Source organism: Dyella terrae (genome assembly GCF_004322705.1).
GTDB classification, from domain to species: domain Bacteria; phylum Pseudomonadota; class Gammaproteobacteria; order Xanthomonadales; family Rhodanobacteraceae; genus Dyella_D; species Dyella_D terrae.
The window spans coordinates 400,328-457,534 of record NZ_SIZZ01000003.1 but is presented as its reverse complement, the minus strand read 5'-3'; the positions used below and the strand labels follow the sequence as shown (position 1 = coordinate 457,534).

48 protein-coding genes and 1 riboswitch (1 of these 49 running past the window's edge) are annotated in these 57,207 nt (G+C 64.8%); of the genes, 23 read left to right on the top strand and 25 right to left on the bottom strand.

The window, feature by feature from the left end; genetic code table 11:
• From hemL to EYV96_RS17390, 3 genes are all read left to right on the top strand, one after another.
• On the top strand, positions 1 to 457 hold the final stretch of the coding sequence (hemL, locus tag EYV96_RS17400) for a glutamate-1-semialdehyde 2,1-aminomutase (RefSeq protein WP_131152830.1). Its footprint begins 827 nt before the window's first position; 457 of the gene's 1,284 nt are visible here — the last part of the coding sequence; its start codon lies off the left edge, out of view; it ends in the stop codon at positions 455 to 457.
• Positions 454 to 1,062: an HAD-IA family hydrolase gene (locus tag EYV96_RS17395; protein WP_165488723.1), complete on the top strand. Its 609-nt coding sequence runs from the start codon at positions 454 to 456 to the stop codon at positions 1,060 to 1,062. Before hemL ends, EYV96_RS17395 begins: the two co-directional genes overlap by 4 nt.
• A 78-nt stretch (positions 1,063 to 1,140) precedes the next feature.
• A complete protein-coding gene (locus EYV96_RS17390) occupies positions 1,141 to 2,010 on the top strand; it encodes an ion transporter (protein WP_240732638.1) in 870 nt (289 codons plus the stop codon).
• 3 nt (positions 2,011 to 2,013) lie between these two features.
• Here the strand turns inward: EYV96_RS17390 and EYV96_RS17385 are convergent, their stop codons facing one another.
• The 7 genes from EYV96_RS17385 to EYV96_RS17355 all read right to left on the bottom strand — a co-directional run bounded on the left by EYV96_RS17385 (position 2,014) and on the right by EYV96_RS17355 (position 9,738).
• Positions 2,014 to 3,255 carry an acetylornithine transaminase gene (locus EYV96_RS17385; RefSeq protein ID WP_131152829.1) on the bottom strand — a complete coding sequence of 414 codons (1,242 nt, stop codon included), beginning with the start codon at positions 3,253 to 3,255 and terminating at the stop codon, positions 2,014 to 2,016.
• A 633-nt stretch (positions 3,256 to 3,888) separates the two neighbouring features.
• Positions 3,889 to 5,226 (bottom strand): sigma-54 dependent transcriptional regulator, encoded by a 1,338-nt coding sequence (locus EYV96_RS17380; protein ID WP_131152828.1) that lies wholly within the window; start codon positions 5,224 to 5,226, stop codon positions 3,889 to 3,891.
• 438 nt (positions 5,227 to 5,664) lie between these two features.
• A complete protein-coding gene (locus EYV96_RS17375; protein ID WP_131152827.1) occupies positions 5,665 to 6,084 on the bottom strand; it encodes a VOC family protein in 420 nt (139 codons plus the stop codon).
• Between the two features lie 45 nt (positions 6,085 to 6,129).
• Positions 6,130 to 6,948: an SDR family oxidoreductase gene (locus tag EYV96_RS17370; protein ID WP_131152826.1), complete on the bottom strand. Its 819-nt coding sequence runs from the start codon at positions 6,946 to 6,948 to the stop codon at positions 6,130 to 6,132.
• A 70-nt stretch (positions 6,949 to 7,018) separates the two neighbouring features.
• On the bottom strand, positions 7,019 to 7,621 hold the full coding sequence (locus tag EYV96_RS17365) for an LON peptidase substrate-binding domain-containing protein (protein WP_131152825.1): 603 nt from the start codon (positions 7,619 to 7,621) through the stop codon (positions 7,019 to 7,021).
• A 26-nt stretch (positions 7,622 to 7,647) separates the two neighbouring features.
• Positions 7,648 to 9,018, bottom strand: a complete 1,371-nt coding sequence (gene mpl, locus EYV96_RS17360) for a UDP-N-acetylmuramate:L-alanyl-gamma-D-glutamyl-meso-diaminopimelate ligase (RefSeq protein ID WP_131152824.1) — start codon at positions 9,016 to 9,018, stop codon at positions 7,648 to 7,650.
• Between the two features lie 135 nt (positions 9,019 to 9,153).
• Positions 9,154 to 9,738, bottom strand: a complete 585-nt coding sequence (locus EYV96_RS17355; RefSeq protein ID WP_131152823.1) for an adenylate kinase — start codon at positions 9,736 to 9,738, stop codon at positions 9,154 to 9,156.
• Positions 9,739 to 9,934: 196 nt separating this feature from the next.
• Between EYV96_RS17355 and EYV96_RS17350 the strand changes: the two genes are divergently transcribed.
• Complete coding sequence (locus EYV96_RS17350) at positions 9,935 to 11,206, top strand: 6-phosphofructokinase (protein ID WP_131152822.1); 1,272 nt, start codon at positions 9,935 to 9,937, stop codon at positions 11,204 to 11,206.
• On the opposite strand, the gene EYV96_RS17345 is transcribed toward EYV96_RS17350, so the two are convergent.
• Positions 11,207 to 11,752, bottom strand: coding sequence for a hypothetical protein (locus EYV96_RS17345; protein ID WP_131152821.1), 546 nt, complete (start codon positions 11,750 to 11,752; stop codon positions 11,207 to 11,209).
• A 167-nt stretch (positions 11,753 to 11,919) separates the two neighbouring features.
• On the opposite strand from EYV96_RS17345, the gene EYV96_RS17340 reads away from it, so the two are divergent.
• Positions 11,920 to 12,303 (top strand): RcnB family protein, encoded by a 384-nt coding sequence (locus EYV96_RS17340; RefSeq protein WP_131152820.1) that lies wholly within the window; start codon positions 11,920 to 11,922, stop codon positions 12,301 to 12,303.
• 60 nt (positions 12,304 to 12,363) lie between these two features.
• On the opposite strand, the gene EYV96_RS17335 is transcribed toward EYV96_RS17340, so the two are convergent.
• Complete coding sequence (locus EYV96_RS17335; RefSeq protein WP_131152819.1) at positions 12,364 to 14,739, bottom strand: hypothetical protein; 2,376 nt, start codon at positions 14,737 to 14,739, stop codon at positions 12,364 to 12,366.
• 3 nt (positions 14,740 to 14,742) lie between these two features.
• A complete protein-coding gene (locus EYV96_RS17330; protein ID WP_131152818.1) occupies positions 14,743 to 15,552 on the bottom strand; it encodes a class I SAM-dependent methyltransferase in 810 nt (269 codons plus the stop codon).
• Between the two features lie 307 nt (positions 15,553 to 15,859).
• On the opposite strand from EYV96_RS17330, the gene EYV96_RS17325 reads away from it, so the two are divergent.
• From EYV96_RS17325 to ppa, 5 genes are all read left to right on the top strand, one after another.
• Positions 15,860 to 17,908: a sodium-translocating pyrophosphatase gene (locus EYV96_RS17325; RefSeq protein ID WP_131152817.1), complete on the top strand. Its 2,049-nt coding sequence runs from the start codon at positions 15,860 to 15,862 to the stop codon at positions 17,906 to 17,908.
• A 513-nt stretch (positions 17,909 to 18,421) separates the two neighbouring features.
• The gene (locus tag EYV96_RS17320) at positions 18,422 to 21,520 is read left to right on the top strand and encodes a TonB-dependent receptor (RefSeq protein ID WP_131152816.1); all 3,099 of its coding nucleotides are present in this window, start codon (positions 18,422 to 18,424) and stop codon (positions 21,518 to 21,520) included.
• Positions 21,521 to 21,727: 207 nt separating this feature from the next.
• Complete coding sequence (locus EYV96_RS17315) at positions 21,728 to 23,803, top strand: prolyl oligopeptidase family serine peptidase (RefSeq protein WP_131152870.1); 2,076 nt, start codon at positions 21,728 to 21,730, stop codon at positions 23,801 to 23,803.
• Positions 23,804 to 23,853: 50 nt separating this feature from the next.
• Positions 23,854 to 24,687 (top strand): 2OG-Fe(II) oxygenase, encoded by an 834-nt coding sequence (locus EYV96_RS17310; protein ID WP_131152815.1) that lies wholly within the window; start codon positions 23,854 to 23,856, stop codon positions 24,685 to 24,687.
• Between the two features lie 114 nt (positions 24,688 to 24,801).
• Positions 24,802 to 25,341: an inorganic diphosphatase gene (gene ppa / locus EYV96_RS17305; RefSeq protein WP_131152814.1), complete on the top strand. Its 540-nt coding sequence runs from the start codon at positions 24,802 to 24,804 to the stop codon at positions 25,339 to 25,341.
• Between the two features lie 103 nt (positions 25,342 to 25,444).
• Here ppa and EYV96_RS17300 read toward each other — a convergent pair whose 3' ends face one another.
• Complete coding sequence (locus EYV96_RS17300) at positions 25,445 to 26,236, bottom strand: SDR family NAD(P)-dependent oxidoreductase (RefSeq protein WP_131152813.1); 792 nt, start codon at positions 26,234 to 26,236, stop codon at positions 25,445 to 25,447.
• 28 nt (positions 26,237 to 26,264) lie between these two features.
• A complete protein-coding gene (locus tag EYV96_RS17295) occupies positions 26,265 to 26,978 on the bottom strand; it encodes an SDR family oxidoreductase (RefSeq protein ID WP_131152812.1) in 714 nt (237 codons plus the stop codon).
• Between the two features lie 170 nt (positions 26,979 to 27,148).
• On the opposite strand from EYV96_RS17295, the gene EYV96_RS17290 reads away from it, so the two are divergent.
• Entirely contained in the window at positions 27,149 to 28,045 is an 897-nt protein-coding gene (locus EYV96_RS17290) for a bestrophin family protein (RefSeq protein ID WP_131152811.1), read from the top strand.
• Position 28,046: 1 nt separating this feature from the next.
• On the opposite strand, the gene dkgB is transcribed toward EYV96_RS17290, so the two are convergent.
• The gene (gene dkgB / locus EYV96_RS17285) at positions 28,047 to 28,850 is read right to left on the bottom strand and encodes a 2,5-didehydrogluconate reductase DkgB (RefSeq protein ID WP_131152810.1); all 804 of its coding nucleotides are present in this window, start codon (positions 28,848 to 28,850) and stop codon (positions 28,047 to 28,049) included.
• 104 nt (positions 28,851 to 28,954) lie between these two features.
• Between dkgB and EYV96_RS17280 the strand changes: the two genes are divergently transcribed.
• Entirely contained in the window at positions 28,955 to 29,857 is a 903-nt protein-coding gene (locus EYV96_RS17280; protein WP_131152809.1) for a LysR family transcriptional regulator, read from the top strand.
• Here EYV96_RS17280 and EYV96_RS17275 read toward each other — a convergent pair.
• The 3 genes from EYV96_RS17275 to EYV96_RS17265 all read right to left on the bottom strand — a co-directional run bounded on the left by EYV96_RS17275 (position 29,854) and on the right by EYV96_RS17265 (position 33,934).
• Positions 29,854 to 30,876 (bottom strand): DUF2333 family protein, encoded by a 1,023-nt coding sequence (locus EYV96_RS17275; protein WP_131152808.1) that lies wholly within the window; start codon positions 30,874 to 30,876, stop codon positions 29,854 to 29,856. The genes EYV96_RS17280 and EYV96_RS17275 overlap by 4 nt on opposite strands.
• 158 nt (positions 30,877 to 31,034) lie before the next feature.
• On the bottom strand, positions 31,035 to 32,915 hold the full coding sequence (gene thiC, locus EYV96_RS17270; RefSeq protein WP_131152807.1) for a phosphomethylpyrimidine synthase ThiC: 1,881 nt from the start codon (positions 32,913 to 32,915) through the stop codon (positions 31,035 to 31,037).
• Between the two features lie 60 nt (positions 32,916 to 32,975).
• Positions 32,976 to 33,070, bottom strand: a riboswitch (TPP riboswitch).
• A gap of 213 nt (positions 33,071 to 33,283) precedes the next feature.
• The gene (locus EYV96_RS17265; RefSeq protein ID WP_131152806.1) at positions 33,284 to 33,934 is read right to left on the bottom strand and encodes a TetR/AcrR family transcriptional regulator; all 651 of its coding nucleotides are present in this window, start codon (positions 33,932 to 33,934) and stop codon (positions 33,284 to 33,286) included.
• 87 nt (positions 33,935 to 34,021) lie between these two features.
• On the opposite strand from EYV96_RS17265, the gene EYV96_RS17260 reads away from it, so the two are divergent.
• The 3 genes from EYV96_RS17260 to EYV96_RS17250 all read left to right on the top strand — a co-directional run bounded on the left by EYV96_RS17260 (position 34,022) and on the right by EYV96_RS17250 (position 36,572).
• Entirely contained in the window at positions 34,022 to 34,357 is a 336-nt protein-coding gene (locus EYV96_RS17260; RefSeq protein WP_131152805.1) for a hypothetical protein, read from the top strand.
• Positions 34,358 to 34,520: 163 nt separating this feature from the next.
• Positions 34,521 to 35,180 (top strand): protein-L-isoaspartate O-methyltransferase family protein, encoded by a 660-nt coding sequence (locus tag EYV96_RS17255; RefSeq protein ID WP_131152804.1) that lies wholly within the window; start codon positions 34,521 to 34,523, stop codon positions 35,178 to 35,180.
• Positions 35,181 to 35,210: 30 nt separating this feature from the next.
• On the top strand, positions 35,211 to 36,572 hold the full coding sequence (locus EYV96_RS17250; RefSeq protein WP_131152803.1) for a TolC family outer membrane protein: 1,362 nt from the start codon (positions 35,211 to 35,213) through the stop codon (positions 36,570 to 36,572).
• 195 nt (positions 36,573 to 36,767) lie between these two features.
• Here EYV96_RS17250 and waaA read toward each other — a convergent pair whose 3' ends face one another.
• A complete protein-coding gene (waaA, locus tag EYV96_RS17245; protein WP_131152802.1) occupies positions 36,768 to 38,033 on the bottom strand; it encodes a lipid IV(A) 3-deoxy-D-manno-octulosonic acid transferase in 1,266 nt (421 codons plus the stop codon).
• A 74-nt stretch (positions 38,034 to 38,107) separates the two neighbouring features.
• Between waaA and lpxL the strand changes: the two genes are divergently transcribed.
• Together lpxL and EYV96_RS17235 are read left to right on the top strand one after the other, a co-directional pair.
• Entirely contained in the window at positions 38,108 to 39,034 is a 927-nt protein-coding gene (gene lpxL / locus EYV96_RS17240; protein ID WP_131152801.1) for an LpxL/LpxP family Kdo(2)-lipid IV(A) lauroyl/palmitoleoyl acyltransferase, read from the top strand.
• A gap of 138 nt (positions 39,035 to 39,172) precedes the next feature.
• On the top strand, positions 39,173 to 40,087 hold the full coding sequence (locus EYV96_RS17235) for a VirK/YbjX family protein (RefSeq protein WP_131152800.1): 915 nt from the start codon (positions 39,173 to 39,175) through the stop codon (positions 40,085 to 40,087).
• Here the strand turns inward: EYV96_RS17235 and EYV96_RS17230 are convergent, their stop codons facing one another.
• From EYV96_RS17230 to EYV96_RS17215, 4 genes are all read right to left on the bottom strand, one after another.
• The gene (locus EYV96_RS17230; RefSeq protein ID WP_131152799.1) at positions 40,088 to 40,870 is read right to left on the bottom strand and encodes a glycosyltransferase family 2 protein; all 783 of its coding nucleotides are present in this window, start codon (positions 40,868 to 40,870) and stop codon (positions 40,088 to 40,090) included.
• On the bottom strand, positions 40,863 to 42,128 hold the full coding sequence (locus EYV96_RS17225) for an O-antigen ligase family protein (RefSeq protein WP_131152798.1): 1,266 nt from the start codon (positions 42,126 to 42,128) through the stop codon (positions 40,863 to 40,865). The genes EYV96_RS17230 and EYV96_RS17225 overlap by 8 nt, the downstream gene beginning before the upstream one ends.
• Before the next feature lie 86 nt (positions 42,129 to 42,214).
• Entirely contained in the window at positions 42,215 to 43,339 is a 1,125-nt protein-coding gene (locus tag EYV96_RS17220; RefSeq protein ID WP_131152797.1) for a glycosyltransferase, read from the bottom strand.
• Positions 43,340 to 43,436: 97 nt separating this feature from the next.
• Positions 43,437 to 43,643 (bottom strand): zinc-finger domain-containing protein, encoded by a 207-nt coding sequence (locus tag EYV96_RS17215; protein ID WP_131152796.1) that lies wholly within the window; start codon positions 43,641 to 43,643, stop codon positions 43,437 to 43,439.
• 224 nt (positions 43,644 to 43,867) lie between these two features.
• Between EYV96_RS17215 and EYV96_RS17210 the strand changes: the two genes are divergently transcribed.
• Positions 43,868 to 45,112, top strand: coding sequence for a Yip1 family protein (locus EYV96_RS17210; RefSeq protein ID WP_131152795.1), 1,245 nt, complete (start codon positions 43,868 to 43,870; stop codon positions 45,110 to 45,112).
• Between the two features lie 78 nt (positions 45,113 to 45,190).
• Here EYV96_RS17210 and EYV96_RS17205 read toward each other — a convergent pair whose 3' ends face one another.
• Together EYV96_RS17205 and EYV96_RS17200 are read right to left on the bottom strand one after the other, a co-directional pair.
• Complete coding sequence (locus tag EYV96_RS17205) at positions 45,191 to 45,775, bottom strand: YceI family protein (RefSeq protein WP_131152794.1); 585 nt, start codon at positions 45,773 to 45,775, stop codon at positions 45,191 to 45,193.
• Between the two features lie 105 nt (positions 45,776 to 45,880).
• Complete coding sequence (locus EYV96_RS17200) at positions 45,881 to 46,474, bottom strand: malonic semialdehyde reductase (protein WP_131152793.1); 594 nt, start codon at positions 46,472 to 46,474, stop codon at positions 45,881 to 45,883.
• Between the two features lie 135 nt (positions 46,475 to 46,609).
• On the opposite strand from EYV96_RS17200, the gene EYV96_RS17195 reads away from it, so the two are divergent.
• Positions 46,610 to 47,605: a mitochondrial fission ELM1 family protein gene (locus EYV96_RS17195; RefSeq protein ID WP_131152792.1), complete on the top strand. Its 996-nt coding sequence runs from the start codon at positions 46,610 to 46,612 to the stop codon at positions 47,603 to 47,605.
• 1,293 nt (positions 47,606 to 48,898) lie between these two features.
• Here the strand turns inward: EYV96_RS17195 and glnE are convergent.
• Positions 48,899 to 51,754, bottom strand: a complete 2,856-nt coding sequence (gene glnE / locus EYV96_RS17190) for a bifunctional [glutamate--ammonia ligase]-adenylyl-L-tyrosine phosphorylase/[glutamate--ammonia-ligase] adenylyltransferase (protein ID WP_131152791.1) — start codon at positions 51,752 to 51,754, stop codon at positions 48,899 to 48,901.
• 206 nt (positions 51,755 to 51,960) lie between these two features.
• On the opposite strand from glnE, the gene EYV96_RS17185 reads away from it, so the two are divergent.
• Positions 51,961 to 53,856, top strand: coding sequence for an LTA synthase family protein (locus EYV96_RS17185; RefSeq protein ID WP_338068499.1), 1,896 nt, complete (start codon positions 51,961 to 51,963; stop codon positions 53,854 to 53,856).
• Between the two features lie 198 nt (positions 53,857 to 54,054).
• Entirely contained in the window at positions 54,055 to 54,327 is a 273-nt protein-coding gene (locus EYV96_RS17180) for a hypothetical protein (RefSeq protein WP_131152790.1), read from the top strand.
• 63 nt (positions 54,328 to 54,390) lie between these two features.
• Here EYV96_RS17180 and EYV96_RS17175 read toward each other — a convergent pair whose 3' ends face one another.
• Complete coding sequence (locus EYV96_RS17175; protein ID WP_131152789.1) at positions 54,391 to 55,194, bottom strand: AMP nucleosidase; 804 nt, start codon at positions 55,192 to 55,194, stop codon at positions 54,391 to 54,393.
• Between the two features lie 304 nt (positions 55,195 to 55,498).
• Here EYV96_RS17175 and EYV96_RS17170 point away from each other — a divergent pair, with 304 nt between their 5' ends.
• Complete coding sequence (locus EYV96_RS17170; RefSeq protein WP_205746200.1) at positions 55,499 to 56,443, top strand: DegV family protein; 945 nt, start codon at positions 55,499 to 55,501, stop codon at positions 56,441 to 56,443.
• Positions 56,444 to 56,471: 28 nt separating this feature from the next.
• Complete coding sequence (locus EYV96_RS17165) at positions 56,472 to 57,110, top strand: DUF4124 domain-containing protein (RefSeq protein WP_131152788.1); 639 nt, start codon at positions 56,472 to 56,474, stop codon at positions 57,108 to 57,110.
• Positions 57,111 to 57,207 lie beyond the last annotated feature (97 nt).

The following is a 57,207-nucleotide window of genomic DNA, read 5'->3' as shown; positions in this document are numbered from 1 at the left end:
TGGTGGCCGACGCGAACTGATGGAGCAGATCGCGCCCGCCGGCCCGATCTACCAGGCCGGCACGCTCAGCGGCAATCCGGTCGCGATGGCGGCGGGCCTGGCCATGCTGGAACTGATCCAGGCGCCGGGTTTCTACGAGTCGCTCGCCGCGCGCACGCGCCTGCTCACGGATGGCCTGCAGGCCGTGGCCGATGGCGAAGGCATCCCTTTCAGCACCAACCGCGTGGGCGGCATGTTCGGCCTGTTCTTCACGGCAGAGAAAGTGGAGAGCTACACCCAGGCCACCGCAGCCGACACGACGCTGTTCAACCGCTTCTTCCACGGCATGCTGGAGCGCGGCGTATACCTGGCGCCGTCGGCGTTCGAAGCGGGCTTCGTATCCAGCGCGCACACCGACGACGACATCGCCGCCACGCTGGAAGCCGCACGCCAGACGCTGAAAGCCATCCGCGCGTGAACCTTCGCTGCGTGCTGTTCGATTTCGATGGCGTGCTTGCCGATTACGACAAGCACGTCCGCGTGGCGCATCTTGCCCAGGCGATCGGCAGCACCTTCGCGCGTGTCCAGCACGCCATCTATGGCTCGGGCATCGAAGACGCCGCCGACCGCGGTGAGCTCGATGCCCAGGCTTACCTCGAGGCGCTGAGTCGCGAAGCCGGAGCCGAGATCACCGCTTCGGACTGGATCGCCGCGCGCCGTGCCGCCACTCGCCTGCGCCCTGATGTCATGGACACGGTCGAGCGGGTCGCCCGGCGCGCCGAGGTTGCGCTGCTGACCAATAACGGCGAACTCATGGCGTCCTCACTGGGCGACATCGCTCCCGGGCTGTTCCCACGTTTCACCGCGCGCTGCCATGCGTCCGCCCAGTTCGGCACCAGCAAGCCGGATCCCGCCGTCTACTCGTCCTGCCTGCGCCGCCTGCAGCACGAGCCGGCACGCACGCTCTTCATCGACGACAATGCCGACAATGTTGCCGGTGCACGCATCGCCGGCCTGCACGTCCATCACTACCAGACGTACACGGCCTTCCTTGACGCACTGGCGGCATACGATCTGCTCTGATCACGATGGCGGGATGCCGGCCGACATCCTAAGCTCCACCGCCACACGCATCGCCTATCGAAGACAAGGCGCACCACGATGAACACCACGCCGCGCGGCATGCCGCATCTCGATCTCGGCCCGGCACCGGGCGCACCGTGGCGCCGCCGTTGGTTTGGCATCATCTTTGGACATGACGATCGCGCAGGGCGGCTGTTCGACCTGCTGCTGATGCTGGCGATCCTGTCGAGCATCGTCGTCACCGTACTCGACTCCGTCGCCGACCTGCATTTTCGCCTTGGCACGTGGTTCCTTGCGTTGGAATGGATCTTCACGGTGATCTTCACCGTGGAGTACGTTGCGCGCATCGCCGTGGTCGACAAGCCACGCGGCTACATCTTCAGCTTCTTCGGCGTCGTCGATCTGCTGGCCGTATTGCCGACGTATGCGAGCCTTTTCCTTGCCGGCAGCCAGTACCTGCTGGTGATCCGTGCACTACGCATCCTGCGCATCTTCCGCGTCCTGAAGATGACGCGTTACGTCGACGAATCAAATGTGCTCTGGTCCACGCTGATCAAGTCGCGACGGAAGATCTTCATTTTCGTCAGCACGATTCTCACCCTGGTGCTTATCTTCGGCGCGCTGATGTACCTGATCGAAGGGCCGGACAACGGCTTCAGCAGCATTCCGCGTTCGATGTACTGGGCGATCGTGACGATGACCACGGTGGGATTCGGCGACATCACGCCGCATACGACGCTCGGCCAGTTCGTCACGTCACTGATCATGCTGGTGGGCTACAGCATCATCGCCGTGCCCACCGGCATTTTTGCGGCGGAGCTCGCCGCCGGCATGCGCCAGGCGCAGATGCGGCGCATCACGTGCCACACCTGCCATCTGGCCACGCACGAGCAGGATGCGCGCTATTGCCGGAACTGCGGGACCGCGCTGGAGCACGGTCCCGAGTGACGATCAGGGCTTCTCGCGCGGGAAGTCCTGAAGGGCCGCACGAAAACGCGCCAGGCCTTCGGCAAGATCGGCATCGCTGATATTGAGCGGCGGCACGAAACGCAAGACGTCCGGACCTGCCTGCAACACGAGCAATCCATGGCCTGCGGCGTAATCAAGGATTTCGCCGGCGCGACCCTTGTACGCATCGGCCAGCACGGCGCCGAGCATCAATCCGCGACCGCGCACCTGCGAGAACAAGCCCGTTTCGGCCTGGATAGCCGCAAGGCCATCACGCAATGCCTGCGACTGGCGCGCCACGTTGGCGAGGATCTCCGCTGATCCAAGTTTGCGCAGTGCCACGCGCGCGACGGCAGCCGCCAGCGGGTTGCCGCCGAACGTCGTGCCGTGCGCACCGAACTGCATCACCTCGGCGACCTTGGGTCCGGCCAGCATCGCGCCAATCGGGAATCCGCAGCCCAGCGCCTTGGCGAGCGTCACGATGTCCGGCGTGACCTCGTCCTGCGCATGGGCGAACAAGGTGCCGGTACGACCCATGCCGCACTGGATCTCGTCGAGCACCAGCAAGGCGTTGTACTGATCGCACAGTTCACGCACCCGCTTGATGAAACCGGGTGCGGCGGGCAGCACGCCACCCTCGCCCTGCACCGGTTCCAGCATCACGGCCGACACGTCGCCCTGGGCGAACGCCGCTTCCAGTGCGGGCACGTCGTTGAAATCGAGATAGCGGAAACCACCGGGCAGCGGTTCGTAGCTTTCCTGGTACTTCGGCTGGGCGGTCGCCGTGACAGCTGCCAGCGTGCGGCCATGGAACGAACCGCGGAACGTGACGATCACCCGCTGTTCTGGCGGCCGGCCCTGCTGCGAGGCCCATTTGCGCACCAGCTTGATGGCCGCTTCGTTCGCCTCCGTGCCGGAGTTGCACAGGAACACGCGCGTGGCAAAGCCCGACGCATCCACCAACTCCTGCGCCAGGTGCAGCGGCGGCTCGGTGTAGAACACGTTGCTGCTGTGCCACAGCTTGTGCGCCTGCGTGGTCAGGGCGTCGAGCAGGTCCGGGTCCTGGTGGCCCAGCGCGTTCACCGCGATGCCGGCGCCCAGATCCACGTAATCGCGGCCCTCGGCATCCCACACGCGCGACCCCTTGCCGTGGTCGAGTACGACTTCACGGGGTCGATAGACCGGCAGCCAGTAGCGCTTGCCAAGGTCGATCAGGGGCGTGGACGGGGATTCCGGCGAGTGCATGCGAGGCTCCGGGCGAGGCCTTGGGGCCGCGCCAAAGGTAGGAAAAGGGCAGGTGCGCGCGTAGGGACGCGGCGCTATTCATCGTACGACCTGGGGGTGGGGTTTGCACGCGATGCAGCAACGATGGTGTCGGCCTGCAGCGGCGTCATCTCAAGCCGGCGCGCGACTGTTCATGCCGCAGCGACATGTATCGCCAGCGTTACAGATGTGAAGGCGAAGCTTGTGGAGGCCCATGGATCGCCACTCGAAGGCGGTGCAGGGCCGTCCTGGTGTTCGCTTCTGTTACAACCGGCGCCGACCAATGTCGAGCTATCTCATTGAATTTAATGCGACTTGATGAAGACTCTCGCTTGGCACAACGCTTGCCATCTATTCGGCGAAGCGCCTGCCGGTGCACGCATGTGCCCCGGCGTCGCGACTGACTCTGCAGCCGCCAGGACGGTGGTGATGAGGGCGGTAACCCGGCAACCCCTGTGGCCGGGCAACCAACGGAGGCCCCTGGCTGACCCCTGTAGGCCAGGGGCCTTCCGTCTTTTCCGATGCGGCGCGGACCTACGCCAACGCGCACGCAAAAGCACTCCGGATGCGTCACGCACCGGAGGCTCGCATGGGCAAACCCTTACCCTTAAACGATCAGCGCAGTTCCTCGAGCGCCAGCCGATGCTTCTTGCACAGGCGATAGATGGTGACGCGGGAGACTTTCAGGCGCCTCGCGCACTCGCTGATATTGAAGCGGCACTCGCGCAGGGTGTTGATGACGGCATCGCGTTCAGCCGCCACACGCGTGCTGCCAAGACTGGCGTGCGCCAGTTGCGCGGCAGGAATATCGGCCAGGTCCAGGTCCTCGGCGGTGATCAGATCGCCTTCGGCCACCACCGCCGCACGCTGCACGCGATTGAGTAACTCGCGCACGTTGCCCGGCCACGCGAAATGCCGCATCGCCTGTCGCGCGGCGTTGCTGAAGGCACGCGCCTGACAGTGGTGCTGCTCGCGGAAGGCATCGAGGAAGGTCTGTGCCAGCATCACCACGTCATCTTCGCGCTCGCGCAAAGCGGGCATGCGCAGGCGGAGCACGTTGAGGCGGTAATAGAGGTCTTCGCGGAAGCGCCCCTGCTCCACCGCCTTTTCCAGATCGACGTGCGTCGCGGCGAGTACGCGCACATCCAGCTTGATCGACTGGCTGCTGCCCACGCGCTCCAGCGTGCCTTCCTGCAGGAAGCGCAACAGGCTGGTCTGCGCATCAGTCGGCAGGTCACCGACTTCATCGAGGAAAACCGTGCCACCCGCCGCCGTTTCAAAATGACCGATGCGTCGCGCATTAGCGCCCGTGAACGCACCACGCTCGTGTCCGAACAGTTCGGACTGCACGAGGTTTGGAGGCAAGGCGCCGCAGTTGATCGCCGCAAACGGGCGATCGGCGCGCGTGGACATGCCATGCAGCGCACGCGCGGCCACTTCCTTGCCGGTACCGGTTTCGCCGGTGATCAACACCGGCAGGTCGACGGGCGCGTACTTGCGAATGCTGGCCATCACGATGCGCATCGCCTGGCTGCGGCCGGTAATGCCACTGTCATTGGGTTCGTCGACCGGCAAGTCGCCGCCCATGTGCACGAGCGTCTCGAGCAGGCGATCAAGATCCACCGGGGCGGTAAAGAAGTCCTGGCTGGTTTGCAGGATGCGGCTTATCAGCGGCTCCTGCGTCGGCATGTCGGACGAAATGAGCGCAAGCCAGGGCAGGCCCGGGTAATCGCCCATCATGCGTTCCATGGACGCGATGCTGCGCACGTCGGCATGACGCAGGTCGGCCAGCGCAACGACAATGCTGCCGCTTCGCGTACCCACACCACCCTGCCCGTTGGCATCGGCGATGCGGATGTACCAGCCTGCCTGTGTCAGGCTCTCGTACTCATCCCCTGTGGGTCGACCAAACCAGACGATGCAACGTCTGGCCTCCCCGTTAGTCACAGCCATCGTTCCCTCCCCACCTGCGTATGGGCGCTACAGGTTCTCGGCCGGTTTGGGTGTTGCGTCCGTTCCACACCGGGCGGTGCCTTTCGCAGGTAGTCACCCCTCGGACTGCCGCTAGAGCGTGATGTGCATCACACAATATACATCTGCGCGGGTGACAGTCACTGGACAAAAAGCGCGTTTGCCTCGGCCAGACGGTCGATAGCGCGTGAAGGGGATAGGGCGAGTGGCTAGTGGTGCTTTTGTGGGGTTTCTGGCGCCTGGGGCGCGACAGCTTCGGGTAAGTGAAGGAGGTGTGGAGAGGGGTGTCGCGCCTGCGGCGCTGTGAACCGTGAACAGTAAGAGCGGAGTGAACGGTCGCGCGCCCCTGCTCTTACCGTTTGCTGTTCACCGTTTACAGCCCGCGCAGCGGGCGACCTAACCGGGCGCGTCAGCGCCCCCTCACCAGACGCCGGTGTTGGGCATGGATACCCACGGTTCCATCGGCGGCAGGTGGCCGTCCTGCAGCAGCTCCACGGAAATCAGGTCCGGTGAACGCACGAATGCCATGTGACCATCGCGGGGCGGGCGGTTGATGGTGTAGCCCATCGACTGCAGGCGCTCGCAGGTGTCGTAGATGTTGTCGACGCGGAACGCCAGGTGGCCGAAGTTGCGGGCCGTGCCGTAGTCCTCTTCCGAACCCCAGTTGTAGGTCAGCTCGACTTCGGCTTCCGGTGATTCCGGTGCGGCCAGGAAGATCAGGGTGAACTTGCCCGCTTCGTTCTCCATGCGGCGCATTTCCTTCAAGCCCAGGCCCTGGCAGAAAAAGCGCAGGTTGGCGTCGACGTCGCGCACGCGAATCATGGTGTGCAGGTACTTCATGGTGTCCTCTCTAAGGCATCACGACGCCGGAACGTCGCGGGGGAATCAATCGAGAAAAAGGTCGGGCAGCGGCTTCTGCGAAGCGTCCATCGCGTACCACGAGAAATCGGTGACGCCCGCTTCGTGCAGGACGTCTTCGTCGATCAGGAAGTTGCCGGCGAAACCCTTCGCTTCGCGCGTCAGCACGGCGTGTGCTGCATCGGCGACGATCTCGGGCTTGCGGCAGCGATCGATCGGAATGCCGGGGATCATGTTGAGCGCATCGGTGGCGATGATCGTGCGCGGCCACAGTGCATTCACCGCCACACCTTGCGGACCGAACTCACCTGCCAGGCCCATCGTGACGAAACTCATGCCCATCTTTGCCAGCGTGTAGCCGGTGTGCGCAGTCCACCATTTGGGATTGAGCGACGGCGGCGGTGCCAGCGTCAGGATGTGCGGATTCGCGGCCTTGAGCAGATGCGGCATGCAAGCCTGGGCACAAAGAAAACTACCGCGCGCATTGACCTGCTGCATCAGGTCGAAGCGTTTCATGGGCGTATCCAGCGTGCCGGCCAGCCAGATCGCGCTGGCGTTGTTGACCAGGATGTCGATGCCGCCGAAGGCCGCCACCGTGGCACCGATGGCCTCCTGCACCTGTTCTTCCTCGCGGATATCGCACTGGATCGCCAGTGCCTTGCCGCCCGCGGCCTTTACCTGAGCTGCCGCCGTATGGATGGTGCCCGGCAACTTCGGATTGGGCACGCTGCTCTTGGCAGCGATGGCCACGTTCGCGCCGTCACGTGCCGCGCGCAGGGCAATCGCCAGGCCGATGCCGCGCGATGCGCCGGTGATGAACAAGGTCTTGCCCTGAAGGCTGCCCATGGCGGTTGGTCCCAGTGGAAATGCGCACAGTGTAGAAGCGCGCCCGGTGTGCGCAAAGTGAGTCGGGCAATCAGGCTTTCTGGAAGCGTGGGAGCAGGTCGCGCAGTTCAGCCAGGCGCAGCATGGGATGGGTGATTTCCAGCATGCGCTGCTGTTCACCCGGTTCCAGCGGCAACAGTTCGGCGAGGCGGAAACCCAGCCAGCTGGCGTCCTCGTACATGGATGGCGACGCGTGGCGCCAATGGGGCGCCATGTTTTCGATCAGCCGCTCGGCAATGGTCTGCAGCAGGGCAAACTCCACCGGTACAGCGCACGTCCCTTCCGGCTCCCAACGCTCCACATCGCCGGTGACCAGGCCGTCAGACCGCACGCGCGTCTGCGTCACCCGAAAGCGTTCGCCACCTTCGGCAAGGATGCCGAGCAGGCCGTCGTCGCGATGGTGGAAGTCCACGATGCGGGCCTCGGTACCCACCGCCGCCGGCAAGGCCGGCTCGCCCACTTCGTGACCTTTGAGAATCAGGCAAACGCCAAAGCCACCGCCCGTGCGCGCGCAGTCGCGAATCATGTCCAGGTAGCGGCGCTCGAAGATGCGCAGCTGCAACTGCCCCCGTGGAACGAGCACGGTGGACAGCGGAAACAACGGCAAGGTGGTGCGGTTCGCCTGTGCAGCCATGCGACCAGTCTAACGCGTGCCGTCGGTCAGCCGCGAAGCACCTGCGCAAACCGGCGCGGCGCACCTTCGAACCCACCGTTGGACATGAAGACCACATGGTCGCCCGGTTGAGCCTGCACGCGCAGTGCATCGATCAATGCATCGACCGTAGGCACCGCGGAACCACGTCCCTGCAGCGCGTCGGTGACACGCTTGGCGTCCCACGGCAGCTCTGGGCGATGCAGGAATACCACCGCATCGGCGTCGGCAAGCGACGGCGCCAGGCCGTCGGCGTGCGCGCCCAGGCGCATCGAATTGGAGCGCGGTTCGAGCGCGACCAGAATGCGCGCCTTGCCCACCTTGGCGCGCAGGCCCGCGAGCGTCGTGGCGATGGCGGTGGGGTGATGAGCGAAGTCGTCGTAAACGCGGATGTCGTTCGCATCACCGACCAGTTCCATGCGGCGCTTGACGCTGCTGAAGGAGGCAAACGCCGGCAACAACGCGCGCGGATCGGCACCGGCGGCCGTCGCTGCTGCAAGCGCCGCCAGCGCATTCATCACACTGTGGTTGCCCAGCAGCGACCAGTGAATGTCACCGATCACTTCGCCGCCACGGCTGACTTCGAACGCCGAACCATCGGCCTCGATCAGACGCGCCTGCCAGTCACCTTCGCCAATGCCAAAGGATTCCACCGGCGTCCAGCACCCCATCGACAGCACCTTTTTCAGATGCGCATCGTGCGCATTGACGATCAGGCGACCGTTGCCCGGCACCGTGCGTACCAGGTGATGGAACTGGCGCTCGATGGCTTCGACATCGGGGAAGATGTCGGCGTGGTCGTATTCGAGATTGTTGAGGATGGCGATACGCGGACGGTAGTGCACAAACTTCGAGCGCTTGTCGAAGAAGGCACTATCGTATTCATCCGCCTCGATGACGAAGTGTTTGCCCTGCCCGGCGCGCGCGGACACATCAAAGTTGCCCGGCACGCCGCCGATCAGAAATCCAGGTGCCAGCCCGACGCTTTCAAGCAAGTGCGCGAGCAGGCTGGTTGTCGTGGTCTTGCCGTGCGTGCCAGCCACGGCCAGCACATCGCGGCCGGCCAGCAGCGTTTCGCCCAGCCATTGCGGGCCGGACACGTAACGCATCTGCTCGTTGAGCATGTATTCGACGGCTGGATTGCCGCGCGTCATGGCATTGCCGACCACGACGAGGTCCGGGGCGGGATGCCCTTCGGCCGCCTGCAGGTGCTCGGCGCGGTAGCCCTGCATCAGCGTGATGCCGAGTGCTTCGAGCTGGTCGCTCATGGGCGGATAGACGTTCGCGTCGGAGCCTTCGACCGGAAGGCCGAGCTCACGCGCCAGCGCGGCGACGCCGCCCATGAAGGTGCCGCAGATGCCGAGAATATGCAGACGCATGAAATGCCCTGAAGGGAGTGCGAGGGTGGCGATGCTGACGCTTGCCACGGGCGCCGCAAGGGCGGCGGTTCCAGGCGAGGCCCCGCGCGCAGGCGGGGCTTCGCCGATCGGGCCGCGCGCAGCGGCCCCGGTCGATCAGCCGTTGGCGGCTGCCGACTCCTGCTTGAGGGCTTGCTTGACGCGTGAGGTCACGTCGTCGAGTTCGCCCACGCCGTCGATCACCTGCAGCTTGCCGCGGCGGGCGAAGAAATCCGCCACCGGCGCGGTCTGCTCGGCGTAGACCTTCAGGCGGTCGCGCACGACGTCCGGGTTGTCGTCCTTGCGATGTTCGGCGGCAAAACGGATTTCGCAGCGGCCGATGATGACTTCGTTCGGCACGTCGAGCTTCACCACGGCATCCAGCGGCTGGCCAATCTTCGCCAGCAGGTGATCGAGCGCATCGGCCTGGGCCAGGTTGCGCGGATAACCATCGAGGATGAAACCGTTCTTGACGTCGTCCATGGCCAGGCGCTCTTCGAGCATCGCCAGGAGGATGTCGTCGGAAACGAGGTTGCCGGCATCCATCACGGCCTTGGCCTTGAGGCCGGTGGGCGTACCCGCGGCCACGGCGGCGCGCAGCATGTCGCCGGTCGAGATGTGCGGCACGCCGAGTTCCACCTTCAGACGAGCGGCCTGAGTACCTTTGCCCGAGCCGGGCGGACCGAGAAGGACGAGTCGCATAATGCTCCAGGAAATCCGCGGGCCGCCGCACCTTGCCGCGGTCGCTGGATGCAAGAAAAGAGCCGTCAAAGTAGCTTCTGCACAGGGTGCCGTCAAACGATTGTCACCCCTACTTTTAGCTAAATACCTGTTGCACAAGCAATCTTGGCCTGTCACAAATTGTCGCATTGCACCAGCCGTCACCCGGAGTAGCCCTATGAAGCCACGTTCCCGTTCCTCGCAAGGTCGCCTGCTTTACGCACAGTCCGGCGGCGTCACCGCCGTCATCAATGCCACGGCGGCCGGGGTCATCGAGGCGGCGCGCGCCCAGGGCGTGAAAGTCTACGCGGCGCGCAACGGCATTCTCGGCGCGCTGCGAGAGGATCTCATCGATACCTCCAAGGAAACGGCCTCGGCGATCGCGGCGCTTCGCCACACGCCCGGCGGGGCCTTTGGCTCATGCCGCTACAAGCTCAAGTCGCTGGAATCCCATCGCGCCGAATACGAGCGTCTCATCGACGTCCTGCGCGCCCATGACATCCGCTGGTTCCTTTACAACGGCGGCAACGATTCGGCCGACACCGCGCTGAAGATCTCGCAGCTGGGTAAGGCCATGGGCTACGACATCCGGTGCATCGGCGTGCCCAAGACGGTGGACAACGACCTGGCCGTCACCGACTGCTGCCCGGGCTTTGGCTCCGTCGCCAAGTACACCGCCGTGTCCACGCTTGAAGCGAGCCTGGACGTCGCGTCCATGGCCGATACCTCGACCAAGGTCTTCATCCTCGAAGTGATGGGCCGCCACGCTGGCTGGATTGCGGCCGCCGCGGGCCTGGCCGGCGAAGGCGCCGATGCGCCGCCTCACATCATCCTGTTCCCCGAGCGCACGTTCGACGAGGACGCCTTCCTGGCCAAGGTGAAAGCCACGGTGGAGCGCGTGGGCTGGTGCACGGTGGTGGCGTCGGAAGGCATCCGCAACGCGGCTGGGCAGTTCCTCGCCGAGGCGGGGACGCGCGACGCCTTCGGCCACGCGCAGCTCGGTGGCGTGGCGCCGGTGCTGGCCGCGCTGGTCAAGGAAAAGCTCGGCTACAAGTATCACTGGGCCCTCCCCGATTACCTGCAGCGCTCCGCCCGTCACCTTGCCTCCAAAACGGACGCCGAGCAGGCCTACGCCGTCGGACGTGCGGCGGTCGATTACGCCATGGCGGGCCAGAATGCGGTCATGCCGGTCATCGAGCGCCTGGCGGATGCGCCTTATCGCTGGAAGATTCGCTCCGCTCCGCTGGACAAGATCGCCAATCGCGAGAAGAAACTTCCCAGCAGCTACGTCACGCGCGATGGCTTCGGCATCACCGCTGCCGCGCGCCGATACCTTTCGCCACTCATCCAGGGCGAAGCGCCGCTGCCTTATGGCAAGGATGGCCTGCCCAAATACGTGCAGCTGAAAAACATCGCGGTGGAACGGAAGCTGGCGCCGTTCAAGACCTGATCAGCGCGACGATGCCGGGGCGGCGCTGGCCGCTTCGGCGATATTCTCAATGCGCGTGAGCTTGCCCGACTTCATGGTCAGGCGGACCTGGCCGGGAAGGCTGGCGCAATCGTCGGCCGGGCCACAGCTCGTGCGGTCCAGGCGCAAATGCAGCACGCCGCTGAACCAGTCCGCCAGCCAGGGCGCCTTGGCTTCGGCGCCGAACAACGACCGGATGCTGACGGGCCGACAATCCTGCTTGCCGGCCGCATCGGCGCATACCCAGGCGGTGACGTCCTGGAGATAAAGGCGATCGTCATCCAGTTGCCATTGCGCCAGATAACCCTGGTGCGCCGCCTCCCGCGCCGTGGGTAGCGCAACAAAGTGCGTAGCGCTTCGCAGTTCCGGCATGCGATCGGAAAGGGGCTGTTCGGCGAGCCGGTAAGAGCGCCCGTGCCAGCGCACCCACTCCCCGCTCAAACCGTTTGCGCAGGCGCGACCCAACGGCTGCGCGGCCAGGCAGCAAAACGCGATCAGGCAAAGACTTGCGCGCGTGAGTCGTTCCATCCGGCGCAGATTGCCACAATGTGACAGGCCGTCATCTAGCCCGTTCGGCCAGCTGACCGAAAGATAAAACCCGGTTTTCGCCACAAACCTTGCGTTCAGGCGTGCGTTTTTACGATCCCTCTCAATCGACCTCTTCACGAAGTCGACACAAAAGGAGGACGTGACGCATGAAGACCATCCCTGCCCTGCTCGCCGGCCTTGCGCTGATGTTCGGCGCCGGCACCGCGCTGGCCGATCCCGGCCACGATCATGGTCACGACCGTGGACGCGGTCATGGCCGTCACGACTCCCGCCACGATTACCGCCACGACGACCGGGGCCACTGGCACGGCTCGCGCGAGGTTCGTTACTACGGCCCGCCGCCGCGCTATCACCACCCGCACCGCTGGGCGCGCGGCGAACGCTACTACGGCCCGACCTACGTCGTGCGCGACTACGGCTACTACCGCCTGCGTCCGCCGCCGCACGGTTATCACTGGGTACGCGATGACCGGAACTACCTGCTGGTGTCGCTTGGCTCAGGGGTCATCCTGGACATGGCGTTCCGGTAAACCCACCCAAAAAAAAAGAGGCCGCCATGCGCAAGCACGGCGGCCTCTTTTTTGTCTGCGTCATTGGCGACGCATGCCGGCCAGGCTGAGATAGCGCTGGCTGTCCCGCCACGCAGGTGATCCCGCCCCGTCCACCCAGTCGCGATGGCAATCACGCCAGGCTTGCAACGCGGTGGACGGGAGCTTCCCGCGCGATCGCCACGCCCTGACGAAGTATCCACAGGCCTTGGCCACTTCCCTGTCACGCGCAGCCTGACGGGCGAGCACCAACGCTGAGTCGCCATCATCGATGGGAGCGATCAGCGCCAGGCATTGCACAAACACACGACGTTCGTGGTCATCGCCTATGGCGAGCAGCGCCTCCAGCACACAATGCAACGCGGGAATCGCCACCGACGGCACCGCCGTCAGTGGCTTCGCCAGTATGACCGACCGACGCTGGGCATCCGTCCTTGCCGATGATTCACCGCAGTGCCTTGCACGCACCAGCGCGAGGCGAGCGGCTTCCAGGGTGAGGTCCGCCTCGCCATCCTCGACAAACGGAGCCAGCAGTTCCTGCATCCGGTCCAGCAACGGCAACCGGGCTGCTTCGTCCACATGACGCAACCGACTGCGCACGAGGCGCCAGGCGGCGAGCACATGCCAGCGCCCGGCCCCTTCGATATCGTGGATCCGATCGACCGCAGCGCTGGCCTCTTCGACGTGATCCACGGCGCCAGCACCCACCATCGCATCAGCCATCGTGCATGCCAGGTGCACCCACGCACAGAGCACCTCGGCCGATGTCTCGCCATGCATGGCCCGCACATGCCTGGCATGCAGCTTCTCCAGTCGCTCGCGACGCTCGGTTGCGCTCAACGATGATTGCATCGCGGCCTGGGTGTCGCTCTTGAGCAACGCCGCATGCCACCGGGCGCGATGCAAGGTTTGACTTGAGGCGCGGGCGCCGCGCTCGAGAAGGCGTCGCGATTCGCTCACCCGCTCCGATCGGGTACTCGCATCCAGGCCATGCACGGACGCGGTGAGAACGCGATGGAGCCACCATGCGGCATCCGAATCGTCCGGCAAGCCATCCTTGAGCGCGCGCCGCAGATAGGCCTCAGCCTCATCGACCGACGCAGGGTCGACGGAAAGATCGAGCATCGCGCGACGCGCCCTCGCCTCGCCCAGCATCGCCACCGTGGCGACCGCCGGAGCGTCGTCCTGTGCTGCGATGGGGCGAAGCAAGTTCAGGCAATACTCAAGATGCCGCGCCTGTTCGATTTCATCGCGCGCCCGTCGCGCCAATTCCAACTGGCAGCACGCCATCCGGTGCGATGCCAGGACATCGTCCGGACACAGGGACAACCACGCCCGCAGCGCATCCACCGCGTCGATGACGTCATCAGGTTCGCGGGTGCGGTCGGCCAGGCGCCAGGCCGTATCGGCCGCGTCGCGCAGCGCCAGTCGCTCGCCGTGCAGCGCAGCCTCGACGTCCGCTTGTTCGCGAACACGACGAAGACCGCGTAGTGGCGCGAACTGCACGGCTTCGGGTGGGATCGAAAGGGCCGGCTGCGGCACCGGATACGCGGCGGAGACATCGTAGGGCGCCGTGCGCTGGGGGATCTGCAGGGGACCGGGCCCCGGGGGCATCTCGACCGCGGGCATGGCCGCAGCGGGTTCATCATCGTCATCCCCAAGGCGAGCGCCGATGTCTTCGTCGGTGTCGGCATCGCCTGTTTCCGGTTCGACCGGTGCCGCCAAAGACGCGACCGCATCATGCGGAATATCGAAGGAAGGCATGGCCGCCTCCGCAGCGGGGGGCTCGTCTTCGCCTTCGTCGTCGTCGATCGGCAGAGGACCAAAGGCGTCCGCCAACGGCATGGCTCCGACCATCCGGCGTGGCGAGCGCGCACGGCTCCTTTGGGCGGCATGGGAATCGGCGAGTAGCGGGTGGTCCGACAGCGGCGCTTCCGGCTGCTCGGTTACCGCCGCAGGTTCCGAATTGGATGGCGACGCCGCCTCTTCCGCATGCACCGGTTCGGATGGCGCGCCGTCCCGGGCAAAGCGCTCGTGTGGCATATCGAAAAACCGTCGCCACAACCAGGCGCCCAGCAACATGCCTGCGGTGAAGCTGGCCGCGAGGGCGAGCCAGAACCAGTGCAGCGCAACACCGGTGTCGGGCACCGTGCGCCCGGCCAGATCGGGCCAGCCCTCGTCAGTCATCGGCGCCTGCACGACCGGCGGCGTGGCCCTCACCGTTTCAGCAGCGCGATCGCCTTCCGATGCAGCAGCGGCGGGTGCGGCCACCGCAGGATCTTCCTGCGGTGACGATGCATGAACCGCCCCCTCCATCAGCAGCGCGAACAGCCCCGCAGCCACAGGCATGCGCCTGGCTGCCGACCGCACATGCCTGCGGCGATGCCCGCCTTCGGCGGCCTTCCGTCGATCGGTCATGGGTTACAGCTCGGACAAATGCTCGAATTCCGCCGCCATGTCCTCATGCACGGCAATCACGTTCTGGTGCACCCAGCCCGGGAACAGATTGGTATGGGTGCCCGCGGCATTGCCGGCGTTGTGCAGGTACGGCAGGTGCGACCAGCAGCGGTAACCGAGTTGCTTCAACGCGGCGATTTCCTGCGCGGCGACATCCATCGATGACAGGCGGAAATAGATGGCGGGACGATGATCACGCAAGGTTTCACTGCCGCCGGCCACGACGTCGAGCAAGGTACCCGGGAGATTGAGCTTGAGGAGAACCAGCGAATCGATGGCCAGATCGTCCAGTCGCTCGCCGCGACTGGCCTCGGCCGGACGTCCCGCCTCGGCGGGCAGCTCCACGACATCGTTGCCAGCGCCCAGCACGGCATGGTTCGGATAAACCTGCGTAAGCCGGTTCAGGCCGATCGTCGTGCAGAGGTCGATGAAAGCCAGGCGCCGTGGTTCGATCACATGGATCTGGCCTGACGTGCCCACCAGGCGGGAGAGCCACAGCGCGTGGGCGCCGTATTCGGCGCCGTACTCGACCACGACATCGCCCTCGCCGACGACGGCGCCAATGGTATCGAGCTCTTCAACGGACCACTCGCGATACGCACGGAGCGAGCGGGCCACGGTGTCGTCGCCGAGCGCGGCCAGGATCGCGCCATGGCGCGTCTCCCACAGTTCGGGCAAGGCTCCGGCTTCCGGGGCCGTCGAGGCACCGGCGGGCTTCGGCGCGCCGGCGCCATGGATTTCAAGGATCGACTGGTCAAGTTCGTCGTAGGTCATATCGCGCTCGCGGGTTCTCCGATGGATGGTCCGGTGGGTGACGGCCGCAACCGGCCGGGCCAGTGCACACGCACCGGCGCCCTCGGGGCACCCTTTCCGGAGAAAGCACGATAGTCACTGGATGCGACTTGTCCTATCGGACGAGTCCTAAATTGCGTCGCATCGCCGGCGTTCATGACCGTTGCGTTGCACAACGTCGATTCGGCCGCCGTCTGCCTATACTCGACCGGTCAGCCCGCAACGGGGCGACGCCCGTTCCGCCCTTCAGGGCGCGGGTACAACGGTTACCACCGATGGGGAGGCTTCGATGCTGCAGCAGTATGGCTTGTGGATCGTGCTCGCATGTGCGGTCGTGGCGGTTCTGTATGGCGCGCTTTCGGTGCGCTGGGTCTTGGCAAAATCACCAGGCAATGAGCGCATGCAGGAGATCGCCCACGCGATCCAGCAAGGTGCACGGGCCTACCTCAACCGGCAATACACCACGATCGCCATCGTCGGCGTGGTCCTTTTTCTGATCATCGGATTCGCGCTCGACTGGGGCACCGCCATCGGCTTCGCCGTCGGCGCCATCCTCTCCGGCGCTACCGGCTATATCGGCATGAACGTGTCGGTGCAGGCCAATGTGCGTACTGCCGAAGCCGCGCGCGGCGGCCTGGCGGCGGCGCTCAATGTCGCATTCCGTGGCGGCGCCATCACGGGCATGCTCGTCGTGGGCCTCGCCCTGATAGGCGTGGCGGGCTATTACGCCGTACTGCAACACATGGGCTACGAGAGCATGCACGCACTGCATGCGCTGGTCGGGCTCGCCTTCGGTTCCTCGCTCATCTCGATCTTCGCGCGCCTGGGTGGCGGCATCTTTACCAAGGGCGCCGACGTCGGTGCCGACCTGGTGGGCAAGGTCGAGGCCGGCATTCCCGAGGATGACCCCCGCAATCCGGCCGTCATCGCCGATAACGTGGGCGACAACGTCGGTGACTGCGCAGGCATGGCGGCCGACCTGTTCGAGACCTACGCCGTGACGCTGATCGCCACCATGCTGCTGGGCGGCGTGATGGCTGAGCAGACCGGTGAGTGGGGCGTGCTGTATCCGCTGTTGCTTGGTGGTGCATCGATCATCGCTTCGGTGATCGGTACCTTCTTTGTGAAGGCGCGTGGCCCGAAGATCATGAATGCCTTGTACGCGGGCGTGGCCGTGTCTGCCGTGCTGGCGGCCATCGCCTTCTGGCCGATCACCACGCAGCTGATGTCGACCTCGGCCTATGGCGCGACCAACCTGTTCGGCTGCGCGCTGATCGGCCTGGCGCTCACCGGCGCCATGGTGGTGATCACCGAGTACTACACCGCCACCGAATACGCCCCGGTGCGCCATGTCGCCCAGGCATCGACCACGGGCCACGCTACCAACATCATCGCGGGCATTGGCGTCTCGATGAAGTCGACGGCGATGCCGGTGCTGGCCGTGTGCGCGGCGATTTGGGGCTCGTACACGCTGGCCGGCCTTTATGGCATTGCGATTGCCGCAACCGCCATGCTGAGCATGACCGGCATGATCGTGGCGCTGGATGCCTATGGCCCGATCACCGACAACGCCGGTGGCATCGCCGAGATGGCCGAGCTGCCGCCTGAAGTGCGTGGCGTCACCGATCCGCTCGACGCCGTGGGCAACACCACCAAGGCCGTCACCAAGGGTTATGCCATTGGCTCGGCCGGCCTGGCCGCCCTGGTGCTGTTCGCCGACTACACGCATAACCTCAGCCAGCATCTGAACGTCACCGACTTCCGCTTCGACCTGTCGAACCACTACGTGATCATCGGCCTGTTGATCGGCGGGTTGATCCCGTATCTGTTCGGCGCAATGGCCATGGAAGCCGTGGGTCGCGCGGCGGGCTCCGTGGTGGAGGAAGTGCGCCGCCAGTTCCGCGAGATCAAGGGCATCATGGAAGGCACGACCAAGCCCGATTACTCGCGCGCGGTCGACATGCTCACGCGCTCGGCGATCAAGGAAATGCTCGTTCCGTCCTTGCTGCCGGTGCTCGTGCCGATCGTCGTGGTGTTCCTCTTCAAGTGGCTCGGTGGCGCCGAAGCCGGCGCACAAGCGCTCGGCGGCGTACTCATCGGCACCATCGTCACCGGACTGTTCGTCGCCATCTCGATGACCACCGGCGGCGGCGCGTGGGACAACGCCAAGAAGTACATCGAGGACGGCCACCATGGCGGCAAGGGTTCGGACGCCCACAAGGCGGCTGTGACCGGCGACACCGTGGGTGATCCCTACAAGGACACCGCCGGCCCTGCCGTGAATCCGCTGATCAAGATCATCAACATCGTCGCCCTGTTGCTGATCCCGCTGCTCTGACGGTCCCGATGGCCGGAGCGACACGTTTCGCTCCGGCCATCTCCAGGCGCCCGACATACGCCCGCCACCCCTCGCGAAGCTTGCGCGAGGCATTCGAAAGTCCTTGCGCACCATGGCTCCCGAGGTCTTCATTTTCGGTCGAGCCCATCGCAACTCCCTGCGCCGAAAGTTCTCCGCAAGCGATGTGTCAGTCCCCCGAAAGCTTCGAATCACCCTTGTTTTCAAGGGGTTTTCTTGCAAGTGGCTGATTGCGCGCGGGTATCGAAAATAGTTTCGAACTTTTGTGAAAAACTTGTTGACGCTTCGCAGGTTCGTACGTAGAACCGGATTCGGGCCGATACTTTCGGCCTAGGGGGAAGTCATTCGCCAACGCATTTTTTCTCTGGACCGGGGAGGTCTGGAGCGGGCTCGTGCAGCCCGAAGTTTTGCAAGCGATGACACGTCGATTCGAACAACGTCAGGTGCGGATGCTTCCGCCCGACGTCTGCAATATTTCACCGGGGAGTTGAAGTAATGCCTTTTGCCAATCACTTGGCGGCCCGCGTCCTGCGGCCGTCCGCGCTGGCTTTTGCCGTGGGTATGACCCTCGCAAGCAGCGCCGCCTTCGCACAGTCCAATACGACCGGCTCGATCTTCGGCCAGGTCGCCAGCCATGAAGGCAATGCCGTCGTCATCACCAGCGATACGGGCCTTACCCGTACCGTGCAGGTGGATGAGAACGGCCGCTATCGTTTCAACTCGCTGCCGGCGGGCAAGTACAGCGTATCCCTGCAGAACGACGGCAAGACCGTCAGTTCACGCGACAACATCCTGGTCACCATTTCGGCCGGTTCCGAAGTGTCCTTCGGCGCGGGTTCCGCGTTGGCCAAGAACCTCGAAGGCGTGCAGGTCATCGCCTCGTCGCTTCCGGCCATCGACGTATCGTCGGTGGATACGCGCACGGTGCTGACGTCCGAACAGCTGAGCAAGATTCCCGTGGCGCGCGGCATCGGCGCCGCCGCCCTGCTCGCGCCGGGCGTCGTCGAAAACTCCAGCTACAGCACCAACGGCTTCGGCAACATCCCGAGCTTCGGTGGCTCCGCTTCGTCCGAGAACGCGTACTACATCAACGGCTACGCCGTGACCAACCCGCTGACCTCGCTGGGTTCGACCACGCTGCCGTTCGACGCCATCGACCAGGAACAGGTCCTCACCGGCGGTTACGGCGCTGAGTTCGGTCGTTCCACCGGCGGCGTGATCAACATCGTGACCAAGCGCGGCTCCAATCAGTGGCACGGCGGCGCCTATGTGATCTGGCGTCCGGAAGGCCTGCGCGCCAACCCGCGCAACAACTATTTCCCCAACACCGGCTACTACCCGAAGACGGACGGCACGCTCTACTGGTACCGCAACAAGAACCAGTACACCTACACCACCTACGGTGCCTACGTCAGCGGCCCGCTGATCAAGGACAAGCTGTTCTTCTACCTGGCCGGCGAGCAGAACAAGCAGAACGGCAACAGCGTCGCTTCGTTCTCCAACTCCACCACGGCGGCCGCCACGGGCTGGAACAGCTACGGCTACAAGCTGCCGCGCTGGACCGCCAAGGTCGACTGGAACATCACCGACCAGCACATCCTCGAGCTGACCGGCGTGTCCGACAAGGTCGAGTATGACTCCAGCCGCTATCCGTACAGCTATACGACCCTCGCGAAGTCCAACACCAAAACCGGCGGCGTCTACACCAAGGACGGCGGCAACCTCTACATCGCCAAGTACACCGGCTACATCACCGATGACCTGACGATCTCCGCGCTCTACGGTCGCCAGACCCTGGAACACGTGCAGAAGCCGTTTGGCTACGTTCCGAACTGCCCCTTCATCAACACGGCCGCCAACCACTCGACGGTCCCGGGCGTGGCGTATCCGTCCTGCCAGGAAACCGCCGTCTCCGGCATCCTGCTGCCGGGCTCGAACGACAAGACGCATGGCTATCGCCTCGATATCGAGTATCGCCTCGGCGAACACGATCTTCGCTTCGGCATGGATGACCAGACGGCCGAATCGCTGACCGGTTCCGCCTTTGCCGGTGGCTATTCGTGGGTCTACAACTGGCAGGCCGACCCGAGCGTTGCCATCGATTCGGGCTCGGGCGTGGCATCGCCGGCATCCGCGGGCGGCTACGGCACGCAGGGTTACTTCGTGTCCCGCGCGTACAACACCCAGGCGGCCAACGTTAAGACCGAACAGGCCGCGCAGTTCATCGAAGACCGCTGGCAGATCAGCGATCGCTGGTTCATGCAGATCGGCCTGCGCAATGAACAGTTCACCAACTTCAACGGTGACGGCAAGCCGTATGCGCGCCAGCGCCACCAGCTGGCACCGCGCATCGGTGCAACGTGGGATGTGTTCGGCGATTCGACGCTGAAGGTGTTCGCCAACGCCGGTCGCTACCACCTGGCCATGCCGAACAACGTCGCCGTCCGCGGCGCCTCCGGCTCGCTGATCACCAACGAGTACTTCACCTATACGGGTGTCGATTCCAGCGGCAATCCGACGGGCCTGACCGCCGTTGCCGTGGACAAGAGCAAGGGTCGCACCTGCCCGGGCGGCAATGCCGTCTCCACCAACCTCGAGTGCGGTCAGTCGCGTGATCCGCGTCTTGTTGCCGCCAAGGGCCTGAAGGCGCACTTCCAGGACGAGTACATCGCGGGTATGGAGCAGCAGCTGAGCTCCACCTACAACTGGGGCGCCAAGCTGACTTACCGCAACCTACGCAGCGCCATCGACGATACCTGCGCCCAGGTGCTCGGCGGCGAGTGCTTCATCTTCAACCCGGGTGTGAAAAACACCTTCGTGACGCTGAATCCGGACGGCAGCTACAAGGAAACGACGTACACCAACGCCCAGCTCGGCTTCCCGAAGCTGAAGCGTCAGTACTACGCGCTGGACATGTTCATCGAACACCAAATGGCGGATCGCTGGTACGGCCGCATCGACTACACCTTCTCGCGCAGCTACGGCAACACCGAAGGTCAGCTCGCCTCCGACCTCGACACCGGCGCAGGTGGCCAGGCGGACGTGTCGACCACGCAGGACTGGGACTTGCCGCAGCTCATGGTCGGTGCCAACGGCGTGCTGCCCAACGACCGTACGCATCAGCTGAAGGCCTTCGGCTACTTCCAGCTGACGCCTGAGTGGCGCTTCGGCGGCAACGCACTGGTCCAGTCGGGTCGTCCGCGCAACTGCACCAGCCATTACCCGACGGCCGACGCGGGTCTGTACTCGGGCGCCGCCTACTGGTTCTGCGGCCTGTCGGGCAGCGGTACCGCGCCGGGTTCGACCGGCTACAAGGCTCCGGCTGCGGATTACGCCTTCTCGCCGCGCGGTTCGCATGGTCGTGCACCCTGGTCGTACTCGTTGAACCTCAACGCGGCTTACACGCCCAATTGGCTGGACAACAAGCTCACGTTCCAGATGGACATCTTCAACGTCCTGAACCGTCAGGTGGCGACCACGTACAACTTCCGCTACGAGACCAGCGCACGCAACACGCCCAACAGCCTGTACCTGCGTGAGCTCAACGTGTCGGAACCGCGCTACTTCCGTTTCACGGTCCGCTACGACTTCTAAGCACAACCACAAACACGGTCGCCTGGTTCCTTCCCGTACCAAGGCGACCGGATCTCCCCATTCACGCCGCCGGGCCACCGGCGGCTTTTTTTTGCCCGGAGAAACCCCGCAGGTGACGAACAGGGCCGGGCCTGCTTGAATGGCCGGACCGGGACACCCCAGAAGGACTCGTACGTGACCAAGCAACCGCTGGCCTTTCTTTTCTTGATGACGATGGCAGGCATGACCCAGGCAGCCACCCCTCCGGCCAAGGCCGACAACGCTTCCACCGATCCCTATGCGTGGCTGGAAGACATCGATGGTGCGAAGCAGCTCGACTGGGCCAAGCAGCACAACGCCGAAACCGTGCAGAAGTATGCGCAGTCGGCACAGTTCAAGCAGCTCGATGCGAGCATCCTCGAAGTGCTGGATTCGCGCGACCGCATTCCGGCGGTGTCGCTGCTGGGCGACAAGCTGGAGAATTTCTGGCGCGACAAGGAACACCCGCGTGGCCTGTGGCGTCGCACCACGCTGGCCGAATACCGGAAGAACCAGCCGGCCTGGGAAACGCTGATCGACCTCGACGCGCTGGCGAAAGCGGAGAACGAGAACTGGGTATGGCATGGCAGCAGTTGCCTGCGTCCGCAAGAGCGCCTGTGCCTGGTGTTCCTGTCACGCGGCGGTGCCGATGCGAACGTGGTCCGCGAGTTCGACGTGGTGACCAGGCAGTTCGTGAAAGGCGGCTTTGAGTTGCCCGAAGCCAAGAGCAACGTCACCTGGAAGGACGCCGATCATCTGTATGTCGCCACCGATTTCGGCGCCGGCTCGATGACCACGTCCGGCTACCCGCGCATCGTCAAGGAGTGGAAGCGCGGCACGCCGCTTGCCTCGGCCGTGACGGTGTACGAAGGCAAGAACGATGACATGAGCATCTCGGCGCATCGCGACAACACGCCGGGCTTCGAGCGTGACTTCGTGCATCGCCAGATCGCTTTCTACAACAGCGAAACCTTCTTTCGCGGCAAGGACGGCAAGCTGACGAAGATCGACGTGCCTAACGACGCCGACACCGATGTCGAGCGCGAGTGGATGCTGATCACGCCGCGCAGCGACTGGAGCGTGGGCGGGAAACAGTACAAGGCCGGTTCGCTGCTGGCCGCGAAGTTCGACGATTTCATGGCCGGAAAGCGGGACATCACCGTGCTGTTCGAACCCAGCGACACGACGGCTTTGGACGGCTATTCGTGGACGCGCCACCACCTGATCCTCAACGTGATGGACAACGTGGTGAACAAGCTCGAAGTGCTCACGCCGCAGGCAGGCGCCTGGAAGCGTGAAGGCCTCGGCGGCGCACCCGCCCTGTCGACCATCAGCGCATCGGCGCTCGACACGGACCACAGCGACGAGTACCTGCTCACCGTCAGCGGCTTCACCCAGCCGACCACGCTGTATTACGGCAGCGTTGACAAGGGCCAGCCGGAAGCGATCAAGCACAGCCCGAGCTTCTTCGATGCATCGAAGTTCGAGGTGAGCCAGCACTTCGTGACCTCGAAGGACGGCACGCGCGTGCCGTATTTCCAGATCGCGCCGAAGAACCTCAAGCTCGACGGCACGAACCCCACCTTGCAGTACGGCTACGGCGGTTTCGAGATCTCGCTGCAGCCGGCCTATAGCGGCACCATCGGCCGTGCATGGTTGGATCGCGGCGGCGTCTATGTCATCGCCAACATTCGTGGCGGTGGCGAGTACGGCCCGCGCTGGCACAACGCCGCGCTCAAGGCCAATCGCCTGCGCGCCTATGAGGACTTCGCCGCGGTGTCCGAAGACCTGATCAAGCGCAAGGTCACTTCGCCCGCGCACCTTGGTGCCATGGGCGGCAGCAATGGCGGCCTGCTGATGGGCAACATGCTGACGCTCTACCCGCAGCTCTACGGTGCCGTGGTCAGCCAGGTGGCCCTGCTCGACATGCAGCGCTACACGCACTTGTCGGCGGGTGCCTCGTGGATTGCCGAGTACGGCGATCCGGACAAGCCGGAAGAGTGGAAGTGGATCCAGACCTTCTCGCCGTACACCAACGCGAAGGCCGGCCAGAAGTACCCGCCGGTGCTGTTCACCACCTCCACCCGCGATGACCGCGTGGGGCCGGTCCATGCCCGCAAGATGTACGCCAAGATGGCAGGCCTGGGCTACGACACCAGCTTCTACGAGAACATCGAGGGCGGCCACGGTGGCGCGGCGGACAACAAGCAGTCGGCGTTCATGAAGGCCCTCGAGTACACCTACCTCTGGGAACACGTAAAGTAAGGGCTCCCTCACTGGCGCGGGGAGGCTTCCACCTCCCCGCTTGCGGACGCATGAAGCACTTTCACAAGACCCGCCCTGAACTGCGCGAGTGGATCCTCAACGTGTCGCGGGCCGGCCACGCCCCCGTGGACGTGATGCGGTTGATGAAGGAAGCCGGCTACGACGTACACCAGAGTCGTCGTGCCATCTCCGAGGTGCTGAATATCCCGATGTCAGCGCTGATCGCCGCGCCAGCCAAGGGCACGAAGCGCCCGAGGCATCCGACGGCGCCGCGGATGGACGTTGCCGGTCGGCAGGTGCACGTCACCACGTGCGTCGAGGCACCCGTCGTGCGCGTGCTGCAAGGCCTCCTGTCCGATGAGGAATGCGCCCAGCTGATCGAAACGGCGCGCCCGCGCCTGGCCCGCTCGCTCACGGTGGACGAAAGCGGTCGCCACCAGACGGACGAGCGCCGCAGCAGCAACGGCATGTTCTTCCGCATTGGCGAAACGCCGTTGGTGAAAACCATCGAAGAACGCATCGCGAAGATGCTGGATATCCCGGTCAACCACGGTGAAGGCCTGCAGATCCTGCATTACCTCCCGGGCCAGGAGTACGAGCCGCATTACGACTGGTTCGATCCCACCCAGCCGGGTTTCGCGGCAGTGACCGAGCGTGGCGGCCAGCGCATCGCCTCGGTGGTGATGTATCTCAATACTCCCGAGGAAGGTGGCGGGACGGGCTTCCCGAACGTCAACCTGACGGTGACGGCCATCACCGGTTCGGCCGTCTATTTCGCCTATGAGACGGGCGAGGAGGCTTCGCTGCACGCGGGCCTGCCCGTCATCAAGGGTGAAAAATGGATTGCGACCAAGTGGTTACGCGAGCGCCCCTACCAGCGCTGAAGCCGTCCCCGGGCTGAGTTGCCGCTTAAGACGTTTCACGGCGCCTGCTGCGACGCAGCAGGCTTTGGCGTATCCTTGCGAATTCTTTTCATCGCATTCCAGCAAGGAACCACCATGGGTCTGCATCTCGTCTCCGCCGGCCGCGACGTGCCGAACGAAATCAACGTCATCATCGAAATCCCCAAGGATTCCGAGCCGGTCAAGTACGAGGTGGAGAAGGAAAGCGGCGCGATCTTCGTCGACCGCATCCTGTCCACGCCCATGCGCTACCCGTGCAACTACGGCTACGTGCCGGGCACCCTGGGCGGCGACGGCGACCCGCTGGACGCACTGGTGATCCTGCCGCTGCCGCTGGTGCCGGGCTCGGTGATCCGCTGCCATCCGGTGGGCATGCTCAAGATGACCGACGAAGCCGGTGCCGACGAGAAGCTGGTGGTCGTGCCGGTGTCCAAGATCTTCAACGGCTACGGCCACATCAAGGACATCAAGGAAGTCTCGGCCCACTGGCTGGAGCGCATCGGCCACTTCTTCGAGCACTACAAGGACCTGGAGAAGGGCAAGTGGGTGAAGGTGGACGGCTGGGTCGGCGCCGACGAGGCCAAGGCGGAAATCATCGCCGGCATCGCGCGCTACAAGGCTGACACCAAGAAGTAAGAAAAAAGGCCCGCCAAAAGCGGGCCTTTTTCTATGCAGACTTCAGTGAACTCAAAACCCTTCACGATCCGCCTTTCTCTGTTTACCGTTCACCGTTCACCCATTACCACGTATTAACCACCCCACCGTCGACCCGCAACGCCACGCCCGTCGTGGCGGACGCCTGGGGCGAACACACGTACACCACCATGTTCGCGATTTCCTCGGTCGACGAAATTCGCTGGATGATGGAGGTCGCGCGCTCCTTGCGCACGAAATCGTTGCCGATCTCCTCGTAGCTCGTGCCCTCGCGCTCGTGCTGCTCGCGCACCATCTCCCGGAATCCGTCGGACAGCGTCGGACCCGGCAACACGCTGTTGACGGTGACGCCGCTGCCGGCGGCGAGTTTGGCCAGCCCGTTCGCCAAAGCGATCTGCGCGGTCTTGCTCACGCCGTAGTGGATCATGTCGGCCGGAATGTTGAGGCCGGACTCCGACGAGATGAACACCACGCGACCCCAGTTCCGCTGCAACATGCCTTGCATGTAATAGCGCGAGAGACGCACGCCGGACATGACGTTGGTCTGGAAGTAGCGCTCCCAGGTCGCATCGTCGACGTCGAAGAAGGGCTCGGGGCCGAAGATGCCGGCGTTATTGACCAGGATGTCGAGGCTGGGCACGGCGTCGATCACGCCCTGCACGCCCTTCGCCGTCGAAAGATCGGCCGCGACGCCTTCAACATTCGCGCCGTGCAGTTCACGGCGCAGTTTTTCCACAGCCGCCTGCACCACCTCCGGCTTGCGCCCGTTGAGGATGACGTTGGCGCCACTGGCGGCCAGGCCTGCGGCGATGGACCAGCCGATGCCGGCGGTCGAGGCCGTGACGAGGGCATTCTTGCCCGACAGATCGATGTTCATGCGTTGTCCTTCAGAGGTTGCGAATACGTCAGGCGATGGCGCCGCCACCATCGACCAGGACCGTCGATCCTGTCGCAAAGGGCGTCGCGGCGAGGTAGAGGATGGCGTGGGCCACGTCTTCGGGCTGCCCCATGCGCCTGGCCGGCAGCTGGGCAGCGGCGTTGGCAAACATGGCGTCGCGCGCGGCATCGCTCATGCCCGACCACAGCGGCGTGGCGATCAGGCCCGGCGACACGGTGTTGACGCGTACGGGCGACAGTTCGAGCGCCAGGCCGCGCGCCAACGATTCGAGCGCGGCGTTGATCGCGCCCTGCAGTACGGCGGAGGGGCTCGGCCGCACGCTGAGGTAACCGGATACGAACGTCAGCGACCCATGCGGTGCGATGCGTGCCGCGCGCGCCACGTGGTAAGCGCCCCAGAACTTGCTGTCCATGGCGGCGCGCGCCTTGTCCAGCGGCAGTTCGCGCAGCGGACCGCTGGGTGTCTGCGCCGCGGAGATGACGACATGATCGAACGCCTCGCGACCGCTGAAGAACGACTGCACGGCGTCGACGTCGGCCGTATCGAGTACGGCCACATCGACCGAACCTTGAAGTCGCGCTGCGGCCGCATCGAGCTTGTCTTTCGACCGCGAAGCGATCGCGACCTTGGCGCCTTCCGCAAGAAAGGCCTGTGCGGCCGCTTCGCCGATGCCGGAGCTGCCGCCGACGATCAGCACATGTTGTTGTTCGAAGGCCTTCATGGGGATACCTCGGAAAGGGTGAAATTCAAACGTGCATGCTAGGCGCGGTGGACGATCTCAACGACAGGCGCGGCGGAACAACTGCTTTTCCGCCAGGGCGAAGATGACGCCGCCCCGGCACCTGCCCCCTTACAATGCCGGCCGACGTTGTTGCCATGAGGCCATTGACCATGATCGTTCGCGAGCGCCCTGGCCTGCGGGACATCTTTTTCGCCCTGCGTGGCTCGATCCTGCCGCGCGTGGCACCACGCCTGGCGGTCATCGGCCTGGTGAGCCTGGCCGCGGTCTGGCTGGTCCGCGCGCATCCTGATGTGCTGTCGCCACTGAGCGGCATTCCCTTCACGCTGATCGGCATCGCCCTGTCGATCTTCATGAGCTTCCGCAACAACGCCTGTTACGACCGGTGGTGGGAAGGCCGCAAGCTGTGGGGACAGCTGATCATCAGCAGCCGCTCGCTGGCGCGACAGACGGCGACGCTCGACGAAGCATCGCGCGCGCCGGTCCTGCGCGGTCTCTGTGCTTTCGCGCATGGATTGTCCGCACGCCTTCGCAGCCAGCCGGAAGCACCGCGCATGGCGCCCTGGGTCACGCTGGACGATGCCGGCGCGCTGCCCAATCCGACCGATGCCGTGCTGCGCGAGATCGGCGCGCACTGCCAGCGTCTCGTCGCGCAGAAAAAGCTCAGCGATATCCATTATTCGATCCTGGAAACGCAACTCAGTGAGCTGGCGCATGTGCAGGGCGCGTGCGAGCGCATCGCCGGCACGCCGCTGCCGTTTGCCTATTCGTTGCTGCTGCACCGGACGGCGCATCTGTTTTGCCTCGCCCTGCCTTTTGCCATCGCGGGCACGCTGGGCTGGTGGACGCCGCTGCCAGTGCTGCTGATCAGCTACACCTTCTTTGGCCTCGATGCGCTCGGCGACGAACTGGTGGATCCGTTCGGTGTCGAGCCCAATGATCTTCCGCTGGATGCCATGGCGCGCACCGTCGAACGCGACATGCGCGCGGCCATGGGCGAAACCGACCTGCCGCCGCCGCTGCAGCCGGACAAGTTCGTCCTGCTCTGATTCAGTCCCAGGCCGGCGCAAGTCCGGCTGGATTGGCCTGACGTTCGTTGCGATCGAGCGTAGCGATGCGCGCCATGTCTTCATCGTCCAGCGTAAGTTGCTGCGCGAGCAGGTTGCTTTGCAGGTTTTCGCGGCGCGTCGACGACGGAATCACCGAGTAACCGAGTTTGAGCGCCCATGCCAGCGCCACCTGCGCGGTTGACGCGCCGTGCTTGCGGGCGATCTCCTCCATGACTGCATCCTTCAGCACCTTGCCGTAGGCCAACGTCATGTACGACGTGAGATGGATGCCTTGTGCCTTCGCGAACGCGGCAAGCTTGCTGTTCTGCAGATAGGGACTGATCTCCACCTGGTTGGTGGCGATGGCGTCCGCACCCACGATGGCGATCGCGCGACGCAACAGATCAATGGTGAAATTCGATACGCCGATCTGGCGTGTCAGGCCCTGCGCCTTCGCCTCCGCCAGCTGGCCGAGATAGTCCTCCATCGGCACCTCGTCCTTCGGCGACGGCCAGTGGATCAGGGTGAGGTCCATGTAGTCGGTGCGCAGCTTCTGCAGGCTGTCCTTCAGGCTCGGGATCAGACGGCCGCGGCCAAAGTGATCCGTCCAGATTTTCGTGGTGAGGAACAACGACGCGCGCGGCAGCTGGCTGTCGGCGATGGCCTGACCGATGGGCGCCTCGTTGTCATAGATCTGGGCCGTGTCGACGGCGCGATAGCCCAGGTCCAGGGCCTGGGTGACCGAATCGATCACGGCCTGGTCCTTGAGGCGGAAGGTGCCCAGGCCAAAGGCGGGAATGCTCATGGGATCGTCTCCGTAAGGCGGATGTGCCAGGCGCTTAGTCTGGGGACAGGACTCTTTCAGAAAAACATGCTAAACAGCGAAACAGTCTTGCCCTGGAGTCAAGAATGAAGACCAGCCTGGATGAGCTGCAGACCTTCATCACCGTCGTGGATGCCGGCTCCATTACGGCGGCGGCCGAACGGCTGGGTCAGACGGTGTCCGGCATCAGTCGCGCCTTGCGACGGCTCGAGGACAAGCTCGACACCACGCTCCTGCGTCGGACAACGCGCCGCATCGAACTGACCGAAGAGGGGCGCTTCTTCCTGGAGCGCGCGCGCCAGATCCTGGCCGCCGTCGACGACGCCGAAGACGAAATGAGCGCGCGACGCCAGAAGCCCGCCGGACGCCTGCGCGTCAACGCGGCGTCGCCCTTCATGCTGCATGTGATCGTGCCGCTGGTCGGCGGGTTTCGTGCGCGCTTTCCCGAGATCGAACTGGAGCTCAACAGCAGCGACCAGATCATCGACCTGCTTGAGCAGCGCACCGACGTGGCGATTCGCATGGGCAGCCTGCGCGACTCGACGCTCCATGCCCGCCCGCTGGGACTGAGCCGGCTGCGGGTGCTGGCCAGCCCTGCGTACCTCAAGGCGCGAGGCACGCCACGCCATGTGCGCGAACTGGGCAAGCACAGCCTGCTGGGCTTCAGCCAGACCGAAACGCTCAACGACTGGCCCTTGCGCCATAGCCAGGGCGACAGCCTGCGCATCAAACCGAGCCTGCTGGCCTCCAGCGGCGAAACCATCCGCCACCTGGCCATCGCCGGCGAAGGCATCGCCTGCCTGGCGGATTTCATGACGGCACAGGATCAGTCGTCGGGCGCGCTGGTTCCCGTGCTGACGCGCGACACGGTCGACGTGCGCCAGCCGATCCACGCGGTGTACTACCGCAATACGCAGCTGGCGTCGCGCATCCGCTGTTTCGTGGACTACGTGGCCGAAGTGATGGACGAGGCCGGCGCTCCGCGCTAACCGCGGCGCAACAGCTCACGCAAGTCGATCAGCGCGGCATTGGCGCGCGAGACGTAATTGGCCATCACCAGCGAGTGGTTGGCGAACAAGCCGAACGGCGAGCCGTTCATGACCATGGGGCTGCGGAAGGGCTTCTGCGCCTCTTCGAGTTCGCGGATCACCTGCTGCAGGCTCATGTCCGCGTTGCGCGTCTTGAGCACCGGGCCGAAATCGCGCTGGAAGGCTTTGAGTTGCGCCAGCAAAGTCCAGGTGTAGCCGCGCGCTTCGTAGAAATTGTCGTCGACATGCGTCCAGGGCGTCTTCACCAACTGGCCGCCACCGGGCGCCGCGACCGTGGAGGCACCTGCCGGAATATCGGACGACGGCACGTTGTCGATGCGAATCTGGCCGACGCTGGCTGACAGGCGCTGCGACAACGAGCCGAGGCGCGTCGATGCCACTTGCAGGTAATCGGCGAGATTGTCGGCGCGCGGGTAGAAATGGGCGTTGCTCGGATCGTCGTCCGTGAGGCGATCGAGGTAGGCGCGCAGATGATGCACGGCTTCGCGGTACTGGCTCTCGGTGCTGGGCATCAGCCAGCGATCATGGGGACTGGACAGCAGCGGGTCGGCTTCGGCCAGGTCCTTGTCCTCGGTGGACTGCGTCTGCGAGCGGCTGAAGTCGTTGCGCAGGGCCCGCACCAGGTCGCGATCGGCGGTGAGCGAACCCAGTTCCCAGTTGGGAATGTTGTCCATCAACACGCCGGGCGGCAGCTTGTCGTTGCTGAGGTAGCCGCCGCGCTTGTTGAGCAGCACCTCGACGGAGTGGATCAGGGTGATCGTGGTTTCGGCACCGGCGGTACCCGGCCGCTTGAGCAGCATCAGCTCGCTCTGGGTCACGGCGGTCGGATCAAACGGATCGGGCTCCGTATCCCACCACCACATGGCGATGCAGATCAGCAGCACCAGTGCGGCGAGCACAGCGAGCACAAGGCGCAACACGAGGTGGTTCGAGCGGACGGTGGGATCCTTCGACGACATCGGCGACTCCTTCGGCGGTGTTCCAGGCACAACGCACCGGGGGCTGTAGCGGATGACCGGCGGGTTGCCGCGATGCTAGCCAATCTTCATGTGGCGGAAACGAGAAAGCCGCGCAGGGAGACCCCGCACGGCTTCTTTTCCGAGACTTCTTACGAAAGTCAGGCGCGGTGATACACCTCGGAGCCCTGTTCGCGGAACTCGGCGGCCTTTTCGGCCATGCCCTCGTCCAGCGCCACGATCTCATCCATGCCGTGCTCGGCCGCGTAGTCGCGCACGTCCTGGGTGATCTTCATCGAGCAGAACTTCGGCCCACACATGGAGCAGAAGTGGGCCGACTTGTGCGCGTCCTTCGGCAGGGTCTCATCATGGAATTCGCGCGCCTTTTCCGGATCGAGGCCGAGGTTGAACTGGTCATCCCAGCGGAACTCGAAACGCGCCTTGCTGAGCGCGTTATCGCGCACCTGCGCGCCCGGATGCCCCTTCGCCAGGTCGGCCGCATGCGCGGCGATCTTGTAGGCGATGATGCCGTCGCGGACGTCCTGCTTGTTGGGCAGACCCAGGTGTTCCTTCGGCGTCACGTAGCAAAGCATGGCGGTACCGAACCAGCCGATCATCGCTGCGCCGATGGCGCTGGTGATGTGGTCGTAGCCCGGCGCGATGTCGGTGGTCAGCGGCCCCAGCGTGTAGAACGGCGCTTCGTGGCACTTCTCCAGCTGGCGCTCCATGTTTTCCTTGATCAGCTGCATCGGCACGTGGCCGGGGCCTTCGATCATGGTCTGCACGTCGTGCTTCCACGCGATCTGCGTCAGCTCGCCCAGCGTATCGAGCTCGCCAAACTGGGCCGCGTCGTTCGCATCAGCCACGCAACCCGGACGCAGTCCGTCGCCGAGGCTGAAGGAAACGTCGTACGCCTTCATGATTTCGCAGATGTCCTCGAAGTGCGTGTAGAGGAAGTTCTCGCGGTGATGCGCCAGGCACCACTTGGCCATGATCGAGCCGCCACGCGACACGATGCCCGTCACGCGCTTGGCGGTGAGCGGCACGAAGCGCAGCAGCACGCCGGCATGGATGGTGAAGTAGTCGACGCCCTGCTCGGCCTGCTCGATCAGCGTGTCGCGGAACAGCTCCCAGGTGAGCTCTTCGGCGACGCCACCGACCTTCTCCAGCGCCTGGTAGATCGGCACCGTGCCGATCGGCACCGGCGAATTGCGGATGATCCACTCGCGCGTTTCATGGATGTGCTTGCCGGTGGACAGATCCATCACGGTGTCGCCACCCCAGCGGATTGACCACACCAGCTTTTCCACTTCCTCGGCGATGCCCGACGACACGGCGCTGTTGCCGATGTTCGCGTTGATCTTGGTGAGGAAGTTGCGACCGATGATCATCGGTTCGCTTTCCGGATGGTTGATGTTCGCCGGAATGATGGCGCGACCGCGCGCGACTTCGTCACGCACGAATTCCGGGGTGATCAGGCGCGGCAAAGCGGCGCCGAAGGCTTCGCCCGGATGCTGGTTGCGCAAGGCGCTTTCACGCAGCGCGTCGATGCGCTGGTTCTCGCGGATCGCGATGTATTCCATTTCCGGCGTGATGATGCCCTGGCGCGCGTAATGCATCTGCGTGACGTTGGCGCCGGCCTTCGCGCGCAGCGGTTGGCGCAGGTGATGGCTGAAACGGATGCTGTCGAGCTTGGGATCGCTGGCGCGGTCGCGGCCGAAACGCGAACTCAGGCCATCCAGGCGTTCCACATCGCCACGCTCTTCGATCCACGTGGCGCGCAAGGCCGGCAGGCCGGCGGCGAGATCCACGCGATAGTCCGGATCGGTGTACGGGCCGGAGGTGTCGTACATGGTGATGTTCGGATTGCTTTCGCCACCGAAGAGCGTCGGCGTCTGCGCCTGGCACACCTCGCGCATCGGCACCTTCAGGTCCGCGCGGCTGCCCTGCACGTAGATCTTGTGCGAACCGGGGATGGGGCGGGTGACCGCCTCGGAGAGTTCCTGCGCGGCGCGCGCGAGTTCGGAGGGCTGGGCATTCATCGGCAAATCGTCCTTCGTGAGGCGGGGGGACGAAGCGACGGCGCCGGACGCACGGAATCCACCCCGTGCGGCGAAGCTCCCTACACCGGTGCTAACCGGATCAGGTTCGAAGGGACTCTCTCAGCCGAATGTGGTCGGCACCCCCGCTTCTGTAGGGGACGATTGAAGCACGAAGTGGGGATGGGGCGTTAGTGGCGCGTGCTTGCGACCGGCTGGTGGGGCCGGGCGCTGCGCGCCCTGTAAACGGTGAACAGTAAACGGTAAGAGCAAGAGCCCGGTGTCATCGCAGACCCCGCCGTTGCTTTTACTGTTTACCGTTTACAGCCCGCGCAGCGGGCGAATTCACCGGGCCGCGAAGCGGCCCGCACTCACCGCGGCAGGTAGGCGCGGAGGAACGTCGTGACACCCGCGCGGGCGTTGGACTCCATCTCCGTGGCGAACGCTTCCTGACAACCGTCGCAGCCGAACATGCGACGCAGGACCAGGTCGCCCTTGATGAGGGCGAAAAACTGCACGCTGGCTTGCTGGACGTCTTCGATTTCCAGCTTGCCGTGGTCAACCGCCTGCTGCAGCAGGCGTTCCAACAGCTTGTGCGTGCGGGTGGGGCCTTCTTCCCACAGCAGCTTGCCGTAGCGGGGGTTGCCCTGGCGGCAGTCGCTGAGGATGGCGCGGAAGGTGCCGACGTTCTGCGGGTCGCAGTCGATATGGGCGTGCGTCAGCGCGATCCGCAGGAGGATCTCGCGGACGTCCTGGCTCGGGTCGAACTCATAGATGTCCTCGGGCAGGAGGTCCTGGATGCGCGCGCGGATCACCTCGCGGAACAGGTTGTCCTTGTCGCCGAAGTGGCTGTAGACGGTCAGCTTGGAAACCCCGGCCTCGGCGGCCACGGCGTCCATGCTGGTACCGGCGAAGGCATTGCGCACGAACAGGGCCTTGGCGGCCTCAAGGATCGCCGCACGTTTCTCCATGTCCTTCGGGCGACCGGGACCCTGGGGCTTGGATTGCGGGATCGAGTTCATTGCCAGCACCTTCACAAATGAGATAGCTCGGGTTTAGTATACGAGCCGGTTTACTTATTTTCCACAGGCGTCCTGAACGGCCGACCTATGCCCTCTACTATCGCAGAACTCCATCTCAGTGGCCCCTACCGCCATGCCCAGCGCGCCCTGGCGGCCTGGCTGGACCTGGGCCATGCGGCCGCCCGGCGCAGCCTGTTCCAGGTCCGTGCCGCCCTGGCGGCCCTGAATGCCGCTGAGCGGCACCAGCTGGCCCGCTGGCTGGCCTGGCTGGCCGTGGCTCAGCAGAGCCGCCAGCAGGCGACCCCCCAGGGACGGATCCTGCGCCTGGACCATACCCTGCTCCAGGCGATGGAAGAGGCCATGGCGCGACTGCCTTCGGGCTTTGCCCAAACACAGACGCAGACTCGACGTCTCAGCGCCTAGTGTCCGCGGACACCGCGCCGCGCATGACTTCCGTCAACGCGTTCCGGTGACTTCCGGCACTTCGAGTACCGCGGGTCACCCCGCAGGCTTTGCACATTGTCGGAAAGAGGCTAAGCGCTTATCCTTTTTGACCTTTTTTATTTGTACGGGACGTAGTCTTCAGATGGCGATGAACTTCGAACAGGCGCGGCAAAACATGGTTGAAAACCAGGTGCGCCCCTGGGAGGTACTGGACAGCCGCGTGCTGGAAGTACTCAGCCGCTTGCGTCGCGAAGACTTCGTCGCCCCGGAGCATCGCAAGCTGGCCTTCGCCGACCTGAGCCTCCCGCTCGGCCACGGCGAAGTGATGATGAAGCCGGTGATCGAAGGCCGCGTGCTGCAGGCGCTGGAACTCACCGAGAACGACCACGTGCTGGAAATCGGCACCGGTTCGGGCTTCCTCACCGCCTGCATGGCGAGCCTGTCGGCGCATGTCACCAGCGTGGATATCCATGCCGATTTCACGGCCGTCGCGGGCCAGCGTCTTGCCCAGGCCGGCATTGCCAACGTGAAGCTGGACACCGGTGAGGCGGTCAACGCCTGGCAGCCGGCGGGCCAGTTCGACGCGGTGGTGATCACCGGTGCCGTGCACGAGATCCCGCCGCGTTTCCTGGGCTGGCTCAAGCCGGGCGGCCGCCTTCTGGCGGTGCGCGGCCAGTCGCCCGCACAACAAGTTGTACTGCTCACCCACGAAGGCGAAGGCCGGTATCGCGAGGAAGGCATTCTGGAGACGGACCTGCCGTACCTGATCCACGCCGAACCGCCCCGCCGCTTCGTGTTCTGACCCCGCTACCCATTTCGAAAGAGGCACCCCATGCGTTTGAAGCTTCTGACCCTTGCCCTGGCCCTGACGACCTTCCCACTGGTCGGCCACAGCGAGGATTTGCTGGATGCATACCGAGAAGCACGCGCCAACGATCCGGTGCTGTCGCAGTCGGACGCCCAGCGTCTGGCCACCGGTGAAGGCGTGAACCAGGCGCGTGCCCTGCTGTTGCCGCAGGTCAACGGCACGTACGGCATCAGCCAGACCACCGGCGGCCGCAGCGTCAACACCGATCCGGTCACCGGCATCGTCACCATTGGCAGCGACAAGCTCGGTCACTCGCGCACCCGCAACCTGTCCGGCACGCTCACGCAGAGCGTGATCGACATGAGCCTGTGGGCTGGCCTGAAGACCGCCCAGTCGCAGCGCAGCGCGCAGGACGAACAGTACGAAGCCGCCCTGCAGGCGCTTTACGTGCGTGTCACCACCGCCTACTTCGGCGTGCTGACCGCGCAGGACCAGCTCACCTTCGCCCAGGCCAATGAAGAGGCCTACAAGCAGGCCTACGAGCAGTCGGACCAGCGCTTCAAGGTCGGCCTGTCGGCCGTGACCGACGTCTATCAGGCGAAGTCGTACTACGAGCTGGCTAAGGCGCAGACGATCTCCGCCCAGAACACGCTCAACGATTCGCGCGAAGCCCTGACGCAGATCACCGGCAAGCCCACGGGCGAGCTGAAGAAGCTGCGCGAGGAGCTGCCGATGGACGCGCCGACCCCGGCCGATCCGAACCAGTGGGTTGAGCAGGCGCTCAAGAACAACCCGCTGGTCCTGTCGCAGCAGTACTCGGTCGATGCGGCCGAGCACAGCGTGAACCAGGCTCGCTCCGGCCACCTGCCGACCATCGATGCCTCGGTGAACTACGGCAAGAGCGGAACCTGGTACAAGAACGGTACCCCGGCCGCTATCGCCGCCCAGAATGAAGTCAGCGGCGGCACCACGGTCGGCCTGACGCTGCGCGTGCCGATCTTTGCCGGTGGCGCCACGCAGTCGCGCGTGCGCCAGTCGATCTACGAGCGTGACGCGGCCCAGGACTCCCTGGAATCGCAGCGCCGCCAGGTCTCGCGTGACACCCTGAACTTCTACCGTTCGGTGGGCGCCGGCATCCTCCAGGTGCAGGCGAACAAGGCGTCGGTGGACTCCGGCCAGAAGGCCCTGGAAGCCACGCGTGCCGGCTTCGACGTGGGTACGCAGACCATGCTGAACGTGCTCAACGCGATTCAGACGCTGACCCAGGCCGAGAGCAGCTACTCGCAGGCCCGCCACCAGTTCATCCTCAACAAGCTGCAGCTGAAGCAGGCGGCCGGCACGATCGACCTGAAGGATCTGGAAGGCGTGAACACGCTGCTTCAGTAATCCTCTGGATGGCTCTAAACGCACAAAGGCCGGGCATAGCCCGGCTTTTGTGTGTTTAGAGCCGTGATATCGCCCGCTGCGCGGGCTGTAAACGGTAAACGGTGAACAGCAGAAGCGAAGGCGTTGCCTGCTCTTACCTGTTGACCGTTTACAGCCCGCTCAGCGGGCGAATTCACCGCTCGCGTAGCGAGCGCCCTACTCCTGCAACTGGCGGTCAATCAGTTCCATCACGCGCTTCACCGCGCCGCGCTCACTGTCGAACACCACTTTGGCGCGCGTGCCCATCTGCGCGCGGCGCCCCTGGTCCAACAGGAGTTTGAGCACATCGCCGCCAAGGGCATCGCTACTGTCGACCCTGGCACCGGCACCCTCGCGAATCAGGGTGAGCGTGATTTCCTCGAAATTGAACGTGTGCGGCCCCACCAGCACCGGCTTGGACAGCGCCGCCGGCTCGAGCACGTTGTGGCCACCGATGGGCACGAGACTGCCACCGACAAAGGCGAGATCGGCCGCGGCGTAGAACTGCATCAGCTCGCCCATCGCATCGATGACGAACACCTGGTGCGCGGCCGTCGGTACGCGATCGGTGCTGCGCGTGGCCGTGGAAAACCCAAGGCTGCGAACGGAGTTCTCCACCATCTTGAAGCGCTCGGGATGCCTCGGCGCGATGAGCAGCAAGGCGTCCGGCAGTCGCTTGAGCACTTCGAGATGTGCCTCGAGTATCGCCAGCTCCTCGCCTTCGTGCGTGCTGCCGGCAATCCAGACCGGCCGCAGCCTGCCCCATTGCTGACGCAGCGCGTCGCCCGCCGGCACCGCGTCATACGGCACCGGCATGTCGAACTTCAGGTTGCCGCTGACCAGGATGCGCGAAGGATCCATGCCCAGCGAGCGATAGCGCGCGGCATCCGTGCGCGATTGCGCGGCGATCTGGCGCACGCAGCTCAGCGCCGAACGCACCAGTCCCTGCATCGGTCGATAACCGCGCAGCGATCGCTCGGACAGTCGCGCATTGACGATCATCAGCGGAATGCCGCGTTTTTTGCACGCGAAGTACAGGTTCGGCCAGATCTCGGTTTCCACGATGATCGCCAGGCGCGGACGCACGCGCTTCATGAATCGCGACACCGCAAAGGGCAAGTCGTAGGGCAGATAGACGTGAGAGACACTATTGCCAAAGAGCTGGCGCACACGCTCGGACCCCGTCGGGGTCACCGTGGTCACCACCAGCGGCGCGTTGGTGTACTCCTCGCGCAAGGCCTTGATCAGCGGCTCGGCAGCATTCACCTCGCCTACCGACACCGCGTGGACCCAGATGCTGCCGCGCACGGGCGGCAGATCGTAGAAGCCGAAGCGTTCGCGCCAGCGCCGGTGGTAGTCGCGATAGCGAACGCCACGCGCCAGCAGACGCAGCACGATGATCGGCGTCACCAGGTACATGGCCAGGGTGTAGAGATAGCGCAACGTCGAGCCCCTTCAGCGAAGCCAGCAGTATAGCCAGCCCCCGATCAAGGCCGGCTGCTACAATCGCCGGCCTCATGCCCGGTGCCCCTCGACCCCGCTTCCAACGCAGCCTGCTCTGGCCTTCCCACTGGCCGGCGTGGATCGGCGTGGGCGTGCTCAAGCTGGTGGCGTCGCTGCCCCGCCCCTGGCTGATGGCCGCCGGGCGCGGGCTGGGCTGGCTGATCGAGCGCTTTCCCTCGCCGCGCCGACACATCGCCGAGGTCAACATTGACCTTTGCTTTCCGGAACTGTCGGCCGCCGAACGGGCCAGACTCGTCGATGCGCACCTGCGCGACATCGGCCTGATGATGGTGGAGTTCGCGCTGGGCTGGATGGGCTCCGATCGCGCCATTGCCAACGTGCCGCTCACCTTCGAGGGCGTCGAGCATCTTGAACAGGCACGCGCGCAAGGCAAGGGCGTATTGCTGGTCGGTGGTCACTTCTCCCACCTTGAGCTGTGTGCACGCCTGGTCTCGCGGCATATCCGCATCTCCGGCATGTATCGCCGGATGGACTCGGACGTGTTCGAGTGGGCCGTGTTGCGCGCGCGCCTCGGTTACGCGGAGGCCATGTTCGACAAGGATGACATCCGCGGCACGGTGAAATATCTCAAGCACGGCGGAACGCTCTGGTATGCGCCGGATCAGGACATGCGCAGCAAGGACAACGTGTTCGTGCCGTTCTTCGGCGTGCCGGCGGCGACCATCACGGCGACGCACCACCTGGCCCGCATGTCCGGCGCCGTGGTGATCCCTTTCTTCCATCGCCGCCTGCCCGGCAACCAGGGCTATGCGCTGCGCCTGGGTGCACCGCTGAACGACTTCCCCGGCAAGGACACGCTGGACGACACCGCGCGCGTCAACGCATGCATCGAGCAGATGGTGCGTGAAGCGCCCGAGCAATACCTCTGGGTGCACAAGCGTTTCAAGACGCGTCCGCCGGGCATGCCCAACGTTTACTGAGCGCAAGCCTCGCGACACTTTGTCGCAAGGAATTCCGCGTCAGTGAGACCGCAACTGAACGCATGCGACGCATGACAGGCCAACGACAGATTGCTCGCGTAGAAAGCGCGCGGATCACTGCAATTGTTGCGCACCTTCATGTCCATCCGGCTCTTCCTTCGCTCGCTGCACGGTCGTCATGACTGGCGCGGGTCAACGACCAAGCGAATTGCATCCGGCCTGAAATACCTTGGCCGCAGCCTGCGCATGCCCGGCCGCCAGGGGACATGGCTGAAAACCATCTACGGCTCCGATCGACTCAGCGCCATGCTTGCGCACGACCCGCGCCTTCTTGAACGCTGGCATCACGCGTACATCAATCGTCGCCTCGGCCGTGCCCGTCGCATCGAAATTATCCAGGGACATTTTCAGTACGTCTTCGCGAACTTTCCGCGCCCTATCGTTGATGCGATCTACCTGCAAGGTCGCTCCGTGCTGGGTGCGGTCAGCCTGAAGGACGGCAGTGAACTGCTGATCGAATTGCGTCGTCCCACCGGACGCAGTCGCGAAGGCGAAATGGCGCTGTGCCTGGCCAATACGCAGGGCCAGGTGCTCTCGTCGATGATCTTTACGGTTGCCGACAACGGCCGCACGCTGATGATCGGCTGCGTCCAGGGCGCCGCGGCCGAACTGGGTCGCGATGCGGTGCGCGAGCTCACCAAGCAATGCCACGGCCTGCGCCCGAAGAACCTGCTCTACTCCCTGGTCCTTGCCATTGGCCAGCTGACCCAGGCCGTGCAAGTGCGCGGCGTGAGCAACCACGCCCACCCGTTCGCGCTCGAGGCGGACAAGATCAAGGCCGACTACGACAGCTTCTGGACGGAATGCCTCGGGGAGCCGCTTGCCGATGGCTTTTATGCCTTGCCCGTGCGCGAGGCCTTGCGCAGCGAAATGGACGTGGAAAGCAAGCACCGCTCCGCGTTCCGCAAGCGCGAAGCCCTTCGTCAGGAAGCCTGCGCCCTGCTCGCCGGCGCCCTGCACCATCAGCCGGTGCCGGTGGTCAAGGCAGCCTGATCAGTCGGCGTCGTTGCCGGGCAGGCGCTGTTCCCGCGCGTTCGCACGCGTGGCCTCGTAAAGCTTGGCGTACTTGAGGAACGCGTAGAAGGCGTGGATCCGGGCGGCAATGAAACCTGCCCAGCCCGAGCGCCAGTGGCCGCGCAACAGGTAGTAACGAAAGAACGCTGCCGTGGCATTGGTGAGCATGCGCATCCGCACGCCGCGCCGGCCCTTGCCCCCCAGGTCCGCGACCTGCAGGGTGGAATAGCGATTGGCTTTGTCGACGCGCCCGGCGATGTCACGCTCGCCGTAGTGGTCGAGCACCACGTCCAGCACGCCGACACGCCCGTCGACCTGCACTTCCTCGTGCACCTGGTGGTTGCTCATGCGCGCGCGCTGGCGATCGAACAGGCGTACGTAGTGATTGAGGCGGCTGCGCGACGATTGCCACTGCCAGAAAATCCATTCGCGCCGCCAGATCAGGAAGCCCGCTTCCGTCGGATGGACAAGTGCCTGGCGAATCGTCTTGCCGGCATCGGCAGGCACGGCCTCATCCGAATCCAGCAGCAGCACCCAGCGATGCAGGGCCAGGTCGATGGCCGCCTGTTTCTGCGCGCTGTAGCCAGCAAAGGGCTGCGTGGCTACGCGTGCGCCGTAATGCGCCGCGATGGCCAGCGTCGCATCCGTCGATCCGGAATCGAGCACCACGATGTCATCCGCCCACCGCACGCTGGCCAGGCAGGCATCGAGCGTCGCCGCGCTGTTATACGTGGTGACGACGACGGACAACGACTCAGCCATGCACTTTCCCTCGCGGGGCGCCGGCAAAGACGAACAGCGCCGCACACCACAGGCCCAGCAACCAGGCGAACAGCAAGCCCCACCAGGACGAATAGAAGGCCAGATGCGTGTTCAAGGGAAACAGCATGGCCAGCAGCGCCACCGTGGGCACAAACGCATGGCGTCGCGCCTGCGCACCTGCGCGCACATAGGTGGCGATTGCCAGGCCCAGCGCACTCAGCCACAGCAGCAGACCCAGGACACCCGTTTCGGTCAGCACTTCGAGTACCCACTGATGCGCGTGGCAGGCACCTTCGCCCGCGCCGCAAGCCTCGTCAGAGACGACGAAGTGATCATTGGCCGGGGCGAACTGCGGATACGCATAGCGATACGCGCGCACGCCAACGCCGTTGACGGGATGCGCTTCGAACATGCGCACGCTCGTGCGCCAGATCGCAAGGCGACCGGTCAGCGCTTCATCAACCGCCTGGTCGGAACCCTTCAGGGCAACCAGCGTGCGATCCATGCGCGCCTGGAAGCGCTCGGACGTTTTCCAGGCGATGCCACCTGCCGCGAGCGCGGCCAGCAACCCCGCCATGCAGATGATCAGGAACCGACGCGGCGAACGCGCCTCATGCCAGGCGAACGCCACGGCGACAACGGCATAGCTGATCCACGCGGCGCGCGACCCGGCAAGCAACACGGGACCGAGCATGATAAGGAACGCACCGATCAGGCCCCACACGCCCCAACGCTCCCGCGCGGCCCAGAGTGCGAAAGGCGCGAGGACGGCCAGCACGGGACCGAGTTTCAGATGCTCGGCGCCAAAGATTCCGGAGACGCGCTCAGCCTGCGCATGACCGCCCAGACTCCAGCCCGTCAACGCCTGCACCCAGGCGTCGACCACCCACAAGGCGATCACCGCGGCCACGGCGTAATAGAGCGCATGCAGGCGCGACTCCCAACGAATCGCGAAACACGCATAAAGACCGAGCGGGACATAACGCAACAGCGAAGCCACGGTCGACCAGCTTTTCCCGGGAGCCACCGAGTCGATGGAAGAAACCAGCGCGGCAACGATGTAAGCGCCCATTATCCACAGCAGCACCCGCGCGCCCGTGTGATCGCTCAGCGCCCGCGGCTGCCGGACAAACAAGAGGATGGTGCCCAGCAAGCACAGGAACGTGCCCAGCTCGGAGCTGCGACCGATCGGCAGCAAGGCGATGACCAGCCAGAAGGGCAACAGGGGCGAACGAAGGGCGGACGCTAGGGCGCGCATGGAAGTCCTTGGCATGGGCTGCCCCATTGTAGGCGCTGCACCACCTTTCAACGCGCAGCTGGCGGCACGTGGCGCCGCCGAAAGGCTCAGGCGACGACTTCGTCGTACAAGGACAAGGTGGCCTGCTGCATGTCGGACAGGCGATAGCTCTGCAGCATCGGGATGGGGGGTGCGACGCGAAGCAGCTCGGCCGCGCGCTCGACCAGGCGCTCGCGGTCACCCACGGGCACGCGGCCAGCGGGATACAACTCGGCCAGCAGCTCGCCGACGCCGCCATGTGCATAGCCCAGCACCGGACGGCACAACGACAGCGCTTCGACGACGGTGCGGCCGAAGGATTCTGGCTTGTTCGACAACTGGAGGATCAGCGACGAAACGGCGTACACATCGCGCACGTCGCCACGCGGCGGCGTCAGAACCACCTGCGATTCCACGCCACGCGCACGAATCAGCTCACGCAGCTCGGCCACGTAATGCTCGCGACCGGCCTCGATCACGCCCAGCAGGAGCAGGCGCGCATCGATGCCGCGGCGCTTGAGTTCCGACACCAGCTCAATGGCATCGTGATGACCCTTCAGACGCGTGCCGCGACCCGGCAGGGTCAGCAGCGGTGCGCCCGTGAGAGCCGGGAATTCTTCGAAGAATGCCTTGCGCCAGGCATCGTCCGGGCGGTGGCCATACGGAAAGGCCTGCGGGTCGATGCCGCGCGGGATGACTCGCACCTTGGACGGCTCCAGCCAGGGGTAATGGCTGAGCACGTAGTCACGCATGGTCTGCGAGACCGCGATAACCCGCTCGCCGCGCAGCAGGATGGCGCTGTAACGACCGGGCGAGTTCAGCCCGTGCACCGTGGTCACGAAATGCGCGCGCTGCGGCAGACCCTTCAGCGCCCACCAGCCCAGCCAGGCCGGAAGCCTCGAGCGTGCGTGGACGATGTCGGGCCGGATCTCGGCCAGCGCGCGCCGCAAGGCACCCACGCGGGTCAGCGTGCGCAGCGACTTGGTACCGATATCGAGCGTGATGTGCTCGCTGCCCTCGGCCTTGAGCTGCTCGACCAGGCGACCGCCGGCCGAGACGACCACCGAACGATGGCCGGCCTGAACCAATGCCCGTGCCACCTCCAGCGCAGACCGCTCCGCCCCGCCGGACTCGAGGGCCGGGATCAGCTGGACGACGGTCAGGGACCGGGTTGGTGCGGCGACGGCGGACATGATCGGTTCAATAAATGCCTTCATCCCTGGAGACAAGCAGAAATCATGCCCAAATTCACATTCTGTAACATTTCCGGGTCATGGACCCGGTGGCCGGTCAGTCGCGCAGCACGTAATGGGCGCCACAGTAGGGACAGGTCGATTCACCGCCATCTTCGACCACCGGCAGGTAGACCTTCGGGTGGGAGTTCCACAGGGCCATGCCGGGCATCGGGCAGGACAGCGGCAGGTCCTTGCGCGTCACTTCATAACGATTTTCGGCATTGGCCGGGATCAGCTCTGCCGCCGCAGGGGAACGCGACATGGGACAAACTCCAGACTGGACATCGGGTCGACAATGGTAGCAGGCTGCGGCCCGGTAACGCTGCCAGAGCGCGGGCGTACGCGCCGTCGGCGAACGGGGGCGGGGCGGCCATCGAACGACCCCGTCGCACCTGCCAAAGAGCCTAAGCCCGGCAGCCAGTTCGATTTGTCACGCGCGGCGCCCAGAATGCGCCGGATGCAAACACGCCATTGATGGGGAGCACCATGGATTTCGGAAAAATCATTGCACGCGCCAAAGCCGTCCTGACCACGCCGCAGACCGAGTGGCCAAAGATCGGCGCCGAACCGGCCACCATCCAGGGCCTGTATACGGGTTACATCCTGTGGCTCGCTGCCCTGCCCCTGGTGGCCCGCTTCATCAAGGACAGCCTGCTGGGCACCAGCGCCCTGGGCATGTCCTTCCGCGTGCCGGTCGGCGCCGGCATCGGCATGCTGATCGTCAGCTACGCCCTGAGCCTGGCCGTGCTGTACGTGCTGGCCCTGATCGTCAGCGCCCTGGCGCCGAGTTTCGGCGGCCAGAAGAGCAGCGTGCAGGCGCTGAAGGTCATCGCTTATTCGTGGACTGCCTACTGGGTCGCCAGCGTCGCGGTGCTCATCCCCTGGATCGGCTGGCTGGTGTCGATCGCCGGCCTGGTCTACGCCATCTACCTGATGTACCTGGGCCTGCCGCACACCATGCGCAGCCCGGTCGAGAAGTCGGCCGGCTATACGGCCGTTTCGGTGATCATCGGCATCCTGCTGTCGCTGGCCGTGGGCGCCATCGTTGGCGGCATCTTCGCGTCCGCCGTGATGGGCGGCATGAACCTGCCCAACCAGACCGGCCACGTCACCTTCGACAAGGACAGCGCCATGGGCAAGCTGGCCGCCATGGGCGAACGCGCCGAAGCGGCCAACAAGGAACTCGAAGCGGCCCAGAAATCCGGCGACACGGCAGCGCAGAACGCGGCCATGAGCAAGGTGATGGGCGCCGCCATGGGCAACGACGGCAACGTGCAGTCGCTGTCGGCCGACCAGATGCGCGGCTTCCTGCCCGATAGCGTGCTGGGCTGGAAGCGCGAGAATCTCAGCGCCGAACGCAATGCCGCCATGGGCATGCAGGTCACCACGGCCCGCGCCCAGTACACCGACGGCAACCACAGCATCGAACTGGAAGTCGTCGACACCGGCAGCATGAAGGGCATGATGGAAATGGCCAGCGCCATGGCGCCGGAACAGGAACAAAGCACCGAGCACGGCTACGAAAAGACATACAGCCAGAACGGTCGCCTGGTGCAGGAATCCTGGGACAAGCAGAGCAACGACGGCACCTTCAGCGTGGTCGTCGGCAAGCGCTTCACGGTCAAGGCCAGCGGCCAGGTGGACAGCGTGGATCAGCTGAAGGAAGCGGTCGGCACTGTGGACCTGTCCAAGCTGGAAAGCCTCAAGGATGCCGGGGTCAAGAATCAGTAACCCTTGCACTGATGCAAAAAAAAAGGCCGCCAGCGATGGCGGCCTTTTTCGTGGGCGGGCGCGGATGCGCCGGATCCCTTACTTGGCGCTGGGCACGGCCGCTTCGGTCGTGATGTGGATCTTGATCTCGTCGCTGACGTTCGGCACGTACATGGCGACGCCGAAATCCGAGCGCTTGATGGTGGTCGTGGCATCAAAGCCGATCGCCTGCACCTTCATCATCGGATGCGGGCCGACCTTGTTGAGCGTGGCGTCGAGCACGACCGGCTTGGTCACGCCGTGCACGGTCAGGTCACCGGTCACCTTGAACTTGCCATTGCCGGCGGCTTCCACCTTGGTGCTCTTGAAGGTGACGGTCGGGAATTTCTCGGCATCGAAGAAGTCGGCTTTCTTCAGGTGCTCATCGAGCTTGGTGACGTGGGTGTCGAGATTCGACAGCGGCAGGGTCACTTCCACCGAGGACTTGGCCGGGTTCTTCTCGTCGAACACCAGCGTGCCTTCGCTGATGCCGAGGTTGGCAGTCGGGTTGGAGTAGCCGAAGTGGTTCCAGGTGAACAGCACGTTGGTATGACCCGGGTCGAGCTTGTAGGTCACCGGATCGGCATGGACACCCACGGCAGCGCCGAGCAGGCCGGCGAGAACGACATAACGAAGTGCACGCATGGAATTCCTCCAATAAATCGAGTCAGGGGTGAGAGCGTACGCCCTCGTGGAATGGGGACGGCGTGAAGCGGGTGCCAGCACAAGACCGGCGCCCGCCAGAGAAGTTCAGGCGATGCGCGCGGCCTCGTCGAACGACAGGCGCGGGCTGCGCGGGAACAGGTCGCGGCTGGCATCGCCGTAACCGATGTTGATCAGGAAGTTGCTCTTGATCTGGGTACCGGCAAAGAACGTGGCATCCACGCCGGCATTGTCGAAACCCGACATCGGGCCGCAATCCAGGCCCAGCGCACGCGCGGCGATGATCACGTAAGCGCCCTGCAAGGTGGCGTTGCGGAAGGCGGTGGTTTCAATCAGCGGCTGGTTGCCGGCGAACCAGCTGCGCGCGTCCGTGTGCGGGAACAGCTTGGGCAACTGGTCGTGGAAGGCGTGGTCCATGCCGATGATGGCCGTGACCGGGGCGGCCAGGGTTTTGGCCCGGTTGCCTTCGGACATGAAGGGCGAGAGCTTTTCCTTGGCCTCCTGCGACTTCACGAACACGATACGCATCGGCGACGAATTTGCGCTGGTCGGACCGAACTTGGCCAGGTCGTACAGCTGATGCAGCTGTTCGTCGCTGACTTCGCGCGGCAGCCACGCATTGAACGTGCGGGCGTTGCGGAAGATCTGGTCCAGGGCGGTATCGGAAAGCTTGTCGCTCATGGTTATCCTTCAAGAAAAGACGCGCCTCGCGTGGCGCCGCAGCGGGACAGTGTAAACCGCACGCCGCGCCGCAGGACCCCGGGGAATGGAACGTACTGTGTTGTCTAGGGAAACAATCATGAGGGCGGGTCGGCCATGAAGCTCCACGGCAATGCCTGGGTCATCACCGATGGCAACGCGGGAAACGACCGCCAGGCACTGGCCCTGGCCGAGTCGCTGGGCCTGCCGTTTCGCCATATGGTGTTGAGTGCCCGGCCTCCCTGGTCCTGGTTGTCGCCCCGCCTGATCTTTGGCGGTCGCCTCGCCCTCCCCGCCGCCGAGCGCCAGGGTTCCCTGGAGCCGCCGTGGCCGGCCGTCGCCATCGGCTGCGGCCGCCTGTCCGCCCTGTACACCCGGATGTTGCGCGACCTGTCGGAGCACAGCACCTACACGATCCAGATCCTGGATCCGCGCATGAACCCGTCCGCATGGGACACCGTGATCGCGCCGCGCCACGATCGCTGCCAGGGCCAGAACGTATTGCAGACCGTCGGCTCGCTGAATCTGGTCGACGACGCATGGCTCCAGGAGGGCCGCGAGGTGTGTCCCGAGTTCGCCGAGTACCCACAGCCCCGGATCGGTGTGCTGGTGGGCGGCCCGCGCAAGGGCATTCCGCTCGACGCTGATTACGCTACGCAACTGGCCGACCGCCTGCGGGACGACATCCAACGCGAGGGAGGTAGCGTGATGCTGGTGACGTCGCGCCGTACACCGCCCCAGGTACTGGCCGTGCTGCGCGAGCGACTGGCCGGTGTGCCTGGCATGGTGTGGGGCGGCGACGATCACGAAGGCATCAATCCCTATCCCGGCGTGCTCGGATGGTCTGATCGACTGGTCGTGACACCCGATTCGGTGAACATGCTTTCAGAAGCGTGCGCCGTGGGATGCCCGGTGCAGACGTTCGCGCCGCAGCCGCTACCGGACAAGATTTTCCGGTTCCATCGAGCGCTGCGGGAAGCCGGTTTGCTGTACGACCTGGCCGACGACGACCTGCCGAAACGGCAGGTACCACTACGGGAACTTGCCCCCGTGGTGGAGGTGTTGCGCGGGAGGATCGATGAGCATCAGTGGAAGCGCGGTGGCGTGGGGTGACATCCCCGCAGCGGAAGGTCAGGTAACGCACCGATAAGCCTCGCGGCCACTGGATGCCGGCCTTCGCCGGCATGACGGCAGAGTGGAGGGGGCGCGACGGTCATCGAGTGTGATCGCCACTGGGTGCCTGCCTTCGCAGGCATGACGGTGTGGTTGGGGAGGAGGTCAGGTTAGGTCGCGCACCGATAAGCGTCGCGGCCACTGGATGCCGGCCTTCGCCGGCATGACGGCAGGGTTAAGGGGGCGCGACGGTCATCGAGTGTGATCGCCACTGGGTGCCTGCCTTCGCAGGCATGACGGTGTGGTTGAGAGAGCGCGATGAAAACCGGACGTTGTCTCGGATGGACTATTCGCTGCGCCCACCTCTTCCGGGCCGACCGCCGATCGTTCTGCGCCCCGCTTTCAGCGGTGGGGCGGATAGCCAACGGTCGGACGTTAGTTGGCCTCACCGGTGATGACTTGAGCCTGCGTGTCCCGTGAGACACGTCTCTAACGTGAGCGCGCACCCCGCTCTCAGGCCATTTTCTTTGGGTTACTTTTATTTTGGGCCAGCAAAAGAAAAGTGACTCGGCCGACGGCAGTCGGTCGAAACGCCCGCTGCGTAAGCGGCCCGGTCGCGATATCGCACAGATGAGCCTGATCGCCCCTGGATGCCGGCTTTCGCCGGCATGACGACGTGAGAGGGTGGGGCGACAACCGTGTGTGGTCGCCACTGGGTGTCTGCCTGCGCAGGCATGACGGTGTGCTTGGGGCGTGCGGTTAAAACCCGACGTGGTCGCGTGTGGATGGCGGCTTTCGCCGCCATGACGACCTTGGGGGAAGGTGGCGACAACTACGCCTGGTCGCACATGGATTATTCGCCGCGCTCACCCTTTAAGAGTCGACGCCCGGCCATTCTCCGTCGCGCTTTCAGCGGTGGGGCGGATAGCCAGCAGTCGGACGCTAGTTGGCATCGAGGGTGATGACTTGAGCCTGCGCGTCCCGTGAGACACGTATCTAACGTAAGCGCGCACCCCGCTCTTAGGCCATTTTCTTTGGGTTACTTTTATTTTGGGTCTCGGCCGGCGGCAGCCAGGTCGAAACGCCCGCTGCGTAAGCGGCCCGGTCGCGGTATCGCACAGATGAGCGTGATCGCCCCTGGATGCCGGCTTTCGCCGGCATGACGACGCGAGAGTGTGGGGCGATAACCGTGCGTGGTCGCCACTGGGTGCCTGCCTTCGCAGGCATGGCGGCCATGACGATCATCGAGCCTGAGGTTGGGTATGGAAAACGTCGCGCGCACGCCTGCGATGGCTAGAACACAAACCCCAACGCCTGCGTAACCTGCGAGACCTCGGCGCTCAAGGCATCCAGGCCCGCGTCCCTGGGCGCAATGCGCGACCGCAAATCCAAGGTGCACGCCAGCGCCCGCCTCAGCATCTCCCCATGCGCCCGTGCCAGCACTTCCGCCTGTGCGTCGCTCAGCAAACCCACATCGCGACAGCTTCCGATCAGCGCCGCATTGGCCGTGCTGTCGAGCAGCAGCGGTGCTTGGGAACCGTGCGCCAGCACCAGGCCTTGCAGCGCAAACTCGATATCGAGCAGACCACCCACGCCCTGCTTCAGATCCATCTGCCGCTCATCAGACCGGTCACGCTCCGCACGCCAGCGTTGCCGCATGCTGCTGACTTCCTTCAGCACGTTCTCGCGGTCGCGCGGCACCGACAACACCTCGCGGCGCACAGCGGCAAGCTCGGCATTCAGCACCGCATCGCCGGCCACGGGTCGTGCGCGCAGCAAAGCCTGATGCTCCCAGGTCCAGGCGCGGCTCTTCTGGTATTCGGTGAACGACTGCAGGCTGCTCACCAGCAAGCCCTTGGAGCCATCGGGACGCAAGCGCGTGTCGACTTCGTACAGTCGCCCCGCGCGCGTCAGGACGGTCAGCCAGTTCATCACGCGCTGCGCGAGTCGCTGATACCAGCGCGAACCTTCGATGGGTCGGGGGCCGTCGCTCATGGCATGCGCGCGGCGCGTGTCGTAGACGAACACCAGGTCGAGATCCGAGGCGAAACCCAGCTCCTCCCCGCCCAGACTGCCGTAACCCATCACGGCAAACCCCGAACCTTCGCCCGGCAGGCGACCATGCTGCGCCACCAGCTCGCGCTCAGCCATGGTGGTCACGGCCAGCACGACCGACTCGGCCAAAGCCGCCAGGCGGCGCGCCGTCGCGACGGCATCGGCGCGGCCATCGTTGAATGCCATGCCCAGACGGAAAGCCGTGCTGGCCTTGAACTCGTTGATGCGCTCGAGCTCCGCCTCCGCTTCACGCTCGTCGAGCGTCGACAGCACGCGCGCGATCTCGCTGCTGATGTCGGCCCGCTTCAACGGCAATTGATCGATGCGCGGATCGAGCACATCGTCAAGCAACAGTGGCTGGGAAATGACGCGTTCGGCCAGGAAGGCGCTGGAGGCGAACAGTTGCGCCAGCCGTCTGCGTGCTGCCGGCTGCTCTTCCAGCAGGGCGAGATAAGACGAGCGTCGCGCCACGTTCTGGATCAGGCGACACAGCCGCAGCAGGCACGGCGTCGGCGCCACGCTTGCGCGCGCCAGCGCCAGCAGCTGCGGCATCAGGCGATCAAGCTGCTCGCGTGATCGCGACGACATCGCGCGGACGGCTGCCGCCTGCGGCAATTTCTGCAGGGCATCGGCGGCCTCTTCGCCCGGCACGAATCCCGATGCTTCCATCGCAGCGGCGTCGAGCGATTCGGCGCACACTCGCTGCCACAACGCCACGTCTTCCACGGGCGCACTCGCGGCGCGCCCGCCTTGCGGCATCAGCACTTCGCCGAACTCTTCGCTGACCACGGCGCGATGCCGCGCCAGCTCTGCTTCCAGTGCATCCCACGAATCAAGGTCCAGCCCGACCGCAATGCGTTCACGGCTCAGCGCGTCATCGGGGATGTCATGGGTCTGCGCATCGCGCAGCATCTGCACACGATTTTCGACCCGGCGCAGGAACACATAGGCTTCGCGCAGTGACTTCGCGCGCGCCGCAGGAATATGGCCGCGCGCTTCGCACGCCGTGAGTGCGGGCAATAAGCCACGCACGCGCAGACTCGGTTCGCGCCCGCCGCGAATGAGCTGCGTCAGCTGCACCACGAACTCGATTTCGCGAATGCCGCCAGGACCCAGCTTCAGGTTGTCGGCCAGGTCCTTGCGCGCGACTTCCGCATCGATCAGCGCCTTCATTTCGCGCAGGCCGGCAAACGCGGTGTAGTCGAGGTACTTGCGATACACGAAGGGGCGCAACAAGTCCTGCAACTGCTTGCCGGCGTGGCGATCACCCGCGACCGGCCGCGCCTTGATCCACGCGTAACGTTCCCAGTCGCGACCTTCGCTCTGGTAGTACTGCTCCATGGCGCTGAATGGCAGAGCGAGCCTGCCGGCATTGCCAAAGGGACGCAGGCGCAGGTCCACGCGCGCGCAGATCCCGTCGACAGTGGGCTCGTTGAGCAGGCGCACCAGTTGCCGGCCCATGCGAACAAAGTATTCGCTGTTATCGAGCGAGCGGGCGCCATCGCTCTCGCCGCCACTGGGATAGGCGAGCACGAGATCGATGTCGGACGAGAAATTCAGCTCGCTGCCACCGAGCTTGCCGAAGCCGACGACCACCATGCGCTGGCGCTCGCCATCGTGGCCGCGGCTATGCCCGTAACGGGCGACGAGAGCGTGCTCCGACCAGGCCAGCGACGCACCAAGCAGCACTTCGTAAAGCACGCTGGTGGCCGACAAGGTATCGGGCAAGGTATCGAGGCCATTCACGTCGCGGAAGACCAGCCGCAAGGCTTCGGCATGCCGGAAGCGACGCAGCGCCGTCATCGTGGACGCTTCGTCGTCATCGAGCTTCAGCGCATCGATGCGCGCGCTGGCGTCGCTGGCGGCACGCAGGCGCTCCAGTCCCTGGGGACTGAGCAGCTGCGGCTGGCGTGACCAGGTATCGAAGGCGAAATCACTCGCCAGCAAAGTGCGACGAATCCGCTCGGCGACGCCGGCGTCGTCGTGAAGCGGGACCCCCGCCTGGCGACAGCGGGCGATCAGTTCAGCGTAGCGGTCGTCGATCAGGGCGCGAAGCGCCGGGGATTCCTTGGGCATCGGTCCATTGTGCCGCATGCCGGGCTTCACCTGCGGACTGCATCCATGACCGGGGGATGACCGCCGCCACGTTCCGGCCGCACTTTCCCGGTACACCCCAGAGGCCTCTCACCCGTTTCTACCGGGGCGTTTCCCAGCTCGAACAGCGATCTATCCAACAATTGGTTCAGACCCGGATCATTACAGTCCGGTGTCCAAGCCATGACAGCGCTAGCGGAACTGCCATGACCGAGATGCAGCCCCAAACCGTCCCCAGCCACCGCACCCGCTTGATTCGCGTGGGTATTCCGGTCGCCCTCACCCTGGTCTTCCTGCTGATGACCGGGGTTATCGACGGTGGTGAAGGGGTTTCCCCGGGCCAGCTGTTCTCCCAGCCCCTCTACCTGCTCGCCAACGCCCTGCCTGGCCTCTTGCTGGCGGGGCTGTTGCTGGTACTCACCCGCCGGGTCTGGCTTTCCTTCGGCCTGGCCTTTCTGAGCCAGGGCCTGATCTACGGCATCAATGCGCTGAAGGTACGGCAACTGAGCACGCCGCTGATGCCGGCTGACTTCCGCATGGTCGGTCAGCTCCGCAAGGGCGGCTGGCATCTGCTCGCCAGTTACCTGCCCGCGTCGCCCCTGCCTTACCTGATCATGGCCGCGGCCGTGGTCGCCGTGGTGATCGCGTGGCGCAAGGAGCCGACGCTGTTCCCGCGCCGCACCCATGGCAAACGACTGCTCGCGGGCACGGCGCTTGCCCTGACGCTGGGCTCGCTGCTCGGCGGCATGCCCGCCTGGGCCAGGGTGTACGACGGAGAAACCCTGTGGATGGAGCCGTGGTCGGCAACGTCCACCGCGCAACACTCTGGGCTGGTCAGCTCGCTGCTGATGTTCCACCTGCACTACAGCCAGCAGCGTCGCAAGGCCGACCCGGCCGCCGCGCTGCAGTTGATCGGCGATTCCGGCCAGGCCCTGCGCGAACGGATGCAGTTGCCGCCGGACGAAAACAATACCGGCGCGCCGGATATCGTGGTCGTACAGAGTGAGTCGTTCTTCGATCCGCGCATCCTCAAGGGTTACGAAGACAGCGACTTGACGCCCAACCTGCGCCGCCTCGCAACCCAGGGCGCCAGCGGCGCGCTGCACGTACCGACCTTCGGCGGCGGCACCATCCGAACAGAATTCGAAGTGCTCACCGGACTGTCGCTGCGCTACTTCGACGACCTGCAGTTTCCGTACCTGCAAATGAACAGCAAGGTCGTGCCAGGCCTGGTGCGCACCTTGCGCACCCATGGCTACGAAACGGTCGCCATCCACGGCAACAACGCCGCCTTCTGGAACCGCAACACGGCCTTCAAGGCGATCGGCTTCGACCGTTTCGTCTCGGAACCCGCCTTCCCGCACGGCGCTGCCATGGACGGCCAGTTCATGGCCGACAGCGCCATGACCGACGAAATCATGTCGCAGCTGAAGGACGCAGGTCCGCCGCAGTTCCTGTTCGCGATCAGTATCGAGGCGCATGGCCCCTACGACGTGGCGCCGGCGGACGCGGCGGCGCGCGATGCGATCCCGGTACCAGCCGGATTGAGCGACAGCGACGCGCTCGAACTGAAGAACTACCTCTATCACATGCAACACGCCGACCAGGAACTGGGTCGCCTCGCCGAACTGCTGGCGCAGCGCGACCGCCCCACGTTGCTGCTGTTTTACGGGGATCACCTGCCCGCGCTCGGCGGCGCTTACGAAACGCTTGGCTTCGTTGACGGCAAGGACATGCTGAGCCAGTCGGGCACGTGGCTACTGGTCGATCCGCGCAATGGCGCGCGCGCCACTCAGGAAAGCCTTGCCTCATGGATGCTGCCCGGCCGCCTGCTGGAACGCGCCGGCATCCACGACGACGCTTACTTCGCGCTGACGCAGGTGCTCGCGCCGCAACTCGCTGCACTGACGCGCGCACCCGGCGCCGAGCCGAACATCGAGGACGCGAACGAAAAGCGTACCGACGACGCGATGGCGAGCGTCGCCCTGCTTCGCATGAAGGGCAAGCTCGATCGCCTGTTTCCTGTCGCCGATGGCGGCACGCGCGGACTGGCCGGGGAAACCCGTCCCGATGCCTCGGTCAACGCCGGTGCTCGCCAGTAACAACCCGCGTGGCGCCTTGCACGCGACGAAAAACAAGTGGGCGCGATCACCCGAATAGACGTCCAAATAACCGCGATTCAGTCAGCTAACCGCCGGTTGAATGCGCTTGGGAAAATTCAGCATCCAGCAGGGAAAGCGGGAATAGCGTCCACCTCACCGCGGCACTTTCGCCACGGATTCCTCCCGGAGGTTGTACCCATGCGCAAGACTGTCCTCGCCGCCCTGATCGCTTCTGCCAGCCTGCTGTCCGCTCCGCTGTTCGCTCAGGATGCAGCGGGTGCCTCCGCCAAGACCGCGACCGAAACCAGCGCCGCTGCCGCGCCGGCCAAGGACGCCACCCAGACCACCACGCACAAGGCTCACAAGGCCAAGCACAGCAGCCACAAGGCGGCTGCCAAGACGGAAGCCGGCGCCGAAGCCGCTCCGGCCAAGGCCGACGTCAAGACGGACGCCGCTGTCGGCGCCCAGTAATCGGCTGGCAGGCAAGAAAAAAGCCCGGGAGATCGCTCTCCCGGGCTTTTTCATGCGTGCAGGCTACAGTTCGATGTCCGAGCGATCGCTCTCATCTTCGAAGCGAAGGTGCTTCACGCTGCGGCCATTGCGGCGAACCAGCTTCAGCGCCTCGATGCCGATGCGGATATGACGCTCGACGTACTGGGCGGTGACGCTGCGATCGCTCGCTTCGGTCTTCACGCCTTCGGGAATCATCGGCTGATCGGACACCAGCAGCAGCGCGCCGCAGGGGATCTTGTTGGCGAAGCCCGCCGCGAAGATGGTGGCCGTCTCCATGTCGACCGCCATGCAGCGGGTGCGACGCAGGTATTCCTTGAATGCCTCGTCGTGTTCCCAGACGCGGCGGTTGGTGGTGTACACCGTGCCGGTCCAGTAGTCGTAGCCGAGGTCACGGATCATGGTCGACACGCCGCGCTGCAACTGGAACGCCGGCAATGCCGGGACTTCCGGAGGCAGATAGTCGTTCGACGTGCCTTCGCCACGAATGGCGGCAATCGGCAGGACCAGGTCACCGATGGCGTTCTTCTTCTTGACGCCACCGCACTTGCCCAGGAACAGCGCGGCCTTGGGCGAAATGGCGCTGAGCAGGTCCATCACCGTGGCGGCGTTGGGGCTGCCCATGCCGAAGTTGATCAGGGTGATGCCATCGGCCGTCGCGTTGGGCATGGGCTTGTCCCGGCCCTTCACTTCGACGCCATGCCACTGTGCGAACAAATCAACGTAGTGGCCAAAATTGGTGAGCAGGATGTGCTCGCCAAACTCCTCCAGCGCAGTGCCCGTGTAGCGCGGCAGCCAGTTGGAGACGATCTCTTGCTTGTCTTTCATATGACCCCTTGAGGCCAGGCGCGCGGTTACCGTTCCGCTCGCGTTACCGGCGACGCCACGCCGGCGATATGCCAGTTATTCGGACTATTCTACCTGGATGCGTCGCAACATTCCTGTATGGCCAGTCAGCCAGGAGGCCATGGGTGCAGGCTTTCGGGGCTGCGGCGACGCAGCATTCGGGAAACGCCTGTTTTCCGCGGCATCTAAGAATTTTTCCAAACACGCGACCCCAACTTGTGACCCGGTCCGCAGCGCTCGCGCCGCGTGATATGTTGCGCCCGCCGATCACAAGGGGAGTGACCTGATGCGCATGGGCCTGGCCATCGACGCGTCCTGCGATTTGCCGCAGACGTTCCTGCAGGAACACAACATTGCAGTGATGCCCATTACGGTCCGGGTCGACGACGAGGTCTTCCTCGACGACCGCAGCCAGGTCGAAATCCATCGCTTCCTCGACCGCAAGCTCGGCGACCGCAGCCACTCAGCCGAAACCGAGCCGTGCACGGTCGAAGACGTCCAGCGCCTGTTCCTCGACAAACTGGTACTGGAGCAGGACTGCGTCTTCTGCCTGACCATCACCGCCACGCGCAGCCCGATCAACGACCACGTGATCAAGGCCAGCTTCGCCGTCCTGAAGAACTACCGCGGCGTGCGCGAGAAGAATGGCCTCACCGGCCCCTTCCTGATGCGCGTGATCGATACCCGCAATCTCTTCGCCGGCGCGGCCCCGACCATCGTGGAAGCCACGCGCCTGATCGCCGCCGGCGAAGCCCCGGCCGCCATCCGCGAACGCCTGACCCACATTGCCAACAACAGCTACGGCTACATGCTGCCGCGCGACCTGTACTACCTGCGTGCCCGTGCCAAGAAAAAGGGCGACCGCAGCGTGGGCCTGTTCAGTGCAGTACTCGGCTCGGCGCTGGACATCAAACCGCTGCTGCGCGGCTACCGTGGCGAAACCGGGCCGGTTGGCAAGGTGCGTGGTTTCGAACATGGCGCGGAAACCCTGTTCAACTATGCCGCCGAACGCGTGCAAGCCGGCCTGCTGGTTCCGGCCGTGTGCATCAGCTACGGCGGCGAATTGAGTGAAGTGGCCAAGATGCCCGGCTACGACAAACTGCGCGCCGCCTGCGAGGAGGCTGGGGTGGCCCTGCTGGAGTCGCCCATGAGCATCACCGGCATGGTCAACGTGGGCGAAGGCGCCATCACGCTCGGTTTTGCCGCCGAGGAGCACGTGGCCGACTTCTGACGAACCCGGGCGGCGCTATGATCCGCCCATGCGCCCCTCCCGCCTGTCGCTCCTGCTGTTGTTGCTGAGCACCGCCGCACTGGCGGACGACGCCGTGTACAAATGCACGGCATCCAACGGCAGCGTCATCTACCAGGACAAGCCCTGCACCGGGACGCAGCGCCAGCAAGTGATGGACATGCCTCCGCCCGGCCCGGCGATGCCACCGCCGCGCGCACCGGCACCGGCCGCCACGGTGGCGCCGGTCGAGGAGGCTCCTCCGCCGCCCGTCGAACGGCCACCGCCGCCTCCGCAGATGTTCGCCTGCGTCCGCGCCACTGACGGCAAGGTGTACCTGAGCAACAGCGGCTACCACGAACCGTACATGGCACCCTGGGGCATGCTCGGTGCCGTGCAGATGCCACTGGCGCAGGCCTATGGACCCAGCGGCGGCGCCGGCATCTCGGCCCCGGAAGCCAACCGCGGCAAGATCACGCCGGGGCTGATCGCCAGCCGCTATGTCTGGGTGCAGGACCAGTGCCGGCCGCTCTCGTACGAAGAAACCTGCCGCGCGCTGCGCGACGAGTTCGACGACAACGCACGGAAGTTACGCCGCGCCTTCAAGAGCGATCGCCCGCCCCTTGAGCGGCGGGAGAAAGAACTGCAAGGGCAACTGGCGGGCTGTTAGACGCGCTGCGCACTTTTTGCGCAAGGCGATACAAGTCATCGCCACGCTTGTCGTTTTCGCGACTATCCACAGGCTTTTGGACAGGTGTTCCACATCC

Excerpts from the sequence above, each read along its gene's own strand:
- EYV96_RS17350 (WP_131152822.1), top strand. The coding sequence starts at position 9,935 with ATGAAGCCACGTTCCCGTTCCTCGCAAGGTCGCCTGCTTTACGCACAG.
- lpxL (WP_131152801.1), top strand. The coding sequence starts at position 38,108 with ATGCCCGGTGCCCCTCGACCCCGCTTCCAACGCAGCCTGCTCTGGCCT.
- EYV96_RS17255 (WP_131152804.1), top strand. The coding sequence starts at position 34,521 with ATGGCGATGAACTTCGAACAGGCGCGGCAAAACATGGTTGAAAACCAG.
- EYV96_RS17260 (WP_131152805.1), top strand. The coding sequence starts at position 34,022 with ATGCCCTCTACTATCGCAGAACTCCATCTCAGTGGCCCCTACCGCCAT.
- mpl (WP_131152824.1), bottom strand. The coding sequence starts at position 9,018 with ATGCGTCTGCATATTCTCGGCATCTGCGGCACCTTCATGGGCGGCGTC.
- EYV96_RS17220 (WP_131152797.1), bottom strand. The coding sequence starts at position 43,339 with ATGTCCGCCGTCGCCGCACCAACCCGGTCCCTGACCGTCGTCCAGCTG.
- EYV96_RS17330 (WP_131152818.1), bottom strand. The coding sequence starts at position 15,552 with ATGACCTACGACGAACTTGACCAGTCGATCCTTGAAATCCATGGCGCC.
- EYV96_RS17390 (WP_240732638.1), top strand. The coding sequence starts at position 1,141 with ATGAACACCACGCCGCGCGGCATGCCGCATCTCGATCTCGGCCCGGCA.
- EYV96_RS17355 (WP_131152823.1), bottom strand. The coding sequence starts at position 9,738 with ATGCGACTCGTCCTTCTCGGTCCGCCCGGCTCGGGCAAAGGTACTCAG.
- EYV96_RS17320 (WP_131152816.1), top strand. The coding sequence starts at position 18,422 with ATGCCTTTTGCCAATCACTTGGCGGCCCGCGTCCTGCGGCCGTCCGCG.
- dkgB (WP_131152810.1), bottom strand. The coding sequence starts at position 28,850 with ATGAGCATTCCCGCCTTTGGCCTGGGCACCTTCCGCCTCAAGGACCAG.
- EYV96_RS17290 (WP_131152811.1), top strand. The coding sequence starts at position 27,149 with ATGATCGTTCGCGAGCGCCCTGGCCTGCGGGACATCTTTTTCGCCCTG.
- EYV96_RS17385 (WP_131152829.1), bottom strand. The coding sequence starts at position 3,255 with ATGCACTCGCCGGAATCCCCGTCCACGCCCCTGATCGACCTTGGCAAG.
- EYV96_RS17380 (WP_131152828.1), bottom strand. The coding sequence starts at position 5,226 with ATGGCTGTGACTAACGGGGAGGCCAGACGTTGCATCGTCTGGTTTGGT.
- EYV96_RS17230 (WP_131152799.1), bottom strand. The coding sequence starts at position 40,870 with ATGGCTGAGTCGTTGTCCGTCGTCGTCACCACGTATAACAGCGCGGCG.
- EYV96_RS17225 (WP_131152798.1), bottom strand. The coding sequence starts at position 42,128 with ATGCGCGCCCTAGCGTCCGCCCTTCGTTCGCCCCTGTTGCCCTTCTGG.
- EYV96_RS17365 (WP_131152825.1), bottom strand. The coding sequence starts at position 7,621 with ATGGCTGCACAGGCGAACCGCACCACCTTGCCGTTGTTTCCGCTGTCC.
- EYV96_RS17180 (WP_131152790.1), top strand. The coding sequence starts at position 54,055 with ATGCGCAAGACTGTCCTCGCCGCCCTGATCGCTTCTGCCAGCCTGCTG.
- EYV96_RS17250 (WP_131152803.1), top strand. The coding sequence starts at position 35,211 with ATGCGTTTGAAGCTTCTGACCCTTGCCCTGGCCCTGACGACCTTCCCA.
- EYV96_RS17175 (WP_131152789.1), bottom strand. The coding sequence starts at position 55,194 with ATGAAAGACAAGCAAGAGATCGTCTCCAACTGGCTGCCGCGCTACACG.
- EYV96_RS17300 (WP_131152813.1), bottom strand. The coding sequence starts at position 26,236 with ATGAACATCGATCTGTCGGGCAAGAATGCCCTCGTCACGGCCTCGACC.
- glnE (WP_131152791.1), bottom strand. The coding sequence starts at position 51,754 with ATGCGGCACAATGGACCGATGCCCAAGGAATCCCCGGCGCTTCGCGCC.
- EYV96_RS17200 (WP_131152793.1), bottom strand. The coding sequence starts at position 46,474 with ATGAGCGACAAGCTTTCCGATACCGCCCTGGACCAGATCTTCCGCAAC.
- EYV96_RS17210 (WP_131152795.1), top strand. The coding sequence starts at position 43,868 with ATGGATTTCGGAAAAATCATTGCACGCGCCAAAGCCGTCCTGACCACG.
- EYV96_RS17375 (WP_131152827.1), bottom strand. The coding sequence starts at position 6,084 with ATGAAGTACCTGCACACCATGATTCGCGTGCGCGACGTCGACGCCAAC.
- thiC (WP_131152807.1), bottom strand. The coding sequence starts at position 32,915 with ATGAATGCCCAGCCCTCCGAACTCGCGCGCGCCGCGCAGGAACTCTCC.
- EYV96_RS17170 (WP_205746200.1), top strand. The coding sequence starts at position 55,499 with ATGCGCATGGGCCTGGCCATCGACGCGTCCTGCGATTTGCCGCAGACG.
- EYV96_RS17280 (WP_131152809.1), top strand. The coding sequence starts at position 28,955 with ATGAAGACCAGCCTGGATGAGCTGCAGACCTTCATCACCGTCGTGGAT.
- EYV96_RS17340 (WP_131152820.1), top strand. The coding sequence starts at position 11,920 with ATGAAGACCATCCCTGCCCTGCTCGCCGGCCTTGCGCTGATGTTCGGC.
- EYV96_RS17195 (WP_131152792.1), top strand. The coding sequence starts at position 46,610 with ATGAAGCTCCACGGCAATGCCTGGGTCATCACCGATGGCAACGCGGGA.
- EYV96_RS17215 (WP_131152796.1), bottom strand. The coding sequence starts at position 43,643 with ATGTCGCGTTCCCCTGCGGCGGCAGAGCTGATCCCGGCCAATGCCGAA.
- EYV96_RS17295 (WP_131152812.1), bottom strand. The coding sequence starts at position 26,978 with ATGAAGGCCTTCGAACAACAACATGTGCTGATCGTCGGCGGCAGCTCC.
- EYV96_RS17275 (WP_131152808.1), bottom strand. The coding sequence starts at position 30,876 with ATGTCGTCGAAGGATCCCACCGTCCGCTCGAACCACCTCGTGTTGCGC.
- EYV96_RS17310 (WP_131152815.1), top strand. The coding sequence starts at position 23,854 with ATGAAGCACTTTCACAAGACCCGCCCTGAACTGCGCGAGTGGATCCTC.
- EYV96_RS17345 (WP_131152821.1), bottom strand. The coding sequence starts at position 11,752 with ATGGAACGACTCACGCGCGCAAGTCTTTGCCTGATCGCGTTTTGCTGC.
- EYV96_RS17370 (WP_131152826.1), bottom strand. The coding sequence starts at position 6,948 with ATGGGCAGCCTTCAGGGCAAGACCTTGTTCATCACCGGCGCATCGCGC.
- EYV96_RS17315 (WP_131152870.1), top strand. The coding sequence starts at position 21,728 with ATGACGATGGCAGGCATGACCCAGGCAGCCACCCCTCCGGCCAAGGCC.
- EYV96_RS17205 (WP_131152794.1), bottom strand. The coding sequence starts at position 45,775 with ATGCGTGCACTTCGTTATGTCGTTCTCGCCGGCCTGCTCGGCGCTGCC.
- EYV96_RS17235 (WP_131152800.1), top strand. The coding sequence starts at position 39,173 with ATGTCCATCCGGCTCTTCCTTCGCTCGCTGCACGGTCGTCATGACTGG.
- EYV96_RS17325 (WP_131152817.1), top strand. The coding sequence starts at position 15,860 with ATGCTGCAGCAGTATGGCTTGTGGATCGTGCTCGCATGTGCGGTCGTG.
- ppa (WP_131152814.1), top strand. The coding sequence starts at position 24,802 with ATGGGTCTGCATCTCGTCTCCGCCGGCCGCGACGTGCCGAACGAAATC.
- EYV96_RS17335 (WP_131152819.1), bottom strand. The coding sequence starts at position 14,739 with ATGACCGATCGACGGAAGGCCGCCGAAGGCGGGCATCGCCGCAGGCAT.
- EYV96_RS17185 (WP_338068499.1), top strand. The coding sequence starts at position 51,961 with ATGACCGAGATGCAGCCCCAAACCGTCCCCAGCCACCGCACCCGCTTG.
- EYV96_RS17165 (WP_131152788.1), top strand. The coding sequence starts at position 56,472 with ATGCGCCCCTCCCGCCTGTCGCTCCTGCTGTTGTTGCTGAGCACCGCC.
- EYV96_RS17265 (WP_131152806.1), bottom strand. The coding sequence starts at position 33,934 with ATGAACTCGATCCCGCAATCCAAGCCCCAGGGTCCCGGTCGCCCGAAG.